Here is a 57,671-nt window from a genome sequence, read left to right as displayed (position 1 = left end):
GGTCCCATGGCAGGATGTCATGCAGATCTAGATGCTCGGCTGCGAAGGCGCGGGCTTCTTCCAGTTCCTTTTCACCGATCGGCCGCGCGCGCTGCGCAAGGTCGGCCAGGAAGGCGAGCGCTTCGTCGGCGTCCGCAGCCATCTTGGTTTCCAGCGAATGGGCGGCTGCATCGGCAAAGCCCAGGATCTGCGCGGCTTCGTGGCGCAGGGCCATGATGGCGTCGATCCGCTCGCTATTGTCATGGCTGGGATCGTCTGCCTGGTCCGACGCGCGGGTATTATGGGCACGATAGACCCGTTCGCGCAGGGCCCGGTCCTTTGCATGGAGCAGAATGGCGAGCACGCTGGGCTGACGCAGGGTGACGAGCCAACCCGGCAAGCCCTTTTCCTGCGCATAGGCGGCGAGGATCGCCTTGTCGCTGCCGGGCACACCCGCCAAGGCGGCTTCGTCCGTGATATGCTCGCTCCAGGCTTCGGTGGCGTCGAGGACGGCATTGCCGAAACGGGTGCTTAGGTCGCTGAGCGCCACGCCGATGTCGAGGAAACGCTGGCGCGCTGCGCCTTCCAACGCGACGCCGGCCAGGCGGAAACCGCGCATGGCCAGTTCGACCGCGCGTCTGCGAGCCGGGGGCAGATCCGCGAAGTCCGGGCGGGCGGCGACCCGCGCGACGGCATCATGATGGGCGCGGTTTTGGCCAGCTTCCATGAGGTAGGCGGTCATCAGCGCCTGAGCGGCGGCATGCGCCTCTCGCAGTTCCGGCGTGTCCGCGACCGAGGCCAGATGGCCGATCGGCGACCAGGTGCGCGACAGCAGGAAATCGGCGCGCTCCGCTGCCAGGATGACGCTGGCGAAATCATCGGCTTGAGACGCGGTAATTTCCGCAATCGCGGCGTGATGCTGCTCGATCGCCTCCTCTATCGCGGGCACCACATGAGCCGCCTGGATGGCGGCGAAGTCGGGAAGGTCGCGGTCGGCAAGCAGGGGATTGGCGGCGGTCATGGCTACTCTTGGTTAGGGATGCCCTGGGGGCGAGGAGTAGCCCTTAATTGGGCGATGACGGCCGTCTCTTCAAGCTCCCTTACTGCTGCTTTTGCGAGCCGTTGAGGGTGAGGACCGACAAGGCAAGCGCCGTCGCGCCGCTGCGGATCGCGCGGGCGGCAGCGGGTGCGAATAGTGGTGAGTGATTGGTCGGCGGCGACACCCCTTTGGCTTTATATTCTGCCAGCTTTTCAGGCGTGTCCCCGCCAATCATCAGATAGGCAGACGGGATGCCCTGGGCGGCCAGTTCGGAGAAATCCTCGCTTCCTGAAAAACCAGGAGCGCTGGCCGGAATGGCGACCACGCCCTGGCCAAACGCGCTTTTGAGGGCGGGCGTGAGCCGCGTAAGCAGGGCGGGATCATTATAGGTCGCCGCCGAACCGTTGATACGCGTGATCGTCGGGGCTGGCGCACCCGCCATCATCGAGACCGCCTGCGCCGTCTTTTCAACGCCGTTCATGAGCAGGCCGCGCACTTGTGGCGTGAAGGAGCGAAGGCTCAGCCGCAGGCGCGCCTCATCGGGAATGATGTTGCCCACGCTGCCCGCCTGGAACGCGCCAACCGTGATCACGCCGAAGGTCGCCGCCTCCTTCTGACGGCTGACGACGCTTTGCACATCGCTGACGAAATGCGCGCCCATGACGACGGGGTCGATCGACGAACTGGGAGCCGAACCGTGCGCGCCCTTGCCGTGGAAAACAATCTCCAGCGCGTCGGAAGCGGACAGGATAGTCCCTTCTTTCAGCACGAGGCTGCCCGTTGGCATGCCGCCGCCCACATGGGCCGCCAGGGCATAGTCGGGCTTGGGAAAACGGGTCAGCAGCCCGTCCTTCAGCATCGCGCTCGCGCCGCCCAGCACTTCCTCGGCCGGTTGCGCGATGAAGACGAGGGTGCCTTTCCATCGGTCCTTCATCGACAGCAGGACCTGCGCGGTGCCGACCCACCAGGCCATGTGCGTGTCGTGGCCGCAGCTATGGGCGACGAAGCTCTGCTTGCCGTCCAGCACCGCCTGCGCCTTGCTGGCGAAGGGCAGCCCGGTCTTCTCCTCCATCGGCAGCGCGTCCATGTCGGTGCGCACCAGCGTTACTGGTCCCGCCCCATTGCGGTAGATGGCGACGATGCCGGTGCCGCCGACCTTTTCCGTGACGTCGAAGCCCAGCGCGCGCATCTTGGTTGCGAGGATCTTCGCGGTGCGCTGTTCCTGGAAACCCAGCTCGGGATGCTGATGGAGATCGCGATAAAGCGCCTCCAGCCCGGCGATATTCTTGTCGAGAACGGCATTGATCGCCGCCTTGTCCTCGACAGGTGCGGACCGTGCGGCAGGCGCGAGCAGCGTGGAGGAAGACAGAAAGGCAAAGGCTGCCAGCAGGGGGTGACGTTTCAAGGGGCGCTCTCTTTCCAGGCGACTATTTAGCTGCATGCATAAGCGAAGGCGGAACGGCGCGCCCCTATCCTCTCCTCATGGATATAAGGGGAGGTTATAGCTTCACTCTTCGGGGCCGTAATCCGGTATCCAGACCACGCCATTGATGTGCGCGCCGCCGTCCACGAACAGCGTGTTTCCCGTCAGATAGCGCGCATCTTCGCTCGCCAGAAACAGGGCGACGCCGCCAATGTCTTTCTCCGGATCGCCCATGCGGCCCATGGGATTAACGGCGGCACTTGCCTTCGCGACTTCAGGCTGCATCGCCTGGAACTTGCGGTAACTGGCGGAAACGGCTGCGGGACAAATGATGTTGGCGCAGATGCCATAAGGCGCCCATTCGCGCGCCGCGCTGCGGGTGTAAGCGCGCAGGGCCTCCTTGCCGACATTATATTCGGCGCTGCCCATATGGGCGTTCACGCCATTCAGCGAGCCGATATTGATCACCCTGCCCCACCCGCGCTGACGCATATGGGGGAAGGCGGCCTCCATCGACCATTTCACCGCATAGAGATTGATGTTCAAACTGGCGGCGAACAATTCGTCGCTCTTGGTTTCGATACGGCTCATGCCCGCACCGCGGTAGGCGTTGTTGACCAGGATATCGATCGAGCCGAACTCCTCGACACAGGCCGCGACAACGCCGGTGATCATCGCGCGATCCGTTACGTCACAGCGCCGGAAAGCGGCGCGCGTGCCCATCTCCCGAAGAGCGCGCGCCACGGCTTCGCCCTTCTCCTCGTCGATATCCGCGACCAGAACGGCGGCGCCTTCCGCTGCGAACCGGCGGGCCATACCCTCGCCAATGCCGTCGCCTGCGCCGGTAATCATCGCCGCCCTGCCGGCCAGTCTGCCTTCTGTCATCTCACTCTCCTCACCGCTTTGCGCGCGGCATTAATTGCACACTCTATTGTATTATCATAATCACGATGGCACAGCCTCTGCAGCAAAAAAAGACGGGTAGGAGCGGATGATGAGAAAGACGGCTTTGGTCACGGGCGCCACGCGCGGCATCGGCAAGGTCATCGCATTGGCGCTCGGCCGTGCAGGCTTTTCAGTGATCGTGACTGGACGGACGATGGCCGCGAATACCGGCCGTCATGACGGCATGGGCGGCGTAGCGGTGCCCGGCAGCGTTGAAGAGACGGTTGCCGAGATAGAAGCCACCGACGGCACCGCTTACGGACTGCGGCTTGATCTTGGCGATCGTTCGTCGATCGATGCTGCGGTCAAGGCGGGGTTGGTGCGTTTCGGGCGGATAGACCTGCTCGTCAATAACGGGATCTACCAGGGCCCTTCCGTCATGCAGAAAATCCTCGACGTCGATCTGGCGGATGCCGAGCGGGCGACGATGGGAAATTTCGTCAATCAATTTCACCTCAGCCGTCTGGTGCTCAAAGCCATGATCCAGCAAGGCGGCGGCCGCATGATCTTCATGTCCACCCTGTCGTCCGTAGAGCCGACGAAGGGCAACAATGGTCTGTTCTACACTGCGCCGAAAGCAGCCTTCAACCGTATCCCGGACTATATCAATTTCGAACATAGCGCCGACGGCATCAGCGCCTTCCTGATCGAACCGGGCTTCACCATGACCGACACGCTACGCGCCGCATGGGGTGACGCTGCATCGGATGTCGGTCTTGGCACGCAAGCGCGCGAGCCGGAAGAAACCGCGCGAACCGTGGTTTGGCTGGCGACGCATGAGGACGCTCCTCGCTTCGCAGGGGCAAAACTCATCAATGCGCCTGATTTCTTTGGCGATAGCCGGATTGCGTTGCCGGAATGAAAGTAGCGGCCAAAGTGAAGCACTTACAATAAAGTCGCGGACAGTTTCTGTCGCCATCCGAACCAATTTCCATCAAAGACACTAATTTGCATTAAAGCTTAGGTTAGCAATTCGCCGCAAAGCGATGTGCTACCTGGAACTCTTCACTGTCCTTGCTGTTCAGACTGTAAAATTGGACGGGAAGGATTATATATGCAGCCGCCTTCAGAACAATCAGGCGATCTGCGCAATGAATTGCGCGACGACGCCCAAAAACTGACTTCATCCGCGACAGAACGTCTTCATAGCGAGGCCGAGCAGCGAAAAGGACCTGCCGTCGAGCAGGCCCGTTCGGTCGCGTCCGCGCTGGATCGTGCGGCGCAGGACCTTGGCGGCGGGAAAAGTCCCGCTTGGCTGAAATCCCTGTTCGAGCAGGGCGCGGCCCAAATTCAGCAGTTGGCTGACGCTGTCGAGCAAAAGGATAGCCGCGAGCTGGTGGAGGATATCCGCCAGATAGCGCGCAACAACCCCACCACTTTCCTGGCCACCTGCGCGGCGGCAGGATTTGCCGCAAGCCGCATCTTCCGCGCTGAACCTTCGAACATGCCTGCTACCGCTTCCACGCCTGTCAGCGGAGGGAATTTCCAACCTGCATCGAACCAATGGTCCCCCGCTACATCCGGTTTTGGTGGCGTGTCATGACTGACACGATGAACCGCACCTCTCCCGGCACGCCGATAGACGGCGACCGGCCGACAGCGGGAGACGAAAATATCGTTTCCCTGCTGCGCGACTTGACCAGCCAGGGCTCGCATCTGGCAGAACAGCAACTTGCCCTGATAAAGGCGGAAGTTCGCGAAACCGGCAATGATTTGAAGGCGGCCATCGGCGCGATGGCCGGAGCGGCCGTCGTCGGCATAGCTGGGCTGGGGGTGCTGTTGATGGCTTTGGCCTATTTGCTGGCGGACGCGATCAATCACCTGGGCCTGGCCACTCTGATCGTCGGTGTCGTCACCCTGATCATAGCCTATGTGATGTATAGAGGCGGTGCGGCGAAGATGCGCGCAGTCGATATCGCGCCCGAACGCACTCAACACAGCCTTGAAAGAACACCCGCTGCCCTTCGCGGCGACCTTCATCCGGAGCAGAGAAGATGACCGACACCACTGAAAGGGATCCCGACGCGATCGAGCGGGACATTCGCCGCACCCAGGAAGATATGAGCCGCACCATCGACAAGATTGGCGACCAGCTCACACCCAGGAAGATTTTCGATGCTTTGCTGGACAAGGCGGACGAGAATAATGTCGATGCCCGGATGCTGCTGGACGGCGCGCGGCGTAATCCTATCGCGCTCGGCCTGATTGCGGCGGGAACGATCTGGCTGATCAGCGACAAGGATTCCACCTTCCCTTCGCTCCCCAAAAGGGGAAGCGAGCAGCCCGACGAAGATATCGACCTGTATCACCGCGATTATGTGAACCATATGTCGGCGGTGGAAATGCGCGACGGGGAGGATGCAGCCGCCTATCAACGGCGCCGCGATCAGGCCCGCGCCAATTATCTGATGCTGGAACGGCGCGCGGACGAGGACGAACACAGTTTTCGTCAGCGGCTGGACGACCTGACCGAAGGTTTCAGGGCCAAGCGCCGCGCATGGGCGGAAAGCTCGAGCCAGGCAGGCAAGGCGACGGCGCGTGGCGCGACGCAGGCATTCGACAAGGCGCAAAATCTTTATGAGAGCAACCCGCTGGTCGGCGGCCTGATTGCGGCGGCCGTTGGCGCGGCCTTGGGATCGGCCCTGCCGATCAGTCGCCTGGAGCAGGAAAAGCTCGGCTCCCTCGGCGAAAAGGCGCGAACGATCGCCAATGAGCAGAAAGAGGAGCTGACTGAGACTTTGCGCGAGAAGAAGGATGATCTGATCGACCGCGCGGATGAAAAGATCCAGCAGGGTCAGCAGAGCCAGTCGGCCGGAGGCGACGCATCCCGTGCCGATCAGGGGTCGGGCAGTCCGCGTGATGTCGATTCACTGCAAATTTGAAACGACGGCTGGACTGATGGATAAGGGCGGCCCGGCACTCTAATGCCGGGCCGCCCTTTGCATCACTTGGCGAGCAGTTCCACCACTTCGATCAGATGGCCCTCGGGGTCGGTGACGAAGGCCACCTTGACGCCATGAGCTTCCTTGACTTCGATCGGCTCCACCACGGCTCCGCCGGCAGCTTTGGTACGTTCGACGAACGTGACGATGTCGTCGGTCTGGAAGCCGAGGATTACTTCTTCCTGTGCCGGGGCTGCGCGATCTAGGAACTTGAACAGAACGAAGGTCGCACCGCCCTCGCCGGTCGCGTTGAACAGAATTTCGTCGATCTTGCGGCTGCCGACGGTATCCTGAACCCGCGCCATCTCAACCAGCCCGGCCACATCCTTGTAGAAGGTGCCCATGGCTTCGAGATCCTGCACGACGAGCTTGGTGAAACCGAAATGTGACGTCATATTATCCTGCTCCTTACTGATGATAAAAAAGGGGCCAACGGAGTGTTCCGCTGGCCCCCTCTGATATTATCCGAACGACAAGTTCAAGATCAGAACCGGAAAGTTCCGGTCAGGCCGAATTCGCGCGGGTTGGTGACGTTCACCGTCTGGTAGCCCGAATTGTAGGTGAGACCCGGAACAGCCGTATTGAACTGCGTGGTACCCAGGCTGATGTTGGTGATCCGCTTCTGATTCAGCACATTCTTTGCGAAGGCGGTGAGTTCAAAGCGGTCGCCTTCGGTCCGGAACCCGGCGAAGAGATTCAGCAGCGTGCGCGAGCGATAGTCATAATCGACCCGGTCAGCATAGAAGCCGGGGCGATAGTTGAGCAGCGCCCTTACAAACGGGGTGACTTCGCCGACCGAGAAACGGATTTCCGTGTTCGCGGTCAGGTTGAAGTCCGGCGTCTGCGCCAGGCGGCCATTGGTCACGCAGTAGCTGACATTGCCCGGGCCGGTGACCGCCGGTGAGGGGGCGTTCTGGTTGGGCGAACCCGTACCCGCATAGTCGTTGCAAGGCACAAGGGCGTTGTCATAGCGCGCCCGGACATAGGATGCGCTGACGCCTAGATCCCAATTGTCCGTGATACGGCCATCGATCGACGCTTCCACGCCCTTGATCTTGGCATCGCCATTATAGTTGAAGTCGAACCCGCCCGTCGGGGGGTTGGCCGCAGCCGACTCATAATAGATGCCGGTGAAGCGGCTGAGGTAATTTTCCAGCGTCTGGTAGAAGGCCGAAACAGTGAAGTTCGCGCGGTTGTCGAACAACTTGCCCTTCAGGCCCACTTCGAAAGAGTCGGTCTTTTCAGGCTTGGTACGGATCAGGTCCCGGCTGACGCCCAGCGGAACAGCGACGCCCGTGCTGCCGGCGCGGTAGGAATGCCCATAGGCGAAATAGGCGTTGAGGCGCGGGTTGAACTCGTAGGAGACCGTGACGCCGCCGGTCAGCGGCTTGTTCGTGAACCGCTGCAGATCGGCAGGAACGCCTTCCTGCACGGGGAGCGTGAAGGGTGGAACGCCGAACGCTGCATTGCCCGGCGACGATACGAAGATGTCGGTCGTCTGGACATTCTTGATGATGGAGTAACGCAGGCCGCCTTCGATCGAGAAGCCGTTCGAACGATACCGCAGATTGCCGTTGAACGACCAGGTCTGAGTGTCCACGGGGGTGAATACATCCGTGTTGACCGGCAAATAGGCGCCAAACACAATCGGAACGGGAGCGAAGAACTGATCCGCGCGCTGATTGGTGACAACAGTGCCCGTCTGCTTGGTGTAGAATGCACCTACGCCCCAGCCAAAGCCTTCCTTGTTGTTGGAGGCAAGGCGGACTTCAGCCGAGTCCACCTTATAAGGCGACCGGACAGTCGAAGCGTACACATAATCGGGGATTGCGTTGCCCGCGTCCAGGTCACGCTCGGCCGTCAGCCGGCTGAACTGGTGAGCGCCCACGAAGGACAGCGTCGCCGGGCCAAGATCATAGTCGAAGGCCAGATTGACGATGTGGCTTTCATTCCGATTGCGGAAGCGGCCATCCGAAACGGCGGCATAGTCATCCGCCTCAAGCGCCGGGCCCGAACGGTTGAAGCCGTCCGCGACTGCGCCTGTGCCAACCACCTGCTGGTTCTGGAAATTGTCCGCAAACAGATACTGATAGGTCAGATAGGCAGTGAAATCGCTGCTCGGCTGCCAACCCAGCGTAACGCGCGCGCTTTCGGTACGGCTGCGCGAACGCTCGCCATTGGTGATGTTGCGGACGTTGTTCAGGCGGTTGCCATCGACCAGGCCCGCGACGCGGATCGCCAGCGTGTCGTTGAACGGCAGCGAAACGCCAGCCTGGATGTTGTAGCCATCACGCGTGGTAGCGGTCGCCTGCGCATAGCCTTCGATCTCGTCGAAGTTCGGGCGGCGCGTGGCGATCGTGATCGAACCGGCCGGAGCCGAGAGACCACGCAGCAGGCCCTGCGGGCCGCGCAGGACTTCGATCTGCTGGATGTCGTACAGCGCGGTATAGACGGTCTGCGCGTCGGTCGGAATTTCGTTGTAATAGACCTGAACGGCCGGGCTGGTGCCCTGGTCCGGATCGAAGGTCACGCCACGCAGCGTGGTGGTGTTGTTACGGCCGCTGGTGTTGCTCAGCTCCAGGCCCGGCGCGAGCTGCTGCACGTCCTTCGCGTCGAAGATGTTGAACTTCTGGAGCTGCTCTCCGGTCGCGACGTTGACGGTCATCGGCACGGACTGGAGCGAGCGGGCTTCGCGGGTCGCGGTGACGATGATTTCGTTCGATTCACCACCTTCAGTGCCGGCGCTGTCCTGCGCCCAAGCTGCTGCCGGTACAATCAGCGCTGCGCCACACAACAACGCAGCAATTCCATTCGCCTTTTTCATGACGTCCTTTCCATAAATAGGGGATGTGCATCCCACGAATGGGACGGCCGCTAGCCGCGCTGCTAAGGCGTCGCAATCCGGAGACTCGGCTGATCGAAAATTTTCGTACGAGTGCGTGCTTTATTGGCAACAGTTGAAAATGAGCGCTTGCCATCTATTTTGCGCACTCCTGACGATATGTTGGTCCTGCGCGTAGTGGAACTCCTGCAATGCTCTGAGCCCCTTGTTATTAGCACGTGCACGTGCGATTGAGCGCGGTTCTAGGAGAGGAGATTTATGACCGACAGCCGCAAGACGATTTTTCTGACCGGCGCGACCGGCAATATGGGCCGCGAGGCGATCAAGCGGATTGCCGCGAGGAGCGATACGCTACGCCTGCGTATATTGGTGCGGCCGGAGGAAAACGCGCATCCGGTAGTCAAGGATGTCCAGCGGCGGGAATTGGCGGATATCGTCTGGGGCGATCTGACCGATGCCGCGTCCATTCGCAAGGGCGTCAGCGGTGCGGATATCGTGCTGCATGTCGGCGCGCTCGTGTCTCCGCTGGCTGATCGCCTGCCCGCCGACGTCGTGACACGGGTGAATGTCGGCGGCGCGCAGAATATCGTGGATGCCATCCACGCGGTCGGCGATCCCAAGCAGACGCGGCTCATCTACATCGGCACCATCGCAGAGACCGGCAGCCGCAACGCGCCGGTGCAGTGGGGCCGAACGGGTGATCCGATCAAGATCAGCGCCTATGATCATTATGCCGTTACCAAGACCCAGGCGGAGGCGATCGTCGCGCAGAGCGGGATCACTCACTGGGCCTCTCTGCGACAGAGCGGCATGGCGCATTATGACATGTGGAAGATCTTCGATCCGATCATGTTCCACAATCCGCTGAACGGCGTATTCGAATGGTCCACCGCCAACGACAGCGGCCGCCTGATGGCCGCGGTGTGCAGTGACGATGTGCCGGACGCTTTCTGGCGGGGCTTCTACAATATCGGCGGCGGCGCTTCGTCGCGGGTGGTCAACCATGAGTTCATGGAAAAGACCATGCCCAACTATCGCAAAGTGCTAAAGCCGCACTGGTTCGCGACGCGCAACTTCCATGGTCAATGGTATGCGGATTCCGATCGGCTGGAAGCGCTGGTGCCCTTCCGCGAACAGTCGCTGGACGATTATTTCCGCGAAGCGCCAAAGCACATGCCGTGGATCGCGCGCGCTATTCCAAAGCTGTTGCCGGGCGTCATATCGAAGCAGATCGAAAAGCTCGCCAACGCGCCCGAAGGATCGCTGCACTGGTTCGCGACCAATGATGAAGCCAAGATTCGCGCCTATTTCGGATCGCGCGCCGCGTGGGAAGCTCTCCCGCGCAACTGGGACGATTTCCAATATACGCAGCCCGCACGCGAACCGAGCCTGCTTGATCATGGCTATGATGAGACGCGGGCGCCCGAGGATTGGCGGATCGAGGATCTGAAGGCTGCGGCGGAATATCGCGGGGGCAAGTGCCTGGCCGACGCTTTCGAAGGGCCGGATGTGCCGGTGGAGTGGCAGTCGGCGGCGGGTCATCGGTTCAGCATGACGCCGCGCTTGTATCTGAAGGGGGGGCATTGGTGCCCCACGACCATGCTCGACCCAGCAACCTATGATGCGGAAGCCGCGCGCAATCCATTTTTTGCGCAGGTATGGAGTGAGGCGGCGGGCTGAACCACCGCTCGAAAATCAGGGGAGAGGCCGGATGAAGACCAAGCTGCTTAATATGGCGGCCGCGTGGACGCTGGGTGTCACGGCGGCGGCGGCGCAATTGCCCCCGCCAGCGGAGATGCGGCAGGGGATCAGCCTCGGCACCGGAGTCGTTCCGAGCGCCAACGGACCGGAAATCTGGTTCGGAACGCCCGGCAACATGAGCGTGCGCAACACCAGTGAAGCAAGCCTGGTGCCCGTTCTGCCTGATCCTGCAAAAGCGACTGGTACCGCCATGGTCATTGCACCCGGCGGAGCCTTCGTGACGCTCGCCTGGGATCATGAGGGGATGAAGGTTGCGCGCCTGCTCGCAGATCATGGCATCGCTGCCTTCGTCCTTAAATACCGGCTTGAGCCTACGCCACGCGATTGGCCTTCCTTTGGCAAGGTTATGCAGAGCCGGATGACAGGCTGGATCGGCAAGCCTGGTGAGGGCCTGCGCATCGTCACGCCGCCCTATGCAGTGGCCGACGGCATCGCGGCGTTGAAGCTAGTAAGGTCGCGGGCGGCGCAATGGCATGTCGATCCGGCGAAGGTCGGCATGATCGGATTTTCCGCAGGCGCGCGCACCACGATCCGCGTCACGCTGGACGCGGCGCCCGCCGACCGCCCAGCCTTCTCCGTCATGCTCTATCCGCCTATGGAAAAGGTCGCGGTGCCCGCTGATGCGCCCCCGGCCTTCGTTGCGATGGCGACGGACGATCCCCTGTCAGGTCGCGCAGGCTATGGACTGATCGAAAGCTGGATCGCCGCCCGCCGCCCGATCGAGTTTCACGCCTATCAACGCAGCGGCCATGGCTTCGGCCTTGGCAAGAAGGACACGACGACGGAAGGCTGGACTGATGGGCTATTCCGCTGGATCGACCTCAACGGGTTCGGCCCGAAGGCCGCCCCGTCGCGTTGAATGGTCCCGGCCTAGCGCGCCGGGACCTTCAATTTCGTGGTCACGCGGGTGAGCGAATAGCGCTTTCCCTTCCACACGAAGTCACCCGGCAAATTGGCAGGCCGGGTGATCTCCGCGTTCAGCGTGCCGCCCGACAGACGATAGCGGACGCTGACCGGCCCCTGCGGTGTCGCGGCGGTCGCCGACAGGATCTTGAGCGATCCCAGCGCAGGCTCCACCTTCACCCGCGCATAGCCAGGCGCATCCGGCCCGATGCCCGCGACGATGCCCAGCAGGTCGGCAGTCGGATGGGCGCTCCACGCATGACTGTCGGAGCGGGTTGATTGCCCCTTGCCGCCCTGCCCCGCATCGTCGCGTTCCTCTGGCCAGGTCGTATAGTGGACCCCCAGCAAATCGCGCCATGTCTTCAGCAGGCCCAGATATTGGTCGGCCTTGCCAGCATGCACCAGTGCCTGGGCGAGATACCAGGCGAAATAATAGCTGACAGCTGTGACCCCTTCCGGCGCGTCGATGCCCTTCCCCGGCACGTTGATCCGGTCGATGATGGCACCTGCTTCGTCGCGGTCCGCCACATCGTAAAGGATCGCGAGGGCGTTCATATGCTGGCTGAAGCGATCACCATCGGGATTGTCGGCGTAGAGCCCACGCGAGGGAACCCAGCAATGCTTGCGAATGGCGGCTTTCAATGCCGCCGCCCGTTCGGCGTAGCGCTGCCCTACGCCCTTGTCACCAAAGGCGTCCTCGATCGCGGCACCCTGCTGCAGAGCGCCCAGCCAGCTGACGCTCATCAGACAGCTTTCATCAGCTTTGCCATAGGAAGGGAAGATGGAGCGATCGGTCGCAGCCTGCCCAACCCAATCGATGAAATTCCACTGAGGGTTCTTGCCGAGCAATCCGCTGGGCCGCTTATAGGTTTCGAACCAATCGAGTATCTGGCGCATCCGCCCGATATTACGAACGATCGGCGCGGGATCGGGCTGCCGCAGCCGCCAATCGTCCAACATTCCGACCCACAGCAGCGCAAACGGCGCGATCACATTCTTGCCCCGCGTCGGCCAGGCGCTTTCGATCAGCCCGCCATCGACATTGGACGCTGCATAGGCATCGATCGCCTGCTCGGCCAGCCGGGGATCGCCGGAAACGGCATAGGAAATCAGCATCTGCAGGCGCGTGTCGCCAGCATATTGCAACTGTTCCCAAAAGGCCGTGTCCATGTAGGTTTCATGGGCGTCGATCCGCGCGGTGCGCCAGCCTACGTTGAAAATCTGCGTGAGTTGCGGATCGTCGCTCTTGAACTGACCGACCTGTTTGAAGGGATAGCCGGTTTCAAAGGCGCGCAGCCCCTCCAGCACCAACGGCTGGTCCTTGGTTTCGACCGTGATTTCGGCATAGCGCCAGGTCCGCCACCACAGGGGTGCGAAACTGCGCTTCGCGCCGTCAGCTATGAAGCTATCCCATATGCCGATCGGCTTGCGATCCTCGATCAGGTCGCGGTCGCCTTTGCGGCCATCTGCATCGTAAAGCGCTTCGGCCCAAAGCAGCTTGATCGCCGCACCCTTGCCGCCCGAAACGTCGATTTGCGGATAGGCGGACAGCATCGCGTCGCGCTGCAGGAGCAAGGTGATCTTGCTGTTCGGCGCGATGGTAACTGGCCGCGCGGGAAAGGCTCTGGCGGCGGGCAAGTCGGTGCGCACGACCTTGCCAAAGGCGGCGGGCGCATAAAGCTGCTGCGGCAATCGATCGGGAACCAGCGTCCGCTTCGCCGCGTCTGGCGCAGCCACGGCATCCTGCCAGCCCTGCCCCTTTTCCTGCGGCCCGGCGGCGTCGAAATCCGCTTTGGCGGCATCGATCGTCTCAGGATTGCCCGCGACATAATACCAGCGTTTGACCTGCCGCCAGCCATTGCCGAAGCCCCGGCCCTGATCGCGCTTGACGCGCCAGCCAGGCTGATCGGTCGATGCCGCCGCCGCCTCGCCTTCGCCGATCAGGCGAAATCCGGTCGCGACGCTCTGCTGGAAAAGGGGTGCCGTGTTGGTGAACAGGGCAGCGCCCTGCGCGGCGGATATTTGCTCCGGCGTCGCGCTGGCGGGCAGTTTCAGCGGCTGCACCCCGTTCCATACAGTGGCCGCAATGACGTTTGCGCCGGCCTTCATATAGGGGGCAAGGTCGATGCTCTCTTCCCGCCAATGACTGATATCGCCGATCGACGGTCCTGCGGCGACGCGCTTACCGTTCACGAACAGGATGAAGCGGTTGTCGGCTGTTACGCGCACCGGATAGCTGCGCGGCTTCACAGACAAGGTGATAGTGCGGCGGAAATGCAGCACGATCGGGCGGACGGCAGGTCCAGCCTCCGCATGGCTGATCCAGCCCTGACTCGTGCCGGATTGAGCCATCGCAGCAGGCGCGGCGGCAATCATCAGCGATCCAGCCATCAGCGCACGCAGGGTCATTATTTCTTCTCCGGCGAAAGAGCGCGAGCCAGCGCGGCGTCCAGCGCCGCGGTGAATTGTTGCGAGACTGCAGCACGCGGCGCGATGAACTGAAATCCGTGGAAAGCGCCGGGAACGACCAGCAACTCGGTCGGCACGCCTGCATTGACCAGGCGGCGGGCAAATTCGATATCCTCCTCCGCGAAGAGATCGATGGAGCCCACTTCGATAAAGGTGGGCGGCAGCCCCTTAAGGTTGGCGACGCGTGCCGGAACCGACCCTGCTGGTTGACTGGCTGCACCGGGTTCACGCCCCAGCAGCGCCTGCCAGCCTTGGCGATTGGATTTTGCGGTCCAAATCAGTTGGCCGATATGAGGCGGAACCGGGCGGGACGAACCCGTGCGATCGTCGAGCATCGGATATACCAGCGCCTGATAGGCTACCGGCACCTCGCCCCGATCTCGCGCCGCGATCGTCAACATCGCGGCCAGACCGCCTCCGGCACTTTCGCCCAGCACAACTATGCGTGCCGGATCGACACCCAGCGACGCTGCATTGCCATGCAGCCATTTCAGCCCCGCATAAGCATCCTCCAGCGGACCGGGAAAGCGGGTGGCTGGCGCAAGGCGATATTGGACGGACACAACCACACAGTTCAGTCGCGCCGCCATGCTCTTGAGCGAAGACAGATTTTCCCGGGCGTCGCCGCCGATAAAGCCACCCCCATGGACGTAGTAGATCGCGCCGCGCGGCGATCCGGCTGCGGTCCCGGCATTGACCACATAGACCGGAACGGCGGGATGCCCGCGCGAACCCGGCGCCTGCCGTTCCTCGACGCCGGCGGGCAGCGCGCCCAGCTTAGGGGGGGTGAAGCTGTTCCCCTTGCGCTGCGCCTGCAATATGACGCGCGCCATGGGCCGCAACTCAGGATTGACCAAACTCAGATCGTCGGGAGCCGTCGTAGCAGGTGCTGCGGCCAGGAGGAGGACGGAGGCGAGCGCCGTCGCGGCGCGGCGGAGGATCATCGGCTGGCCTCCAATCGGACGGGCCCCGTCCATCCAGCTGGCACCGGCTTGAACTTCTTGTACGCCGGGTTCTTGGGATTGATCACCCCATTTTGCGGCACATTGGCGACTGCTACGCTGAGGTCGTTCTTCCCCGCGCGCAACAGGCCGGTCACATCGACACGGAACGGGGCGCTGAACATGGTGGGAAGGCTCAGGCCATTGATCGTTACGGTCGCGATGTCACGCACCTGCCCGAGATCGAGTACAAGCTTCGTGCCCTTCGTCAGCCAGCCCGCATCGACAGTGATCGATCGCCGATAAGTGCCAGTGCCTGCGAACTGCGTCAGTTCCGGAACCTGCAGCCAATCCTTCAGCGTCACGGAGCCGAAATCATGGGCATAGGGATTTCGCTCCGCATGGCCCTCCACGCGAAGCTGCCACCCATCGGCGGGCAGCGTTACGCTGCCGACGGGAACGGGTGACGGGATAGTGGCGGCCTGCGTTTTGGGGTCAAGCACCAGCAATGCGCTTTCACCAGCTGCGAGCATAAGCGGCACCGCTGTCTGCTGCTGGACGGCCTTGGCTGAAACAGGCGTCATACTGCCATCCATAGCATCCCAGCGCGTGATGCCGCCGACGCCTGGCAGCGTCATCGTGACCGCGCGCGCAGCTTCGCCCCTGTTGTGGACGAAGGTGACGGTGCGGCCATCGATCCGCCGCTGGACAAAGACCAGGCCGGTCGCATCGCCGCTGAAGTGCAGATTGGCAGGGATCGACGCTGTTCGCAGGCTGTCAGGGATTGCGGCTGCTGGAACGACTTTCGCCCCCGCCTTCATCGCGGCGGCCACGGCCTTTTTCACCCGGGCGTCGCGACTGCGGGCCTGCGCCAATCCTTCATCGCGCGTGGGGGCGTGATCGATGAAGAAGACCGGCAGCCCGGCCTTAGCGAAACCGGCGATGGCTTCGGCCGTATCGGCGCGGATGCCGTCTATCGGGGGCAGGACGAGCACCGGATAACGCTGACCGCCTTGGGCGATGAGTTGCCGACCCTCCACACGGGCATGGGCGATGGAGTCCGGATTGATCCGGTCATAATCATAGCCCGCGGCTAGAAACGCCTTCTCGGCCGCCAGCCTGCCTGCGCCCTGGTCTTCGATGCCTTCATAATAGCCGTAGCGGCCGTAGAAATAGGCGACAGGCACCACCGCCTGTCCTGCCTGCATCACAGACTGGAGCCGACCGATATAGGTGCCCAGCGGCTTCATGGCTGACCAGACCGGATTGGTCTCGTTCAGCATGCTGGAAAAGCCCGCTGCGAACGGGCTGGGTTGAAATGCGTGCCAGCCCGGCCAATCCTCGGCATGGAAGCGGTAATTATAGCCATGTAGGATCATCGAGTTGACGCCGCCCACGATCAGAGCATCGACCCGCCGCCGCATTTCGTCCGGCGTCACGTCGAACGGCCGATTTGCCCAGGCTAGGCTTTCCGCGGACACGATCGGCTTGCCATAAAGATGCGCTGCCGACCGGGCGAGGCGCGTGAATAACGGATCGCCCTCGCCGGGCAGGTCTTCGGTCTCGGGAATGTCAGCAAGGCCATAGCCGCGAATGACGTCGAACGGGCCGCCATGGGCCTGGAATTTGGCTTTCAGGCCATGGCTGTGATTCCATGCGACGAACGGCTGAATGAACCCCTCAATCATCATGTCCGACACGGTGCGGCGGTAGTCGGTACGCACCCGTTCGGCAAAATCGCCGCTCGATGAGTCGAAATAGGGCGGGGACCAATGCTCGTTCCACGCCTGCATCCAGCCCGGCTGCAAGACGAAGGGCAGATAGGGCGTCAGATCATATCCGCGCCTTTTCTTGAATTCCTTCAGCAATTCAGGACCCCATTGGATGTCCTGCATCAATTCCAGGCTGTCGACAAAGGTCGATCGCAGGCCCGGCGGGTTGTTACCAAGCGGATCACCGACCCGCGCCACATGTGCGGCGAAGGCTTTGGGATTCATGTGATCCAGGATCAGCTGCGGCCCCTGCCCCGCTGCGCCGAGGACGCCCACATCCGACGCATATTGGCGGAACAGGAATAACTGCCAATCGCCCGGCGGCGGCGTCCAATCCAATGTCCCATCATCCCGCAGCTTGTCGGTCAGGACGATGCTGCTCGACGGATCGAGCGTGCCGGGCGTGATGACGTCGCGCCACGGCGTCAGCGTCATGCCCATCGCCCCCGCCGCAGCCGGATTGAGCATGGGCGCTCCGCCCTTAACCGCCACCACGGCGACGGTGCGCGCCCGCGCATCAAGACGCTTGCCCCAGTCGGCGACTTTCGGGTCCTTGACGCGGGCGTCGAGAAAGTTGAGCGCGCCGAGCCGCCGCGTGCGCTTGGGGATGGTCAGCTTGATCGGGCCAACCTGCCCGCCCTTCACCTCCGAACGGGCCATGGTCAATTCGGTGAAAGCCAGTTCCGGCGGAATGGCAAATCCGCCGCCCGAGGGCCACGAAGAGCCAAGCGTATAATCGAGCGTCAGCCCCGCCGACTTCGCCGCCTCCCCCGCCGTGCGGACGTGGGCGAAGAAGGAGGGCTCGGCATATTGGTTCACCCGCTCCTTCTCGTCAGGGGTCAGCGTGATGAAATTCGGCGAAAATGACTGGATCTCCGCGCCAGCAAAGCCCGTGTCCGCCATGAGCTTGACCTCGCGGCGCAGCTCTTCATCCGTTACTGCGTCGCCCGGCCACCACCAGCGAAAGCGCGGACGGGCCTCTATCGGAGGGACGCGAAACCCCTCCTCCAGAGGCCCCGCCAGGGCTGGCGTATCGGCCAGGGCGAGCAAAGCCGTTGCCGCCAGCAGGCAGCACTTCATCATCCGCTTGGTCGTCATGGCTCAGGGCTTCCGGACGGCGCGGTTCAGCTTGGCGGTGCCGGTCAGGACCGGATCGGCCGCAGACGTGCCGACTTCGACCTTCACTTCCTCGGCAGGCAGCACCCAACGCTGCGCCTTGGCGTCGAAGTCAGCCAGCACGCGCATATCCGCCGTCACCGTAACCTCTGTGCTCTCGCCCGGCTTCAGGTCAGGCTTGGCCCAGCCGACAAGCCGCTTGGCCTTGCCGGGCCGCGTGACATAGACCTGAGGCACATCGGCACCCGCGCGCTGGCCGCTGTTGGTGACGGTGAAACGCACGGTCAGCGCCTTGCCGCCGGTCGTCTTCAGCCCGTCATAGCGGAACTGCGTGTAGCTGAGGCCATGGCCGAAGGGATAGAGCGGCTTCAAACCCTTTTTGTCGAACCAGCGATAGCCAACATCCGATCCTTCCGGATAGCGGATGTCGAACGGCTTCGTACCAGCCTGAATGCCGTAAACCGCACGCGTTTCCTTGTCCGCCGGAGGAGCGTCCGAACCAGGCAGCACCGGATTTGGCAAATGGTCGACCGATGCCGGGAAAGTGACCGGCAGATGGCCCGACGGATTGACCTTGCCAGTCAGGATGCGGGCGATGGCCGTCCCGCCACGCTGGCCGCCATACCAAGCCGACAGGATGGCGGGCACCTTGTCCCGCCAGGGCATCAGCACGGCATTGCCGGTTTCCAGAACCACCACGGTCTTGGCATTTGCGCCAGCGACCGCGTCGATCAGCGCATCCTGCCCTTCGCCCAGCGAGAGATCGGGCTGATCTACCGCTTCGGTGGCAAATTTTTCCGCGAAGACGATTACGACGTCCGCAGCCTTGGCAGCAGATGCGGCGGCCGCTGCATCCTTGCCGTCCAGATAGCTGATCTGCGCTCCAGGCAATTCGGCGCGCAAGGCGTCGAGCGGCGCGGTGCCGCCGTAGCCGCGCTTGGCGAACCCGGCAGCCGGACCGCTTTCCGCACCCTTGCCAACGCGTTTGAGGCCACCCACAGGGTTGACCTGGCTCGATCCGCCGCCGCCGGGCACGCCGACATCGGCATTGCCGCCAACGACCAATATCTTCTTCGCCGATGCGGCCAAGGGCAGGATGCCGCCCTCGTTGCGCAGCAGGACAATGCCCTGCTCGGCTGCGCGCTGCGCGACCTCGGCATTGGCGTCATAGTTGATCGGCTGGCCCGGCTTGAGCGGATTATCGGCCAGGCCATGCGCATAGATGGCATAGAGCACGCGCCCCGCAGCCTTATCGACGGCAGACTGCGGAACCTTGCCTTCCTGCAGCGCCTTGACGAGCAGATCGGAGAAATAGCGCTTGCCGTCGAGCTGCTCGCCCGACTGCTGGTCCAGCCCGGCCAGGATCGCCTCGGTCGAATGGACCGCGCCCCAGTCGGACATCACGAAGCCCTTGAAGCCCCAATCGCGACGCAGCACATCGTTCAGGAGAAACGCGTTCTCGCAAGCGTAGGTGCCGCCAACACGATTATAGGCGCACATTACCGAACCGGGATTGCCGCGTTCGATACCGATTTGAAAGGCGAGCAGGTCGCTTTCCCGCATAGGCGTCTCGTCCATTTCCACCGAGCCGACATTGCGGCCGGTTTCCTGATTGTTGAGGGCGAAATGCTTGATCGTGCCGATGATGTTGTTGGACTGGACGCCAGCAATCTGGCCGCCCACCAGCACGCCACCGAGCAGCGGGTCTTCGCCCAGATATTCGAAATTCCGGCCCGCGCGGGGATCGCGCACGAGATTGACGCCGCCCACTAGCATGACGTTGAAGCCCTTGGCTCGCGCCTCCGACCCAATCATCACCCCGCCTGAACGGGCGATTTCTGGGTCCCAGCTCGACGCCAGGGAGAGCCCCGAAGGCAGAGCGGTAGCGACATCGCCCTTGCGCATTTCCATGAGGTTCGAAACGCCCAGGCTCGCGTCGCTCTCGATCAACCGGGGCACGCCGAGGCGCTCGACGCCCTCGATGAAGCCAGCGCCGATCGTCACACCCTGGGGCCTTTTGGCGGGCGGCAGAATCGATGGCATGGGCCCATGGAGCAGAGTGAACTTCTCTTCCGGCGTCATTTTCGCGAGCGTTTCAGCAGCGCGACGTTCAGGTGTATCCGCCGATGTCTTCGCCTGTCCGGAAATGGGCGTCAGCATCGAGCCCATCGCAGCAAGGCACAGGAGCGACGTCGATTTTTTCATGATTAAAGCCCTCTCCGGCCATGGACATAGTTCAGATCTTGATAGTTTACCTTTCATAGACTCGCATCGGCATGGCGTCAATATTCGATCGGTTGCGTTCGATTTTTTTTCGAACCGGGATTGCTAATAAGGACCGCCTGAGTCAGAGATGTGATTATGACTGCCACGAAGATCGAAAAAGCATTTAAGCCCAAAAGAGGTCGACCGGACGCGAAACAGGTTGCCGCCATCGATGAGGCAATTCTCGCAACCGCCAGCCGCATGTTTTTAGAGTCGGGCTATGACACTGTAGCGATGGAGAATATCGCGACGGCGACGGGCGTTTCCAAAGGAACGCTTTACGCACGCTATCCATCGAAGGAGGCCTTGTTCACTAAGGTGATCCAGGATCGCGTCGATAAATGGTCGGCCGTGTCGTCGCAGGAAGATTATCTCCTCACGGACGATATCGGCGAGCGGCTGTACCATCACGCGCGCACCATCGCACGATCATTTCTGCAGGCCGACGTTCAGGCTTTCAAGCGCCTGACGCTCGCTTATCGGGACCGGTTCCCGGAACTGGCCAAGGCACTTTATGAAGCCGGCTATATCTACATCGTCCAGCTTATCAGTCGCGATATTCAGGAGGCGGCAAGGCGCGATGGGATACCGGTGCGCAATCCTGATGTCATTGCCCGCCTGTTCGTATCGACAATTTCGGGATGGGAAGTTCAGGAAAGCAGCTGCGGGCCGGTCGCCGAAGAGGATATATTGAAGGCCGCCCGCGACACAGTCGATCTTTTTATGGCCGCACGCGCAAGTTGGTGACTTGAATTTAGAACGATATCGTGCGATATAGATGGTCTCGAAAATGGAGGATCCTGATTCATGCGTCTTTTGATTCTTGCTACGGCAGCCCTCGCCATTGCGACGCCTGCTCTTGCGCAGACCGCCGCGTCGGCACCCGCAGCTGCTGCCGTCAAGGGCAAGCTGAACACCGCTGACACCGATCTGGGCACGCTGCTCGACAACCCTGCCGCCAAGGCGATCGTCGAAAAGCATATCCCCGGCATGACGACCAATGATCAGGTCGAAATGGCTCGCGGCATGACGCTGAAGGCGATTCAGCAATATGCCAGCGAAGAAGTCACGGACGCCCGCCTTGCTGCGATCGACGCAGATCTGGCGAAGCTGCCCTGATTTTACGACCCGGGTCGCACAGAGGAAGGGCGCTCAAGCGCCCTTTCTTTTTGCCCCAAACATTTGTGCATTTCAGGCGCACGCGCCTGCGCTTTGCCACTGCCCAATATCTTCGTGCATGCAGCCTCGTTTGAATGGCGCTCAGGATTTCGGCCCCACTCGCCCTCAGGCCGAACAGATACTCTGCCCCCTCCGAACCACGGCCAAGCGTAGCAGGCAAAGAAAAGGCCGGCATATAGCCGGCCTAGTAGGTGTAGGAGAGTGCCTGGAAGGCAGTCCCCAATTGAACGTCTATGTTCGATTGGTCAAGCGATAAGTGAGTAAACGCTAATGTCGCCTCATCATGTAGGGAACGGATCATCGTCGCCCGGCTGACGCGGCGTCACGAATCGGGCGGCGCGCGGCGCGATCCAACGTTCGATGCTCTCCACAATTTCATATATCACCGGGACGAAGATGAGTGACAAGGCGGTGGACGTGATCAAACCGCCGATCACCGCGAGCGCCATGGGCTGACGGAACTCAGCGCCCTCCCCTATCCCGAGCGCCGTAGGCAGCATGCCCGCCGCCATCGCAACAGTCGTCATCACGATCGGCCTTGCACGCTCACGGCACGCATTGCGCAGCGCATGCGTCATCGGCGTTCCTGCACGCTCTTCCTCGATCGCAAACTCGACGAGCAGGATCGAGTTCTTGGCGCACAGCCCGAGCAGCATCAGCAAGCCGATCATGGCGGGAAGGTCCAGCGTCTTGCCAAAGAGGACCAGCGCGGTGAATGCGCCAAGCAGCGACAGCGGAAGCGCGGCAAGAATCACCACTGGCTTGAAGAAGCCCTTGAACAACAGAACCAGGACGGAGAATGTTAGGCCGATACCTGCCACGATCGCGAGCAGAAAACCGCCAAACAGTTCAGCCATTGCCTCGGAGTCGCCTTCACGCGCTTGCTGCACGCCTTTGGGAAGATTGCGCATCACCGGCAGCGCTGCGACTTCTTCAAGCGCCTGTCCTAATGTCCTCCCGGCGATGAGGTCAGCTTCCACCGACACTCGGCGTTCGCGGTCATACCGCACGATCTTTCCGGGTCCGGCCTTGAACCGGATATCCGCGACAGCCGACAGCGGCGTCGTCTGGCCATCAAGCGTCGGGACCCGCAGGTTGGCGATCGTATCCAAATCCTGACGCGATCCTTCTGGCAGGCGCACGCGTATCGGCACGCGTTCGTCGCCATCGGAATATTTTGCGACGCTGGCGTCTATGTCACCGATGGTTGCGACGCGCAGGACCTGCGCCAGGGTGCGGCTATCCACGTTGAGGCGCGCGGCCTCCTCTGACCGGGGCGTCACGATCAACTCCGGACCGGCAGGCGGAGGCGCAGGGCGCGGATCCGAAATCGAGCGCACGCCGCGCATCTGGCGCAACAATTCGATCTGCGTGCGCTCCAGCGCCTGCCCATCCTCTCCCGCCAGCACGATGCTGACACCCGCACTGCCGAACGAACCCTGGTTCGACAGGCGAATATCGGGCACATCGCGCAGCTTGGGCCTTATGATCTGGCGGAACTGGTCCGTGGTGACGTCGCGATGCTCCTTCAGCACGACCGTCAAGGTCCCCGACCTCAGATCATCGCCGTCGCCAAAGCCTCCTGCGGTCGAGCCGACCTGCGCAAAGACGCGCTCGACGGCGGGTTCGGCCAGCAGCATCTTCGTGGCTGTGTTCACAGCACGGGCCATGTCCTCGCGCGTGGCGCCAGGAGGCCCCTGCACCGCCACATAGAGATAGCCGGGATTGCCGACCGGCTGGAAACCCACTGGCGTGAGGCTGGCGAGCAGCAGCGACAACAGGAAAATGCCTGCGCCGATCGCCATGGTCATCCACCGATGCGCCAGCGCCCAATCCAATATGCGGCCGTAGATCGGATTGACCGGCTGCTTTTCCCGATGCGTCCTATCCTTCAACGGCACCAGGAAATAGGCGGCCATCAGAGGCGTGAGCAAGCGCGCGACCACTAGGGAGAAAAGCACCGCGACTGCGACGGTCAGGCCGAACTCTCGGAAAAACTGCCCTGCCTGGCCCGGTATCAGCGAAACCGGCGCGAACACGGCGATGATCGTCGCAGTAGTGGCAATGACCGCGAGGCCGATGGCGTCGGCCCCGATCAGCGCGGCGCGATAGGGGCTTTCCCCTGCCTCGATGCGCTTTTCGATATTTTCGACTTCCACGATGGCGTCATCGACCAGGATGCCGATCACCAGCGTCAGCGCCAGCAGCGTGATGCTGTTGAGGCTGAAGCCCATGGCCGACATCATCACGAAAGTCGGGATGAGCGACAGCGGCATGGCTACGGCAGCGATGATCGTGGCCCGCCAGTTACGCAGGAAGAGATAGACCACGAGGACGGCGAGGAAGATGCCCTCGATTAGCACATGCTGGGTCGAAGAGAAGCTGCGGCGTGTGGAATCAACGGTGGAAACCAGCTTGGTGAAGATGACGCCCCGATGATCCGCCTGAAGCTGATCGATCGCCTTGACCACCCGATCTTCCACGCTGATGTCACTCGCATCGCGCGTCTTGCTGACCTGGATCGCGGTCACCGGCCTGCCGTCGAGACGCGCGAAGCTGCGCTGCTCGGCCGCGCCGTCGCCAATCTCGGCAATATCGGACAGGCGCACATAGCGGCCCTGGACAGGGATGGAGAGCGCCCGCAGCCGGTCTATCGTAATGGACGATCCCAGCACGCGGATCGTTTGTTCGACTGCGCCGACGTCCGCGCGGCCGCCCGGATCATCGCTATTGAAGGCCGCAAGCGCATTGTTGACCTGCGGCGCGGTCACGCCGAACGCCGCCATGCGCTGCGCATCCAACACCACATTGATCTCGCGCTCCGCGCCGCCAATCCGCCGGACCTGCGCCACCCCCGCCTGGGCTTGCAAGGCTCGGGTGACGACCTTGTCGATGAAGCGCGACAATTCGGTGTCGCCCATACCCGGCGCGCTGACCGCATAGGTCAGGATCGGCGCGTTATCGATGTCCAGCCTCTGCACCAGCGGCGGATCGATACCGGTAGGCAGTTCGACGCGCGCCCGCTCCACGGCAGTGCGGACGTCATCCGTAGCCTTCTGCATGTCGCTGTGGAGCTCGAATTCGACCGTCGTGGTTGATGAGCCGAGTACGGCGGTCGAGCTGATATGCTTGACCCCGGCCACGCCGCTAAGGGCGTTCTCTATGGGGCGGGTAATCTGATTTTCAACTTCGCTGGGCGCAGCGCCATTTTGCGTGACGGTAACGCTCACGACAGGGAAGTTGACATTGGGGAACTGCTTGATGGGCAGTCCGACATAGGCGACGATCCCCGCAATCGTCAGCAGGATGAACAGCGATACGACCGGAATCGGATTGCGGATGGCCCAGGCGGAAATGCGCATGGCTTAGGTTCTTCCGCCGGGCGCAGTCCGCACCCGGTCGCCTTCCAGCAGGAACGCGCCGCCGCCCAGGACCGCTCGGCCGCCCGGCTTCGCGCCGCTCAATATTTCGACCATGCCCGCTGCACGCCGTCCCGTGCGCACCGACACGCGATGAACGCGGTCGCCCTTGTCCAGCAGCAGCATGTACGCGCCGTCCGCATCATAATGCACCGCCTTTTCAGGGGCCGCCAGGACAGCCGTGCTTTCCTTGACGAAACTGGCTTGGGCAAAGCCACCCGGCCGCAGATCGGGACTGACGGGCAGGGCAATGCGGGCCCTCGACAGGCCGGTCTGGTTATCGACGCGCGCGCCCAGCAGGCGCACCCTGCCGTTGATCTTCGCGCCCGACGCTAGCGTGACGACAGCAGGGTCGCCGATGGCCAGAGTGCCCATCGCCGCTTCGGCTACTTCGGCATCCAGTTCTACAAGATCGTCGCGTGCGATGGTGAACAGCACCGTGCCCGATGCGGAGGGTTCGCCCGGCCGTGCGGAACGCTGAAGCACGCGTCCTGCGACAGGCGAACGCACGATCAGCCGCCGCTGCCGCGTCAGCAGATCGTCAAGCTGCGCCTTTGCCACGCCGACCGCCGCCTGCGCCGAACGGGCCGCTATCCGTCGCTGATCGATTGCCTCCTGCGAAAGCACGCCCTGATTGTCGAGCCCGGCCACGCGGCCTGCCTCCATCCGCGCCTTTTCATAAGCCACCTGCTGCTGGCTGAGCTGCGCGCGCGCCTGATCTATCTGGGAGCGCAGCAGCGTGTCGTCCAATACGGCAAGCACCTGCCCCGCGCCGACCCTGGCGTCTTCTTCCACCAGCACTCGAGCGATACGGTAGCCCGACAGTTCCGGCGCGACCGCCACTTCCTCCCGCGGGATCAGCCGGCCCGAAGCGCTAAGCCCGCCTTCCAGTGCGCGCTGCTCGATCCGAGCGACGGTCACGGTGGGGGGCGGCGGTTCCTTCGCGCCGTCCTCGCCGCGGCCGCATGCGGCAAGCAGCAGCGTGAAGGGTAGCGCCAGGGCAATGGGACGCAGCTTGATGGTCACGGCATTTCCTTGGACTGGATCGGCAGAATGATTGCGGGCTGGTCAGGGGCGGTCGCCGGATCATCAGGGCTCCAACCCCCGCCCAATGTCCGGCACGCGGCAACGATATTGTTGAGCGCCCGCGTCCGCGCCGTGGTGAGCGCCCGGCGCGCCGCACGCCAGGTCTGTTCGGACTGCAGCAGCGTTGTAAGGTCGGTCAGCCCGGCCTGATAGCCCTTGCGTCCCGTACTGAAGGCGAAGCGCGCCCGCTCTTCCGCCCGCGCCAGATCGGTGAGCCGCGTTCGGTCGGCGGCGACGAGAGCGAGCGCTATGTCGGCGTCGCGAAAGGCCGCCTGCACCGCTGCCTCATAACTGATGACCGCTTGCTCCCCCTGAGCCTGCGTCGCACGCAGTTGCGCCATCAGGCGCGTTCGATCCAGTATCGGCAGGCTTAGCCCCGCGCCCAGCGACCAGAGGCTCGACACGCCTCCCAGCGCGCCCGAGGTACGGCTGATGCTGCCGGTCCCCTGAAGGGTGAAGCGCGGAAAGAGCGCCAGCCGGTCAACCTGCACGGCGCTCGCCGCTGCCGCCAGCCGCGCTTCCGCCGCGAGCACATCCGGTCGGCGGGTCAGCAGCGTTGCGGGCAAGATCGGCGGGACCGGCGGCGGCGTATCGAGCCGCGCTTCGATGGGCAGGCTTTCGGTCCGCGCATCGGGCCGCCCCACCAGCACCAGCAGCGATCGCTTTGCATTGCGCAATGCGGTTTCAACGCGCGTCAGTTCTGCCTGCGCGGACGCGACATCGCCTTCCAGCCGCGCCGTCTCCCCCGCTGCGACCAGACCATGATCGCGGCCGAGTTCGGACGCCCGCGCCAAATCCCGCGCGATCCGCAGCACCTCCTGAGCATCGTCACGCTGCACCGCGAGCCCGCGTGCGTCGAACAAGGCGCTGGCGACATCGGCAGCCAGACTGAGACGCGCAGCATGATAGTCATAGGCGGCCGCCACATAGCTTGCCCGCGCGCCTTCCCCAATCGCGGCCAGCCGCCCGAACAGGTCGAGTTCCCAGCTCGGGCTGAAGCTCAGCGACTGACTATCGCTCCTTGCTGTCGAACCGAAGACATCGGTGCCCGACAGCTGACTGCCATCCTGCACCTTGGCCGAACCGCTCACCGCCCCTGTGGGCAGGCGTTGGGACAGCGACTGATCCCGGATGGCACGCGCCTCCCGCAGGCGGAAATAGGCGGACCGCGCATCCGTATTATAGGCCAACGCCTCGTCCACCAACGCGGAAAGCTGCGGGTCGGCGAAGCGGTCCCACCATCTGTCCAGCGGTTCCGACGCTGCCCCAGTGGCAGGAGCCGCCTCAAACCGTTCAGGCAGGGCAAGCTTCGGCCGCGCCAGTTCAATCGATGGGGCGCAGCCGCAAAGCGCGGCGCAAAGCAGAAGCAAAGAGGAGCGCAGGCCCAAAGGCGGCAAGCGACGAACTCCGATCATGACGGTTGACCTCTCCGATAGCGGAGTGAATAAAAGAAACAAGATTGTTTATTTTCGAACCATCGATTTTTTGCCAGGGACGCCGCCCATGACTGACAACCCGCCCGCTCGCCGCCCAGGTCGCCCCCGCCGCGAGGAAAGTGCGGAAATCGAGCATCGGCTGGTCGAAACCACCATGCGCATGCTGGTTGAACATGGGCCCAGCCTGACGATGAACACGATCATCACGGCTTCCGGCCTGTCGCGGAAGACGGTGTACGCCCATTATCCGAACAAGCCCGCCCTCTTCGCCGCGGTCGTGCGGCAAATGCTCGGCTACGCGCTTCAACCCTTGGCCGTGCCGCCACGCGCTCGCTGGCAGGAAAGCCTCCTTTCCTTCGTCGAACAATGCCTCGCTGAAGTGTGCGAGCCTTATGCGACAGCGATGCGGCGCCTGTTGATGCTGAACTCATCATTCTTTGAGGAAGCGCGGCCGCAGATCGAGCAAGTGGTGGTGCGGCGCTATCTCGATCCTCTTGCCGCCTATTTGCAGTCGCTGGTGGATCAAGGGATCTTGCCCGATCAGGATGTGGGATTTGCAGCGGAATCTCTGACCAGCCTGATCCTGTCGGAATCACATCGCCGCTTCTTTCAGGGCGAAGCAGATGACAGTGTCGATGCGGTGCAGCTCAACCGTCATGCGCGGCGGCTGACCGCCTTATTTTGCGGCGGCATCACAAGCCCTGCCGACCTCTAGAGCTTCGGTTTTTCCCGAGCATTATTCCGGTCTGCGGGCGCCATTCGCAAGATGCGTTACGGAACGTCCGGTTACAGAGTCATTTCGCACGCGATCGTTCAGAAAAATTGTTGCCTGCGTTGGTGACTCCGATATAGTGCACGCAAACGGCCCAAGATCACGAGAGCCGTTTTAACTGAAACATACCTCTTGGGGAGGATTATCGATGCGAATGAAGCGCGTTAAGCGCACGGCGCTCCTGTGCGCCAGTGTCTCTGCCTTTGCCGTACCGGGCGTGGCTTTCGCCCAGGCGGGTGCAGAAAATCCCAACGCCGACATCATCGTCACGGCCACCCGCCGCGAAGAACGGTTGCAGGACGTTCCGATGTCCGTGAACGTCGCTACGGGTGAACAGCTCGAAAAGTTCAAGATTTTCGACGTCAAGGACGTCTCCCAGCTTGCGCCGGGTCTTCAGCTGACCAACACGACCGGCCGCAACAATACGACCACCCTGCGCGGCATCACCTTCGATCCTGATCAGGGCACCGGGCCTGCAGTTCAGACCTATTATAATGAAATCCCTACGGATGCGCAGACGATCTTCACTGCGATCTACGACATCCAGCAGATCGAAGTTCTGCGCGGTCCCCAGGGTCTGTTGCGCGGCCTGTCGGCTCCCGCTGGCTCGATTACCATCGCCACGCGCAAGCCGAACTTCGACGGCCCTGAAGGCTATTTGCAGGCCACCGGCACCGACCGGCACGCCTACAACGTCCAGGGCGGCGCTTCCCTCGCCTTCAATGACACGCTCGCGATCCGCGTCGCCGGTGTGGTCGATGGCAACCGCGTGAACCAAGTGCGGAACGTCAATACCGACCAATATTCACGCAGCCGTACGGAGAGCGGACGCATCACTCTGGGCTGGAAGCCAAGCACCGACTTCACCGCTTACCTGACCTATCAGTATCTGCATGCGGACAACCGCGTGTTCCAGCAGGTGGTCGGAAGTGGAAATACGCCTCTTGGCCAGTACGAGACTCTTTTCGGCACCCCGATCGTCCTTCTTCCCGCAGCGTTCGGCGGCCGTCCTTTCACACCAGACACCACGGTCAGGTCAGGTCCGCCGCTCAGCGTCTCAGACCGGGGTTCCGTGCAGGAAGGCATCTTCCGCAACCAGAATGAAACTCATCTCGTCAACCTGCAGTTCGACTATGATCTTGGTCCGGCGACGCTGTCCTTTGTCGGTGCCCATCAATACAGCAAGTTGAAGATCTCCCGTGACCTGGATTCCGCGAATGCCATTCCGGGCTATATTCAGACGTCGAACGTGACCACACCGTACAAGGTCGATACGGCCGAACTGCGACTGAGTTCGAACAATGATGAAGGGCTTGGCTGGGGTGTGAGCGCATTCCATTCGAAGCAGACGGGTACGACGTTCGTGGACCAGGATAGCAGCCTGTTCCTTTATAATGTCGCGCCTACTGCGCAGGTTAATCCACCCTGCGCACTGGCGGGCTGTTCGCCCCCGAACAGCATCGCACCCTTCACCTTCCCCAATCAATTGCCGCTCCGAGCGTTGGTGACGGTGCCAGTGAACTCTCAGGTCTGGTCGTTTGCTGGGAATCTCCGCTACAAGACTGGCCCGCTGACTGTTCAGGGCGGCCTTCGCTATTCGATCCTGAAGAAGGTGCAAACAACACAGCAGCAACTCGTGGGCTTCTTCAATACGCCTGACGTTGAAATCATCCCCGCAGCGCTTCAGCGCACCAAGAACACGCCGATCACCGGCGGTGCGACGATCAATTATGAAGTGACGCCTGACCTGAATGTCTATGCGGCCTATGGACATTCATTCCGCCAAGGCAGTTCGAAGGTTGCCGGGCCGGCCGTTGTGAGCGCCGACCTCATCCAGACGCAGCCGGAAAAGACCGACTCGGTTGAAGCTGGTCTGAAGGGGTCGCTGTTCGATCGCAAGCTGAACTATTCCGTCGCAGCTTACTATCAGAAGCTCGATGGTTTCCTCAGCCGCTTCAACAGCATCTACTGGGAATCGCCAAGCAACCCGGGCCAGCCCAATGGCACTTTTGACTTCAATTATAATGGCGATGCCACGATCAAGGGTATCGAAGCTTCTATCAATGCACGGCCCACGCCCAATTGGGATCTGAACGTCAGCGCAGCCTACACAAAGGCTCGCTGGGACAATGCCAGCCTGCCGTGCAACGACTACGCGGGTACTGGAACTCCGAACACCACTGGTCCACAAAATGTCACCGGACCTGGCAATGTCAGCTATTGCACGAGCAGCGACAAGCTGGCCAACACGCCTGATTTCAGCTTGAATGCCAACACGGAAGTCCGCTTCCCGATGGATACTGTCACGCCTTTCGTCAGCGCGCTGCTAACCTACACGCCGAGCTATTACTGGTGGCAGTCGCAGTATCGCTTCAAGCATCGTGAGCTGGTCAACCTGTTCGTCGGAGTCCGTTCGAACGACGACAAATGGGAACTCAGCGCCTTCGCGAAGAATGTGCTCAATCAAAAGCGCATCACGAATATCTCGCTGGGCGAAGTGCAGACCAACGCTGTCGTGGCTGGCTCCTTCCAGTCGGGTTACAGCACGGTCAACGTGACGAACCCGCGCGAAATTGGCGCGACCTTGACCTTCAACTGGTAACAGCTTTCCGACTGACCCCTCTGGGGAGAAAGCCGGAACTGCTAAAACGGAACCCTGTCCTCGCGTCCGCGAGGGCAGGGTTCTGCTTTTACGCCGACATTCACCATCCTCCAGCTCCGCCCTTGCGCAGACCGTTGCGGATCAGCATGGAAGGCCACGGCCGCGCCAGTGAGGCCGCATCTTCAACGAAGCTAGGAAAGCCAGATTGACCCAGCCACCCGCCTTCCCTGCCAAGCGTGCAGGCCGCCCGCGACGGCTAACGACCAGTCAGCTGGTCGAGGCGGCGATTGCCCTTGGCTTGGAGGATTTAACCATGTCTGCGCTGGCGGAGCGACTGGGCGTGCGTGTCGCAGTTCTCTATAATTATGTGAAGGGCCGCGAGGAACTGATCAGTCTCGCCGCGCGCCACGCGATCAGCACGCAGCCATTCCCCGAGGATGTTGGCCAGGACTGGCGCGACTATGCCCTCGCCTATGCCCGCGCCGCCTATGACCTCTTCCACAGCGACGCTCAATTATTGCCCTTGGTGATGAACGGAAAGCTCAGCCCCGCCATCAAGATCGACAGCGTCGAAAGCTGGCTGGAAACCATGACGAAACACGGCTTTGCGGCCGGAGAAGCGCTTAGCATCCTGAAGGCGGTCGATACGCTGGTCATGGGATCGGCGGTGCTTGCGTCCCATGCGCGATCCTATGCCGCGGATTATTCCGTGAGCGTGCGTGACACGGTGAACAGCCGCCCGCCTGCCGAACTGCCGCTGTTGGTCGCCAACCTGGACAGCTTCGCGGCAATTGTTGACCCAGAAAATTGGGAGCGATCGCTTCAGATGTTGGTCGACGGCATCGACGCCCAGAAACGCGTCGGCGGCAGCCCTCGCAGCTAGCAGCGCGCGACGCTCACAAGCTGCAAGCGATTACGCCTCCATTTCCGGCTCCCGCACGATGGCGGCGCTTCCCTGACGGTAGGCCGTGGGAGAGTCGCCGGTCCATGTCCGGAACGCCTGGCGGAAGGCATCGGAGTCGCAATAATCCAACCGGACGGCGATCTCCTCGATCGACATATCGCTCCTACGCAGCAGATGCAGGGCCAGCTCACGGCGGCAGCTTTCGCGTACCTGCCGATAGCTTGTGCCCTCCCGCGCAAGTTGGCGGCGCAGCGTGGCTTCGCTCCCGCCCAGGCTGCTGACGATCTCGCCAAAAGCGGGCAAACGGCCAGCATTTCGCAGCGCCGCCATCGCGATGCTCCGGACTCGCATTTCGGCAGGCTGCCGATCCGCTTCCCGAACGCCGGACACGAACAGCAGATTGTTCACCGGCCGCCGATCAAGCTCATCGCCGGTCCGGACGACCGGATAGTCGAGTAAGGCAGCGCTGAAATCAAAGCCGCTCCATCCTTCGTTCAGCCGCACCGGAAAGGGCAATTCGGGCAGGTCGAGGGCGCCAAAAACATCAGCCGAGTGGCTCAGACAAGCGTGGCGAACAGGAATGCGCAGATCGATCAGCCAACCCAGCAGGCCATGTATCTCCATCATTCCAAACAGGTCAATCAGACAGCGCGCAGGCGTCGATCCGCCCGACCGGATCGCTTGGAGCTGCAACTGTGCGCCGTCGCCATGCGTGCGCAGCGTCATCTTGCCGCACCGCCAGTCTATCGCCTCGAAACACTCGCAACAGCGCATGATCGCTTCGCGCAAGGTTCGCGCCCCGGTCAGGCTGTATAGAACCACCCGCCAGTCGCAGGGGCGCAAGGTCTGATGCCCCGCCAGCAACGCATCCCTCCCCGCCAGCTCATTGGTGGCCCTGCTGGTAATGCGTGCGAGATCCGTGACGGGCAGGTTGGACAGTGACAGCCCCTCATCTTCCGTTCGCCCTACATGGCGGAACAATGGGGCGGTGGATCCGAAGACATCGGCATAGATCGCCAGAACACGTTCGGCGACGCTTTCGGCCAGATGCCATTCACTGTGTCTGGGCTCTGTGGAGCGCACCATCTCTTCCCCTAATTTTCGATCACTTTAGCGGATATGGAGGCGGAGATAAATCTCACAATTATCCGACTTTCCAAAAGCCGCTGCCCGAAAAAGCCGCGCCCCTTGATTGAAATTGGGGTGGCCGACGATCAGGAGAAGCGCCATCTGGAAGAATAAAGTTAAGCGAGAGGATATATGAAGGTGAGAGAGGACGCCGAGGGCTGTTCCATAGTCCACACCGGCGCGGCCGTGCCCTGGTCAGGCGTGCGAAAATGAAGTTGCGCGCCCTTTCCTCACTCACGCTAGCAGGCGCTTGCCTGACGCTGGGCCTGAGCATCGCGTTCAACGGAGCGCGGGCTGACGAAGCGCACAGCAGTACCCCGGCCAGCCAGCTTCGGCGATTGACCGAAAGCCAGTATCGCAGCGTCATCGCGGACATTTTCGGACCAGACATCAAGGTTGTCGGCCGGTTCGAACCCGATCTGCGCATCGATGGGCTGCAAGCGGTCGGCACCAGCGCCGTCTCCGTCACGGCAGCCGGTCTGGAACAATATGAAGGGTTGGCACGGAATATTGCGGCTCAGGTGACGGATGAACAGCATCGCGCCAAGCTGGTCGGATGCGAACCGTCCGCCGCCGACAAGGATGGCGCTGCCTGCGCCCGCCGCTTCATCGAACATGTGGGGCCGCAGCTCTTTAGGCGGCCAATGGCTGCAGCGGAAGTCACCGCGCTGACAAATGAGACGGTTTCCGCCGCCAGCACGCTCGGCAGCTTCCACGCCGGTCTGGCCGCGACGCTGTCGGGTATGCTGACCAGCCCCGAATTCCTGTTTCGCGTCGATCGGCCTGCCGCCTCCAAGCGGAGCATCGATGCCTGGTCGAAGGCCAGTCGCCTCTCTTTCCTCCTCTGGAACACGACCCCCGATCAGGCGCTGCTAAACGATGCGGCGAGCGGCGCGCTGGATACGCAGGCTGGCCTCGCGAAAGCGGTGGATCGCATGATCGGCTCGCCCCGCTTCGAGCAGGGTGTTCGCGCCTTCTTCACCGACTATCTTCGCTTGGACGGAATGGATGAATTGGCGAAGGACTCGCTGATTTACCCCGCCTTCTCACCGACGGTAGCGACCGCGCTGCGCGAACAGACGCTCCGCACGATCAATTGGCTCTTGGTCGAGCGGAAGGGCGATTATCGGGATCTCTTCACCACGCGCGCCATCGCTATGAATAAGTCGCTCGGACCGATCTACGATATACCGGTGTCAACGGCTAACTGGTACATCCATGAATTTCCGCAGGGGGACCCCCGGGGCGGGCTTCTCACCCATGCCAGCCTGTTATCGCAGCATTCGCATCCGGGCCGCACATCGCCGACACTGCGGGGCGTGGCGCTGCGAGAGATATTCCTGTGCGAGAAAATCCCTGCCCCGCCCGCCAATGTAAACTTCGCGGTGGTGCAGAATGTCGATAACCCGACGCTAAAGACCACCCGCGCCCGGCTTCAGGCACATCTTGACGATGAGGAATGCGCGAGTTGCCACCGTAAAACCGATCCGCTTGGTCTTGGCCTGGAGCAGTTCGACGGCGCGGGCCAGTTCCGCAAGGTGGAGCATGATGAGCCGATCGACGTCACCGGCAATTTCGAAAAACAAGCGTTTGATGGCGCGGCGGCGCTCGGCGGCTTGTTCCGCAACAACCCGCGCGTCAGCACATGCCTGGTTCAGTCTGCCTGGCGCTATGCCCTTGGACGCAATCCGACTGAGGCCGACGGTGCCGATATCGCGCGGCTGAACCAGGATTTCACGACGGCGGGCTATCGTTTCACTGCTCTGATGCGCACAATCGCGCTTGATCCGGCGCTCTTTGCCATGCCGCGCCTCGTGCCTGATCGCCGCGCGGGGATTGTCCGCAGAACCAAGGAGGCTGGTTGATGGTTGATGGAACGACTAGGCGCGGATTTCTGCTGCGGGGCGTGTTGGGCGGCGGGGCGGTCACCTTGGGCTTGCCGCTGCTCGATGCTTTCCTGAATGATAGTGGGACGGCCTTCGCCGCGACCATGGGCGGAGGCAGGCTTCCGGTGCGGTTCGGCACCTGGTTCTGGGGATGCGGCATGATCCCGGATCGCTGGCAGCCCAAGACCGTCGGCGCGGATTATGACCTGCCGCCGCAATTGGCGCCGATCGCCAAGGTGAAGCAGCATATCAGCGTGCTGACGGGCTTCGATGTGCTGCTGGATGGAAAGGGCAATCTGCCCCACCTGTCGGGCAACACTGCCGTGCGGACCGGTGCGCCGACCGACGATTGGCTCGGCATCCGCGCACCTACTTTGGATGTCCTGATCGCCGACGCCATCGGCAACGGTTCCTTCTTCCGCTCACTCGAACTGTCCGCAGACGGCGATGCGCGGACCAGCTATTCCTTCCGTGATGGGCGCAGCATGAACTCCGCGACCCCCAACGCTGTCGAATTCTACCGCAAGATTTTCGGACAGGATTTCAACGATCCCAACAAGGCGGATTTCACGCCCGACCCCCGCATCATGGTACGCCGCAGCGTATTGTCAGGCGTGACGGAGCAGCGCCAGGCGCTGCAAAAGCGTCTCGGTGCTTCCGACAAGGCCCGGCTCGATCAATATTTCACCTCGGTCCGCGAGATGGAAGGAAAGCTGGCGCTGCAATTGCAGAAGCCACCGCCGGCCGAAGCTTGCGTCGTGCCGCAAGAAGCGCCCGCCGTGTCGGGCGACATTACCGATGTCGATCGGCGGAAGAATAATCATCGCTTGATGGCGGAAATGTTGGCGATGGCGCTCGCCTGCAACCAGACGCGCGTATTCAACATGACGTTTTCCACCGCCGCCTCCGACTTGCGGCAAGCAGGTCAGACCACCGGCTATCATCAAAGCACGCATGAGGAACTGATCGACCGCTCCATCGGCTATCAGCCAACGGTCGATTTCTTCGCCATCCGCAACATGGAAGCCTGGGCGGACTTCGTTTCCGCACTGGCCGCCGTCAAGGAAGGCGATGGCACCCTGCTCGACAATATGCTGGTCTTCGCGCATTCGGACGTATCCTATGCGAAAAACCATGACGTCCTGGGCATCCCTGTCATGCTTGCGGGCAAGGCCGGAGGAAAGGTGAAATCCGGCTTGCATATCCAAGGCGGTGGAGAGACGATCAGCCGCGTCGGCCTGACCCTTCAGCAAGTGATGGGAATGCCTGTGGATTCCTGGGGGCTAGACGCCATGAACACCAAACGGCCGGTGAGCGAAATACTCGCCTGACGATGACAGCAACAATGAGGCAAAAGATGAAGCGATCCTATTCCGCAGCTTTCCTGGCGTTTGGCATGCTGGCCAGCTACGCCGCCTATGCTGCGGCGCCTGCAGTCACCAACGCGATCAAGGCCCGCCAGGCGAGCTACAAGGAGATCGGCGGAGCATTCAAAAGCATCAATGACGAGTTGAAGTCGGGCGCGCCCGACATGAACAGCGTCAAGCCGCTGGCGCGCGACATCGCCGCACGCGCCGCACTGCTGCCCAAATATTTCCCCAAGGGCAGCGGCCCGGAGGCCGGCCTTAAGACCCGCGCCAAGCCTGAAATCTGGAAGGACAATGCCGCCTTCGTGAAGCTTCAGGGCGACATGATCACCGCCGCCCGGGCGCTGGATGCGGCTGCCGCGAGCGGTAATGCCGCCGGCCTCAGCGCAGCGCGCAACACGCTGGGCGGCACCTGCAAAAGCTGTCACGACCGTTTCCGCGCGGAGCTTTGATGGCCGAGGCGGACATGAGCGGCGCGCCTGCGCGCCTGCGCATCTGGGACCTGCCAACCCGTCTGTTCCACTGGACATTGGTGCCCCTGTTGGGGCTCGCCTGGTGGACGGCGGAAGAACGGATGCTTGATTGGCATCGGCTCGCAGGATACAGCATCTTCACGCTGTTGCTCTTCCGCCTCATCTGGGGCGTTGCGGGCAGCAGCACCGCCCGCTTTTCCCATTTCGTGGGCGGGCCCGTAACGCTGTTCCGCTACGTGCGCGGTCATATGTTCAACCGGGGGGCGGCTCCGGCGCCTGGCCATAATCCGGTTGGCGGCTGGAGCGTTTTGGCGATGATTGCGCTGCTGGCGACGCAAGTCGGCCTCGGCTTCTTCTCGGTCGATATCGACGGCATGGAATCCGGCCCCTTCGCCTATCTGGTGGATTTTGACACCGGACGGGTCGCGGCGGAATGGCACGCGTTCGTCTTCAACATCATCCTGACGCTGACGGCGCTGCATGTCGTGGCGATCCTCTTTTACCTGATCCATCGCCGCGATAACCTTATCGGCCCGATGATCAGCGGATCGCGGCGATGGACTGGCGAACAGCCGGTTTTGCGTTTCGCGCCTGCGTGGATGGCGCTAGTGATCTTCCTGCTGGTCGCAGGCGGCACATGGTTGCTGATAGCGCAATTCGGCCGGGCCTGATCACACAGTAAAGAATTATCGGAGAAGTGTAATGAACAGCAGACTGAAGGACCGCCGCATCATCGTTTTCGGCAGCGCCACCGGCATTGGCGCGGCGACAGTCAAGCGCCTGGCCGAAGAAGGCGCGCGGGTCTGCGCCGCCGACATCAATCTGGCCGGTGCAGAAGCGGCTGCACAGGCGGCAGGCAACGGAGCCTTTGCCGTGCATGTCGATATTTCGGACGAGAAGTCGGTCAATGACGCCGTTCAGGCGGCCGTAGAGCAGCTTGGCGGTCTGGACGGCGCGCATATCAACGCTGCCGATCTGCGCGTGATCATGGAGGATTCCGACGCTCTCGCTCTGGACCTCGCCGTGTTCGACCGCACGGTCGCGGTCAACCTGCGCGGGCACCTGCTGTGCACGCGCGCCGTTCTGCCGCATCTGCTGAAGAACAAGGAATCGGCGATCGTTTATACCAGTTCCGGAGCCGCCCATGGCGCTGAGCCTACCCGCCCCTCCTATGCGATGACAAAGGCGGGGGTGAACGCCCTGATGCGTCACGTTGCGTCGCGCTGGGGCAAGGAAGGGCTGACGGCCAACGTTCTTGCACCGGGCTTTACCGTTACCGGGGAAATGAAGAAGCAGATGGAAGCCAACGGCCCTGAAGCGGAAAAATGGGCGAACTACTATATGGCAAAGACGCCCCACACCCGGCTGGGCGAGTCCGAAGATCATGCCGCAGTGGTGGCGCTGCTGCTTTCCGATGACGGCCGCTGGATCAGCGGCTCGATCATTGACGTGAACGGCGGTTCGCTGATGCGCGCCTGATCATAGGCTGGTCGCTCTTTGAGGACCAGCTTGTTCAAAGGCCTCCTCCCCTCAACCGGGAAGGAGGCCTTTTCTGTTTGTCCGTTACAGCGAGTTGAACTCGGATCTGACGTTTGAAGCGTCCTGATCGCGTCAGGCCTGCAGATGCTTGGCCAGATGCTTGTTCATCTCGAACATGCTGGCCTTCTTGCCGCCGAAGATTTTCTCCAGCTTGTCGTCGGCCAGTATCTCACGCTTATCCTTGGGATTTTGAAGGTCATTGGCCTTGATATAGGCCCAGATCTTCTTGACCACTTCGCTGCGCGGGATCTTCTTGTCGCCGATGATGTCGGCCAGCTCGGGAGAGGGCGTCACAGGCGCGGTGATACCCCCGCGCGCGCCGCCAGTGGGCTTTCCCGTCTTCTTCACCTTGGCGACCGCCGCTTTGGTTTCCTGCTCGCCACGCTGTTCACGAGTCCGCGCCATGAAAGTCTCCCTTGCTAAACGCTTGGCAGTTGATGATCAGGCTAAGTCGTGAGGAGCGAAAAAGTTGCCTGAAAGCGTGCAATCATTGGCGCTCAGGGCACTTTCCCAACCGTATCTGCGACATAGGCTTCGCGCTCGCCCATCGGTTTGGGATGGCCGACCGTCGTATCCTCAGCCGTCTGATGTTCGATCTCGCTGTTCAGCTCGGCTCCCAGGATCAGGATATAAGCGGACAGATAAAGCCACATCAGCGTCACGACCACGGCGCTAAGCGCACCATAGGTCGCGCCATAATTACCGAAGTTCGATGCATAAATGCCAAAGCCCAGGCTGACCGCCAGCCACCCGATCGTCGCCACCACCGATCCGGGCGTCAGCCAACGCCACTGCGCATGATGCCGGTCGGGCGCATAGCGGTAGATCATGCTCAGTATCATGCTCGCGGCAAGCGCAGCGAACAGCCAGAACCCGACGCGGATCGCCACTATAATGATGTCAGGTGCACCGGGCAGCAGCTGTTCCAGAAATGCCAGCGCCGCGATCGCGAAAATGGCGACCACGCCTGCAATCAACAAGCCGATCGTTATCAGACAGGCGAGCCCCGTCAGCTTGATGAAGCTGCGGCTCTCTTCCTCATCATAGGCGATGTTCACCGCCGTCACGATCGCGCTCGCCCCGTTCATCGCACCATAGATGGACAAAGCGAGCGAGGCGACCAGGCCGAAGCCCTTCTTGCCCGCACCGCTATTGGTCACTGACAATAGTTGCTCGCCGATCAGACGCGCGGCTTCTTCTGGCAGCAGCCTGAACAACGATCGGAGATGGTCGGCAATGGTCGAAGGATCGGCAAACAGGCCATAGCACAGCACCAGCGCCGCCAAGGTCGGAACGAAGGCCAGAAAGCCGTAAAAGGCCACACCGGCTGAAATCAGCCCGACATTGTCGGTGCTGCTTTCATTCCAGGTGCGGAGCAGGATGTCGCGCCAAGCCTTGCGCGGCATCTCCCGCGGGCTTTGCGCCGTCCTGCCCCGGCCGCTTTCCTGTGCTGGCATGTTCACTCCCTTCTCTGTCGGGGAGCAAACATTTGAGAGGCCGGACTGATCCCGCGCCGCAGCTGTCTTTGCGACTATCGCCCGTCCAGCGTCCGCACAGGCACATGCAACCGGTCCAGCAACGGCAGGCTGCGCACGACATTGCCGCTGAGTTCGCTCGCCGGCCGGTGGCAGAGTTGAAGCGCCGCTTCCGCCATTGCATCCACCGGCTCGATATGGTCGCGCTCGTCCCATCCACCGACCGCCAGCGCGCCTTCGCTGGCAACCGCGCCGACGGGCGCGAGGGAATTCACCGCGATATTCTCTTGCGACAGCTCCACTGCCCAGCCAGCGGTCAGGCGGTCGAGCGCCGCCTTGGTCGTACCATACAGCGTCGCATGGCCATCCCGATTGAAGCGGATATAGCGATCATCCTCATCGTAAGGCGCCGGTGGCGGCAGGTCCGCCGTGGCGCTGGAAATATTGAGGATCCATCCCTCTCCCTGCGCACGGAGATGCGGCAGCGCCTGCCGGGACAGTTCCTGCGGCGCATGCAGGTTCATCTGAAAGGCAAGGTGGAAATGCTTTGGCTGTGCCTCCCAGATCGCTACGAAGCGCGACCAGGCGGCATTGTTGACAAGGATGTCGAGCCTGCCGAAATGCTCCACCGCAGCAGGCACGATCCGCGCCCGATCAATGGGATCAGCCAGATTGGCCTGGATCGGCAGGCACTCGCCGCCAGCGGCCCTGATTTGCGCTGCCGTTTCGGCGAGCGAGCCGGTCAGCTCGCCCCTGCCCGGCTCCAGGGTGCGCGCGACGATCGCGACCTTTGCTCCCTCGGCGGCGAAGCGGCGGGCGATGGCAGCGCCAATGCCACGGCTCGCCCCGGTGATGATGGCCACGCGGCCGTCCAACAGCTTCATCCTCCTCCCCTCCCGTTCTTCAATCCAGCAGCAGGTGCATCCTCCCGGTGGCGATCGGCTTGTCGCGATCCCCCTGCCAGCATATTGCATCCGCATTCACGACCCTGCGACCCACACGCACGAGCCGCGCCTGCGCATAGCTGTCGATCATCAGCCCGCCCCGCAGGAAGTCGAAGGACATGTTGATCGGCTTGGGCCAGGGCTCCCGGCGCTCTTGTGCGACAGCCTCCAGGCAGGCCAGCTCCAACAGACTGGCGATGACGCCGCCATAGAGAAAGCCGGTGCGGCCTTCGAGCGAAGGCGTGGCCGGCATCATCAGCGTCACAGCGCCATCGTCCGTAGCCACGCTCCGGATGCCGAGCATCTGCGCATAGGGCGTGCGCGCGATCATAGCTCTTCCGTGAAGAAAAAGCTGGCGGTGGCGGCAGCGATCGGGCTGGCCGGATCGCCATCGTGGACATCGCAGCGGGTGAAGGCGACCTTGCGCGTGATATGGTGGCAGCGCGCCCGGGCATGGATGGTGTGGCCCGCCCGGGCGAGCCGCAGATAATCGATATGCAGGTCCAGCGTCGCCATGCCTCGCCACTGCCGCGTCCGCGCGATGATCGCCGCGCCCGCTGCGGCATCGACCAGCGAGATGATGGGACCGGACGATACCAGTCCCGCCTCTGCGTCCATCAGGAAGCCGGGCGCGAACGGACAGGCAAGCTCAGCCCAATCGGGCCCATTGTCGATCGTATAGATGCCCAGCAGCGCATGATGCCCGCGCGGCGGCAGGTTCTTGAGCCGCTCGAAGGCATCATCCTCCTGGTCCACTCAGGCTGTCCCGCGCGGCTCGCGCGGCAGTCCGAGCCCGCGCTCCGCGATCAGGTTGCGTTGAATCTGGTTGGTGCCGCCGTAGATGGTGTCGGAACGCGAGAAGAGGAACAGATTGGGCAAGCTATCCCATTCATAGTCCGCATGGTCGCTGATTTCGCCACTCTGCCCCAGCACGTCCATCGCCAATTCGCCCAGATTGCGTCGCCAGCTCGCCCATTGGATCTTATAGGTAAGCGCCGCTCCGTCGATCTTCGAATGATCGGTCTGCGAGAGCATCCGCAGCGCGCCATAACGCATTAGATGCAACCCGACCTCCGCCTTGGCGAGCCGCTGACGGATCAGCGGATCGTTGGCCGCGCCATTGGCCTTGGCCGCGGCGATGATCTCGTCCAGTTCATTGCGGAAGCCCATCTGCTGGCCCAGCGTCGATACGCCGCGTTCGAATGCCAGCAAGCCCATGGCAATGCGCCAGCCATCCCCCGCCGCCCCGATCAGGCTGTCCGCCGGGCAGCGCGCATCGGTAAAGAATGTTTCGTTGAACTCCGCATCGCCATTGATCTGGCGGATGCCCCTGATCTCGATACCCGGCTGATTGATGGGCATCATGAGGAAGGTCAAACCCTTGGGCCCCTGCGACCCTTCCTCGCTACGGGTGACAACGAAAATCCAGTCGGAAATATGGGCTAGGCTGGTCCAAATCTTCTGCCCATTGACCACCCATTCATCACCCTCCAGCCGCGCCTTGGTGCGGACGCTGGCGAGATCGGATCCGGCATTGGGTTCGGAAAAGCCCTGGCAGAAAATCGTCTTACCCGCCGCGATGCCGGGCAGGAAACGCTGCTTCTGCTCCTGCGTGCCGAAGGTCAAAATGGTCGGCCCGGCAAGCTCGATACCGATATGATTGACCCGCCCCGGCACTCCCGCGCGGGCATATTCCTCAGCGAATATCACCTGCTGAGCCAAGGTGGCGTCGCGGCCGCCCCATTCCTTCGGCCAACCGATGCAGGACCAGCGATGGGCGGCAAGCTGCTGCTCCCACTCCTTGCGCCGCTCGGGGCTTCCCGTCAGTTTGGTAACGCCCTTGATGTCGCGGAATTCGCCCGCCATCTGGCCATTCAGCCAATCGGCGCATTCCTGGCGAAACAGTTCCTCTTCCAGGGAAAATCCAAGTTTCATGCTGCTTCTCCCAGGATCATCGTGGCGATTTTTTCGCGGTGCCAGCTGCCGCTGCCCAGCATCGTCTGAAGCGAGCGGGCGCGCTTGAAGAAGAGATGCGCGTCATGCTCCCACGTAAAGCCGATGCCGCCATGCAGCTGGATCATGTCCCCAGCGCAACGGAAGAAGGTATCGGTAGCGAAGGACTTTGCAGCGTGGACAGCCATAGAGGCCTCCTCCGAGCCTTCATCGACCGCACAGGCGGCCCAATAGACGGCAGAGCGCGCCTGCTCGATCTCCACCATCATATCTGCGAGCCGATGCTTATAGGCTTGGAAGGAGCCAATAGGGCGGCCAAACTGGATGCGCTCCTTCGAATAGGCGACGGTGCGGTCCAGGCATGCCTGCGCACCGCCCAATGCCTCCGCCGCCACCGCGATGAAGGCTGCGCGATGAGCAGCGGCCAGCGCGGCAGCCGCGTCGGGAAGCCGCTCGCCCGGCGCATCGCCCAGCTGCACATGGGCAAAGGGACGCGTTTGATCCATGCTCGTTTGGGTATCGATGCTGACGCCCGGCGCATCGGCGCGGACGATCCAGACCTGTTGCGTATCGGTGACGACGAAGACGTCAGCGCCGACCCCATGGGTGACGAAGCGCGATCCGCCAGTCAGCCTATCCGCCTGCGATTGCATGGCGGCGTCAGGGAAATAGCCGCTTATCACATCGCCGGAGATGATTTGCGGCAGCCACTCGGCCCGTTGAGCATCGGTTCCGCCTGCCGCGATCGCCTGTCCCGCCTGCACCAAACTGCCCAGCATCGGAAAAGCGGCGACTTGAGCCCCCGCAGCTTCCGCGATGATCGCCAGCTCCACCATTCCCAGGCCCGCACCCCCCGCACTTTCCGGAAGGCCGATGCCGGACAGGCCCAGTTCCTGACAAAAGTCGCTCCACAACACACGGTCGATGCCGTCGTCGGCCATCGCCTTGCGCGTGCGTTCACTTGTGGCGTTTTCAACGAAGAAGGCCCGCGCCGTCTCCGCAATCATCTGTTGTTCGTCGGTAAATGCGAATTCCATTTTGGCCGCCTTCAAATATCCCGTCAGGGCGCCTGTTCCAGCCTATAGCGGAACAAGGCCGATGGGCACCGCGGATCCGGCGCATCCCTCCCTGCTCATGCGACGCGACTTCATCCACGCGCCATCCTGCTTTTGTGCTATATCAGGGAAAAATAGATTTCAAGCATCGATTTGCGGAATTTATGATTTAATAAATTCCGAATTTAGCCGTAGCCACTTACGCTAGTCCGGTGGCAGCTTCTGTGATCCGAACGACCCTGTTGGTGAATTTCACCGTTTTGACCGCCAGTGACGTTTCGACATGATTGACGCCGGGCATGGACAGTATTTGCCCCGAGGCCAATCTGTGCAGATCATCGAGATCGTCATAGAGGCAGGTGGCCATGATGTTGAACGGCCCCAGCGTAATCATCACCGCCTTCACCAGCGGGATATGCGCAATGTCGCGGGCGATCTGGCGGACATGCGCGACGTCAGCCTGCACCGCGATGAAAGCAAGATTGGTCGCCTTTTCCAGTTTCAGCCCGGTTAGCGCAGTGAAGGCGATCAGCCTTTCCTGCTGCAGCCGCTTGATCCGGCCCCTGACCGTCCCTTCGTTGACGCCAAGCTCGCTTGCGATCTTACGGTTCGACACGCGCGCATCCTGCGCCAAAATGTCGATCAGCTGATGATCCAGCTCATCCAGATCCGGCTTTCTCATGCAAGCCTCCTGCTCTCTACCGGCGCTGTGTCCAGACCATAGCGGACTATGTCTAAGCCGATAGCTGGCGTCATCGATTTTATACCCGCCACTTTGGACAATTTGTCGGTGATCAGCGATGGCAGCTCGTCAATATCTCTCAAGGTCAGAACCACGCTGACTTCATAGCTGCCCGTGACCAGGTGCGCAGCGAAGACTTCAGAAAAAACGGCCAGATCCTCCGCCACGTCCAAGGCCGGGCGCCCGCTGACCTGGATCGCAACGTGAATGACGACATTATATCCGTGCACGGCGAAGTCGGACACGGCGACGACGCGCAGCATCCCCGCATCTTCCATCCGCCGGATGCGGGTGGACACGGTGGAAGCAATCAGGTTCAGGGATTCGGCGATCTGCTGATTGGTAGCCCGCCCATTTTGCCGCAACTGTTCGACGATCTTGCGATCCGTCTCGTCGAACATGAAAGTCTCACTCATACACGTCACTCAACCCTTTTCTGCCGCTGGTCTTGCCAGCAAAGGGGCGGCAGGTCGAATCGAAAGCGCGTCGTGCAACGCAGCCCGATCGCGCTCCACCCGTCCGGCCGCGGCCCAGCCGAGCAAGGCCGAAAGGAAGCCGAACGGAATAATCAGCGTCAACGCCAGGCGAAGCGCCGCGGCGTCATGGCCCATCATCTCGCTCAATGCGCCGGTGGCCCAAGGTCCGACGAAAAAGCCGAGCAACGTCGTCACCGCCAGGAACAGCGCCGTCGATGCTGCCCGGATACGCGGCGGCAACATATATTGCAGCGTCGCCATGAAGCCGACGGACCACCCGCCGCCCAGCAGGCCAGCAGGTATCGCCGCCAGCCTCGCCGTCCCGAAACTACCGGCCCAACTCGCCATCAGGATCGCACAAGTGGCGGCGCCCAACGCCAGGGCTGACAGGCGACAGGGCCAGATCATGCTGCGCCGCGCGAGCCGGTCGGACAAAGCCCCGAACAGCAGCATTCCCACCAGGCCGGACAATCCAAAGTTCATGGCGAAGGCCGATTTCACCGCCACCGGGTCCATGCCATAGGCGCGTGTGAACAGCTCCGGACCCCAATAGCCGAAGGCAACACCGGACAGAACGCCAAAGCCAAAGGCGAACATCATGAACAGATAAGCTGGGCTCCGCACCAGGCATCGCGCCAATTGACCAAGCGGCAGCGCCTCCACCGTCCCTTCGCCGCTCCCGCTCCGTCGCGGCTCACGGATGAGCAGCAGCGCGGCAAAGCCCAGAAGCAGCCCGATGGCGCCCATGCTGTAGAAAGCCATGCGCCAATCATGCTGCGCCGCGATTGCTGGACCGCCCGCTTGCCCTGCGATCTGCCCCACATAGGCGGCCAGCCCCAATATCGCGAAGGCGAGACCGCGCCGCTCAGGCCGGAAATAATCGGAGAGCAACGAATAGGCGGGGGCGACGAACGCCGCCTCCCCCACTCCCACGGCAACGCGCGCGAGCGTCAGGCTGATCGGGCCGCTCGCCATCCCTGTCGCAATCGTCGCGCCGCTCCATAGGACACAACCCGCCGCGATGACCTGCACGCGCGACGTTCGATCCGCCAGCCGCGCAAAGGGCACGCCGAGTATGACATAGAGCAGCACGAAGGCAGGCCCCATCAACATGCCGACCATGGCGTCGCCGATCGCGAACTGCGCCTTGATCGGACCGATCAGGCCAGTGATCAGATAACGGTCGGCATAGTTGACGATATAGATCGCCAGCAGCGTGGCAAGCACCACCCATGGATTGGAAGTAGGACGTGTATCAGTCACGCAGCAGCGAGCCGCCATTGACGTGCCATAGCTGCCCATTGACCCATTCGCCGTCATCGGAAGCCAGGAATGCGACCGCCCCCGCAATATCGTCGGGTTGACCCAGCCGCTTGTGCGGCAGGCTGTTCAACATGGATGTCACATAGTCCTGTGTCAGATGTTGTGCGACCGCTTCGGTCAGAACGACACCGGGGCAGATTCCGTTGGCGCGGATACCCTGCTTGCCGAATTTCCGCGCGACATGGCGCACCAGCGCATGCAGCGCATTTTTCGTCATCGGATAGGCGACCTGCAGCGGATTGCCGGAAATCGCCGCACCGGACGACGTATAGATCAGCGTGCCGCCGCCCCGCTCGATCAGCACCGGAAGCGCCGCCTGCGTGGCAAGGAAATGGCTTTTCGCATTGATGGCGAAGGAGCGGTCGAGCACCTCCTCGCTGCAATTCAGCACATCGATATCACCCTCTGTGCCGCCAGCCAGATTGCTATGGTAGAAATCGAGCCGCCCGAATTCGGCCAGCGCGGCATTGACGATCGCGGCCTGCGAGACGGCCTTGGTGCCGTCGAGGCGCACGCCGATCGCTCGCCCGCCTTCCTCCCGTATGGCGCGCGCGGTATCCATCGCCCAGTCCCCGGCAATATCGCCGATCACGACGCCAGCGCCTTCAGCGGCCAGCCGTCGCGCCGTCGCCGCCCCAATGCCGCGTCCGCCGCCCGCAACGATCCCGGCCTTGCCTGCCAGTCCACGCATCCTCATCTCCTGAAATATCCGGTTTAAAGCGCCGGGCGCCTGTTCTTCCACGGTGCGGCGGCTTCCAGCTGCCCGGCGAGCCGGAACAACAATGCCTCATCGCCATATCGACCCATGAACATCACGCCGATGGGCAGGCCATTATTCGCTGTAGCCAGTGGCACCGACATGGCAGGCTGCCCGGTCATGTTCGCGATCTGCGTGAAGGGCGAGAAGCTGGCTGCACGTTGACCCCAAGCGGCAAAATCCACATCAGGCGACAGGTTGATCTTGCCCAGTTCCAGCGGCGGCGCTGCCAGGGTCGGCGACAATATGACGTCATAATTCGCCATGAACTGTGCCATGCTGATCGCTGCCGCCTGAAGCGTATTGTTGGCGCGCGCAAAGTCCATACCCGTCGCCTTCTGCCCATAGGCAGTAAAGCCAAGGGTGATCGGCTCCAGCACTTCGGGGCCGATTGCAATGCCCGTCGCCTTGGCGCGGTCCAGCATGTCTGCCGCTACGGACGAGCCGATCAGCACGAAACTGGCCGCACCCATCGCCGCAATGTCCAGCTTAGGCGCGGCTTCCTCGACATGATGGCCCAGGCGCTCGCACAGCCGCGCGGCTTTCCGCGCCGCTTCGACACATTCGGGATCGACCGGCGATCCCGATGGCGCATCCAGCATCAGCGCGATGCGCAGCCGTCCGGGTGCCTTGCCAATTTGCGATAGAAAGTTCTCCGCAGGCGTCGGGGCGGCATAGCGGCTACCCGGCTCAGGCCCCTGCGTCGCATCCAGAATAGCCGCAGAATCCCGTACGCTGCGGGTCACCGCGTGGTGCACCGACAGCCCACCCCAGCCTTCCGTGCGTGGCGGCCCCATCGGCACCCGGCCCCGGCTGGGTTTCAGCCCAAACAGGCCGCAGCAAGACGCCGGAATGCGGATCGATCCGCCCCCATCGGTCGCATGGGCCGCAGGCAACACGCCCGCCGCCACTGCGGCCGCAGCTCCGCCCGACGACCCACCCGTGATATGCTTGGGATTCCACGGATTGCGCGTGTCGCCGTTCAGCTTGTTCTCGGTCGTGCCGGTGAGCCCCAGTTCGGGCACTGTCGTCTTGCCGAAGATGACAAAGCCAGCCTTCTCGATCCGGCGGACCAGCTCCGACGTGATCTGGGGCCGATATCCTTTGTAGAAGCGGCTGCCATTTTCCGTCGGCAGACCCGCAACATAGGTGTTGAGATCCTTCAGCAGCCACGGCACGCCGCTAAACGGCCCCTGTGGAAGCCCTTTAGCAATCGCCGCGCGGCCATAATCATAATGCTTCTGCGCCATGAAGTTGAAGCGCGGATTGAGCGCTTCCGCCCGACCAATCGCCGCGTCGAGCAATTCGCTTGGCGACACCTCACGCTTGGCGACCAATTCCGCGAGGCCCATCGCGTCATGCGTGTCGAGCAGGCTGGAGCGTCGCGCCGCAGCTTTGCCCGCGCCCGTCACCCCCAACAGCGCCGCCGCGCCGACAGCCGCCATGCCTTCCCGACGTGTCATGTTCATTTATATCCACTCCTGCGCAGGCCTTGAGCGCCATGGCCAAATAAGGCTCTCTCCCGCCCCCGTCCGCGCTGAGCTTGTCGAAGGGCCTGTATCCTCTTCAGACCAGAAAAGGGGCTTCGACAGGCTCAGCCCGAGCGGGTGTCGGATGCGATTGACTGATCGTGACCCGTTCTATGCCTCTGCCGTCACGCCCTGATCCGCATAGTAGCGCGCATAATATTTGCGGAACTGCGGGATGGGGCCGTCACCATCGCAGATGATCGGATTGGGCTCGAACTTCTGCCGGTCCCATACGACCTTGTCCTGATCGAACTGCTTGCAAATGTCGCGGATGATGGCGCGTGCAACGCCCGCACGCTCGCCTTCGGCCTGCGCCTTTGGCTGGGTAAAGCAGAAGCGGACATGGACATGGTCCAGCTCAACGGGAGCGAGACAGGCGACCAACAGCGTTTCCGAAATGCCGGTAAAGCGCGTCCAGCTCTGACCCGGTCCCATCGTGTCATAGCTGATGCAGCCATCGACTTCGCCCCAGGGCGTGCCCATCTTCGCCTTCACATCGGCGCCGCGGCCCCATTCGTCCCAACGTAGCTCGCCCAAGGGAACATTCGCGGTGCCGTGGATGAAGCGGAAATGCGCAACGTCCACGCCATTTTCCGCCATGTTCTGAAGCGACCCCCAAACATTCCATTCATGGACCTCATAATCGGTCCAATCGGGATCACTCGCCTCGGGCAGAACCGCAACCTCGAACAGCGGCTCGACATCCTCCGGATGATACCAGGCCCAGATCCACCGATTGGTTTCGGTGATGTGCCAATTGCGGGTGCATTTGCGTTTTACCTGCGGCGGAATGACGCGGGCGTAGGGAATATCCTTCACCGCCGCCTCGTCACCATCATAGCGCCATGCGTGGAAAGGACATTCCAGCAGATTGCCATGCACCTTGCCGCCATGGCCCATATGCGCGCCCAGATGCTTGCAATAGGCGTCGAGCATGCGGACCTTGCCGTCCTCCCCGCGCCAGATCGCCAGATCCTTCGAGAAGTAACGCAGCGGCTTCACCTCCCCAACGGCGAGTTCGGAGGACAGCAGCAGCGGATACCACCCAAAGGGGATGCCGATGTCGAGATTGCGCTCCTTCACGGAGGCGCGATCCGTCACCTCGGCAAGCCGCCAGTCGAGCAGTTCCTGCCCTTTCAGCTTTTCGAGGATCTGCCAGACGGCGACGGGGGGCGTGCGCGCATCGTTGGCGGCGCTGCTTTGGGCGTTGGACATGAAAAGCTCCGTCAGATTAGTTGAGGCCGAAGACCTTGACCGCGTTCTCACGCAAGAATTTCGGCCAGACTTCGTCCTTGAAAGGCACATTCTGCATATCGCTGAAGATACGCTCCAGGCTGAGACCCATGGGGAAATAGCCTGCATAGATGATCTTATCGGCACCACGCGTATTGGCGTAGTCGATGATCGCCTTGGGATAATGTTTGGGCGCAAAGGCGCTGGTCGAATAATAAAGATTGGGCCATTTCAGCATCAGCTTTACCGCCAGCGCTTCCCACGGCTCCGCGCCATGCCGCATGACGACCTTCAGCTCTGGGAAGAACCAGCAGACTTCATCCAGATGCTCGACCTTCTGCGTCTCCATTGGGATACGCGGCCCCGGAATCCCGGCGTTAAGCAGCACCGGAAGCCCCAGCTCCGCCGCACAAGTGTAGAGCGGGAACATATATTTGTGATTGATCGCAACCTGCGGCAGCGTGCCCGCCGGAAAGACACTGATCGCGGACAGGCCGACTTCGGCATGGATGCGCTTGATCCGCCGCACTTCCTCCATGCCCTTGTTAGGATCGCAGGGCAGGTCGAAGAAGAAGCGGTCGCCGTACATCTCTTTGGCCCGATAGGACGTCGCATTGTCGTTCCAGCCGACCAGGGCCTTGTCGATGCCATATTGGTCCATCTGCTCGACGGTCCAGGACACATAATCGTCGGTCTTGCCGGTCTGCGGAATGTCCTTGAACATATATTGCGCCGGCATGGCAAACTGCTGAAGCGTCTGCTGGTCCTTGATCAGCGGACGGAAGGGATCGAACCAGGCGGAACGGTCCTCGGCTTCCGGAATGCCCAGCATGCAGTCGATGATCTTTATGTCCTTGGGCATGCCCATGACGAAACTCTCCTGTTTCAGTTGTTCGCGGCCAGTTGCGGCCACAGCGCGCGCAGCGCGATCTTGTCGATTTTCTCAGATTGGTTGCGCGGCAGCGGCTCGCTCGAAAAGGCGACCCTAACCGGCGCTTTGTAAGGCGCCAGCCGCTCCCCCACCCAATTGATGATGCTGCGTTCGTCCAGTCCCTTGGCCTGCACCACGGCGACCAGCGCCTCGCCCAGTCGGTCGTCGGCAACGCCGAACGTGGCGCATTCGGTGATCTGCGGCATTTCGCTCAGCACCCGCTCGACCTCGGCGCAATAGATATTCTCGCCGCCGGAGATGACCATGTCTTTCGCCCGATCGACGATGAAGATATAGCCATCCTCATCCTGATAACCGATGTCGCCCGTGCGCAGCCAACCGTCTGCCGTGAAGGTCTTGGCCGTATCCTCCGGCCGGTTCCAGTATCCGCTCATGATCATGGCGCTGCGCACGATGATCTCGCCGGTCTGATTGGGGCCGCAGACGGTCCCGTCCTCCCGCTCGATCCGCAGATCGACCAGCGGCAAAACCCGCCCCGCCGAAGTCCGCGCCGCCAAAAAGTCTGCCCCCACCGCCTGCGCGATCGCGCCCGATGTTTCGGTCATACCATAGCCGGTCCCGAGCATCGAATGCGGACACAGCTTCCGCACCTCCTCCAACAGATTGAGCGGCAGCGCCTGACCGCCCGAACCGATGTTGCGGATCGAGCTTAGGTCGGCGTCCTCCAGCCGGGCACGATTGACCATGTCCCACAACATGGTGGGAACGGTAGAAAACTGCGTCACCTTCTCGCGCTCGATGACGTGCACCGCCTCTTCCGCATCCCAACGCCGCATGATCACAATCTTGCCGCCCGACAGCAGCGGCGCGAGGAAGCCAGAGCCCAACCCTGAAATATGAAATAGCGGATAGACGAGCAAAATGGCCTGGGGCGGCACCTGCGCTGCCAGCGTCTCCACCGGCATGCCATATTCACGCGCCATATTGTGCAGCACCATGGAGCCAGTGAGTTGCGTGCCCAAAAGCCCGGTGATCAGGCTCCGGTGAGATAACACCGCGCCCTTGACCCTTCCGGTCGTGCCTGAGGTGAAGAGAATGGCGCAAGGATCGCCCGGCTTGGCGATCAGGCCGTCGCCAGCCGCATCGCCACGATCCTCCAGCGGCTGCGTCACGTCCAGCAATCGGCCGTCATAGCCGCCGTCGCGCAGCAGAACCGCGCGGTCCGCGTCGGCCAGCACCAGGGCGGGGGTAACCTCCTCCACCATCGCCGCCAGTTCAGCCGCAGAACCCCGGCTGTTGAGCAAAACCGCAACCCCGCCAAGCTTCATCACCGCCAGAAAGGCGACCATCCATTCCGCCCGGTTGCGCATGCAGATGGCGACGCGGTCGCCCCGACCGATCTCCAAATGCGCGGCCAGCCTGTCCCGCCATGCGAAGACTTCGGTATAGCTCAGCCGACGCTCGCCTTCTGGGCCGTCGCGATCGACGATGCAGGTCTGCTCACCGAAACGGCGTGCGCTTTCGATCAGTTGGTTGAGGTCGGAAGGCGCGTTCACGAAGAAACGCAGCCCTTCTTGCTCGCCGATTTCGAAGGGCGTGCCCGGCGCGGTGACCGCCGCGAAAATAGGATCGATCTTGCTCATGCTATCCTTGGGACCACTGCGCCGCCGCGGGTTGTTCGACGGGAGATTCACGGTCGGGGCCATGGCCCCTGTTCGATCCCGACATCCTGCTTCCTCGACTCATGCTTGTTCTTGCACCCCAGTGTATTTCACCAATCGCGTAATTCAACTATAATTTTTTTCCGCACACTCGGAGCTTATACCGTAGAGCCGTGGGACAACCCTGATGCTCAGGAAAACCCGCTATAATTACTGTATAATCTGTCGCGTTGTCCAGCTTCGTTAAACTGATGCTTTCTGAACCGGAACCGTGTCAACGAGGCGGAGGAACAGCGATATTCGGAATATATGAGTTTACAAATTCCGAATTTTGGATGATCTTGAGTCGCAACGCACCGCCTCCCGAGGCATGGGGCGATTCAGCATTGGCGAGGACTCGACGTCGAATGAGCGAGGATTTTGAAGGGCGCGTCGCCATTATAACGGGCGGCAGCGACGGCATCGGCCTAGCCACCGCCGCCCTGTTGGCTAAGCGCGGCGCGCAAGTGGTCATCTGCGGACGGCGGCAAGCGCTGCTCGATAACGCACGCGAACGGATCATGGCGCAAGGCGGCCGGGTAAATGCGGTCCAGCTCGACGTCTCCGATAGCGCAGCGCTGGACGCCATGATCGCAGGAACGGCGGAGGAATTCGGCCGTCTCGACATGCTCGTGAACAATGCGATGTCCACCCATTATGCGCCGATAGCCAAGCTGACCCTCGACCATTGGCGCAAGGATTTCGCCGTGAATTGCGACGCAGCGTTCGTCAGCACCAAGGCGGCGATGAAGGTCATGGCGGCAGCGGGAAAAGGATCGATCGTCAATATCGCCTCCACCTGCGGCATCCGCGCGACCGTGAACATGGCAAGTTATTCCGCGTCCAAGGCGGCGCTGGTGCATTTCACCGCCGCCGCTGCGATGGAGGGCGCACCGCTCGGCATCCGGGTCAACGCAATCATCCCCGGCCAGGTCCAAACCGTACCGACGGAACAGTTCTCCGCATTGTCGGCAGACACTGCGGAGCGGACGACAGCCGCCATCCCCATGCAGCGCGGCGGACAGCCTGAAGAACTGGCGCAGGCGATCGTCTTCATGCTGTCCGATGCGGCAAGTTACATAACCGGCACGGCTCTGCCGGTAGATGGAGGGAAAGCGGCCCAACTATACATGCCGTCCTGACACTCAATTCTCATCGTACCGACAACTTACAATCGACGCGCCGTCACATCTTCGGCGCGCAGGGATCAACACGTTCATAAGATCAAGGGAGAGAAGATCATGGCAAAAACATATGGATATGCGGCACTGCATCTCATCCTGGGGGTCAGCAGCCTCGCTATTGCAAGTCAGGCAATGGCGCAGGAAGTCTCGACGACTGCCGAACCCGGCCTCGACGAAATCGTCGTTACCGCGCAGAAGCGGGCGCAGAATCTTCAGGACGTTCCGATTGCTATCAGCGCCATCAGCGCTGAAAAGATCGAGCAGCTAGGCGTCAAGGATAGCCGCGACCTCAGTGGCCTCGCTCCCAATGTCGTGATCACCCAGGGCACCACCAGCAACAGCGCTGCTGTCTTCTCGATGCGCGGCATTTCCAACGGCGGCAGTGAAAGCTTCGGCGTCGATGCCGCGAACGGTCTTTATGTCGATGGCATCTATATCGCCCGCGGCGGCGCCATGGGCCTTAACGTCATGGATATTGAGCGCGTCGAGGTCTTGCGCGGTCCGCAGGGCACGCTGTTCGGCCGCAATACCACGGGCGGCGCGGTGCATTTCATTTCGCGTGCGCCTTCTTCGACCTTCCGTTTGAAGGCCGAGGCCGGCTATGGCAATTTCAACGCCTGGAATGGCAAGATCTCCGTCGATCCGGGTGAGATTGCAGGCATTTCGACCAGCTTCTCCTACAGCCATAGCGAGCGCGACGGGGTGATCGACAATATCCTGCAGCCTCGCGATTCTCGCGACCCGGGTGCGCGCAAGTCGGACGCGCTGCGCGCCGCGGCTCGCATTGACCTGGGCGGCACCGGCAGCATCCAATATATTTTCGACTGGACCCGGATCAAAGGCACGCCGCTGCCCTTCATCCTGACCAACGTCGCGGATGGCACTCCCCGCCCGCCGATCACCATCAACGGTCAGCAGGTTGTCGTGACCCAGCAGGCGCCGGTCGCCCAATATCTGGCGGGCGCAACCTTCGCCAATCCCGAATGTGCCGCGTTGGCCGTGCCGTCGCGCACCTATCGCCACGAAGTGTGCAACAACATCTTGAGCCGCGCCGTCGATAAGACCTGGGGCCATAATCTTCAGGTGCAGAACGACTTCGGCGGCTTCAAGGTGAAGTCCACCACCGGCTACCGTTTCTGGAACAGCGACAATGTGACGGATCTGGACGGGATCGGCGCCTTTTCCGGCCCGGCCTTCACCAATGCCACGCTGTTCAACGGCATGCCCGCCTCGCTGCTGCAATTCATTCCGACGATCCCGGCGGCCGCACGGCCCTTCATCGCCGCTTCCCCGGTTCCCACAGTTACGCAGGATCTGTTCGACGTCGCCAACAGCCGCCGTCACAAGCAGTTTAGTGAGGAAGTCGAAATCTCCGGCGACACCAGCACGCTCGATTGGGTCGTGGGCGGCTTTTATTTCTGGGAGAAGGGGTCTGAGAATGGCTTCCAGAATAGCGGCTTCATCCTCGACACCAACAGCATCTTCCTCGCCAATTTCGGACCGCTCGGCCCGGCTTTCGCCGCCGCCAACCCGGCCCGCTATCGGATGGTGCAAACGCGCGCGCGCCTCAAATACACGACCTCGGCCGAAAGCACTGCGCTTTATGGTCAGGCGACCTTCTACCCCGGCGGTCGGGACAGCGGCATCCGCTTGACCGCAGGCGGCCGCTACACTTGGGACGAAAAGATGATGCTGCGTACCCAGAATGGCGCAGCGCCGCCGCTCGCACCGGAAACCGGTCGCGCGAAGTTCAGCAAGTTCACCTGGAACCTGATGGCGGGCTATGACGTCGCGGACGGCATCAACCTCTATGCACGCGCGGCCACCGGCTATCGCTCGGGCGGCTTCAATTCGCAGGACCCGGCGATCACCGGCACCAATCAACTCGGCAGCTTCAAGCCGGAAAAGGTGACGTCCTACGAAATCGGGCTGAAGAGCGAGCTGTTCAACCGCCGCCTGCGCTTCAACGTCGCAGCCTATCATAATATCTATGATAATCTCGCTGTGCTCGGCCCTGTCACCAATGCGCCGGTCGGCACCTTCGCCACCCGGATCATCAATGCAGGCAAGGTCGTCTATAACGGTTTTGAAGTCGAAACCCAGGCCGTCCTGACCGACAACTTCTCACTCGACGGCAGCCTTGGCTATATCGACATCAATTATAGAGAGTTCCTGGCGGGCCAATCGCCCACGCCCGGTGCACCGCCCGTCAACATCGCGCCAATCGTGACGCCTGGCTTCACCTCGCCGCTGACAGCCAATGTGGCGCTCAATGCACAATTCCCTCTGAACTGGGGCAACGCCACGCTGCGGGGCCGCATCGGATATACGCATGAGGATGGCAAATATAATTTCAGCAGCTCGGTGGGCTCGCCCTTCAATGAACAGATCAAGGGCGATGATATCGACCTGATCGACGCTCAGATCGGCATTGACGGCATCCCGCTCGGCACCGGCGAAGGCGAAGTGCGCCTGTGGGTAAAGAACCTCACCAACGCCAAGGATTTCGTCCGCAGCATCGACTATGGCCAACTCGGCTTTGCCGGCGGCTATTATGCTGAGCCACGCACCTATGGCATCACCGTCGGCGCAAAATTCTGAAGCGTGGTGCGTTAAATCAGAACCACCTCCGTTCGTCCTGAGTAGCCATTGAGCTTGTCGAAATGGCATATCGAAGGGTCATGCACCGCGCTTGATGCTTCGATAGGGTCTTCGACCTTGCTTAGTCCCTACTCAGGATGAACGGTCATCTTCGAACGCCAACTTTGAAAGCTTTCAGGGCGGCAACGCCCCCTCTCCCCGTGCCCCGCCTCTGGTCCAGAGGCGGGGTCTTTTTTCTACCCGCAGCAACCATTCATTTCACTTCGCATTCAGCCAGCTGCCGGTAGAATTTAGCGATGTGAATTGTTGTTGGAGCGCTGCGACATTGTTCAAAACCCTCGGAACTGCCTCTCTCCTCACACTCTTCTGGTCCGCCGGGTACGTTACCGCAGCGCAAGCGGAGACCTATTATATCAGCTCCACCAAGGGCGATGACAGCTTCACCGGCACATCGCCTGCGCAGCCATGGCGGTCCCTGTCGCGCATCTCATCCTTCCCGCTCCAGCCTGGCGACAATGTGGTGCTGACGGCAGGGTCCGTCTGGCGCGAACCGCTCACCATCACGCGTTCGGGTAGTGAGAAGGCGCCGATCATGGTCGCTTCGGCCGGGGATGGCCCCCGAGCGCGCATCGATGCGGGAGGCATTTCCCCGCATGGCGTCGGCGTGATCAATGCGGAATATGTCTCGATCAGCGGGCTGGAGGTGACGAACAACGCCCCCTCCCCCGCGCAACGCACCGGCGTCCTTGTGTCGACGGAGGACCGTGGCGTGACGCGCGGCATTCGCATCACTGACATGTATATCCACGACGTGCGCGGCACCAACGAACGCAAGGATAATGGCGGCATCGTCTTCCGCGCAGCAGGGCAACGGGTGCCCACACGCTTTCACGACCTTACGATCGAGCGCAACATCATCTGGCGCGTCGATCGATCCGGCATCGCGGGGATCAGCGATCAGGTGACATCGCTCAACTGGTTCCCCAGCGAAAAGGTCGTCATCCGCGACAATTATGTGGAGGATGTCGGCGGCGACGGCATCGTACCCCGGGGCACGAATGGGGCGCTCATCGAGCATAATATCGTGCGTTATGCGGGTAGCCGCGCGCCTGGCTATAATGCGGGCATCTGGCAATGGAGCACCGACAACAGCCTGATCCAGCTCAACGAAGCCGCCTATACCCGTACCCGCTATGACGGCCAGGGGTTCGATTCAGACTTCAATTCCCGGCGCACGACCTTCCTTTACAATTACAGCCACGACAATGCCGGGGGCTTCCTGCTCATCTGCTCGCCCAAACAGGATGAAAAGGGCAATATTGGCAACCACGGAACGACGGCTCGCTTCAATGTCAGCCGCAATGACGGGACGCGCATCTTCCAGATTGCGGGCAATGTGTCCGATGCGCTGGTTGAAAAAAATGTCATCCATGTCGGCAAGGCGATGGATGTGCAGATGGTGGTAGCAACCCAATGGGACGGGTGGGCGCGCAAGGTCCGGTTCAAGGACAATGTCTTCAAGGTTGCTGGCAAGGCGCGCTATGGCAGCGAGATCGGTCGCAGCGGCCCCGATTATCTGATCAAGGCCGGCTTTGATCCCGCAGAATCCATCCGCTTCA

Annotated in this window: 47 protein-coding genes (2 of these 47 only partly in view); 19 read left to right on the top strand and 28 right to left on the bottom strand. The window is 61.9% G+C overall.

Features of this window, described 5'->3' with window-relative positions; translation table 11 throughout:
• The 3 genes from EP837_RS18070 to EP837_RS18060 all read right to left on the bottom strand — a co-directional run.
• Positions 1–1,000 carry the 5' portion of a M3 family metallopeptidase gene (locus EP837_RS18070; RefSeq protein ID WP_066531506.1) on the bottom strand. 1,037 nt of this gene lie to the left of the window's left edge, so 1,000 of the gene's 2,037 nt are visible here — the first part of the coding sequence; it begins with the start codon at positions 998–1,000; its stop codon lies off the left edge, out of view.
• Between the two features lie 79 nt (positions 1,001–1,079).
• Entirely contained in the window at positions 1,080–2,423 is a 1,344-nt protein-coding gene (locus EP837_RS18065) for an amidohydrolase (RefSeq protein WP_197486381.1), read from the bottom strand.
• 102 nt (positions 2,424–2,525) lie between these two features.
• Positions 2,526–3,326, bottom strand: a complete 801-nt coding sequence (locus EP837_RS18060) for an SDR family NAD(P)-dependent oxidoreductase (RefSeq protein WP_066531502.1) — start codon at positions 3,324–3,326, stop codon at positions 2,526–2,528.
• Positions 3,327–3,435: 109 nt separating this feature from the next.
• On the opposite strand from EP837_RS18060, the gene EP837_RS18055 reads away from it, so the two are divergent.
• From EP837_RS18055 to EP837_RS18040, 4 genes are all read left to right on the top strand, one after another.
• On the top strand, positions 3,436–4,248 hold the full coding sequence (locus EP837_RS18055) for an SDR family NAD(P)-dependent oxidoreductase (RefSeq protein WP_197486380.1): 813 nt from the start codon (positions 3,436–3,438) through the stop codon (positions 4,246–4,248).
• A 192-nt stretch (positions 4,249–4,440) separates the two neighbouring features.
• Positions 4,441–4,929 carry a hypothetical protein gene (locus EP837_RS18050; protein WP_066531497.1) on the top strand — a complete coding sequence of 163 codons (489 nt, stop codon included), beginning with the start codon at positions 4,441–4,443 and terminating at the stop codon, positions 4,927–4,929.
• On the top strand, positions 4,926–5,384 hold the full coding sequence (locus EP837_RS18045; protein ID WP_197486379.1) for a phage holin family protein: 459 nt from the start codon (positions 4,926–4,928) through the stop codon (positions 5,382–5,384). The genes EP837_RS18050 and EP837_RS18045 overlap by 4 nt, the downstream gene beginning before the upstream one ends.
• Entirely contained in the window at positions 5,381–6,268 is an 888-nt protein-coding gene (locus EP837_RS18040) for a DUF3618 domain-containing protein (protein ID WP_066531495.1), read from the top strand. The genes EP837_RS18045 and EP837_RS18040 overlap by 4 nt, the downstream gene beginning before the upstream one ends.
• A gap of 62 nt (positions 6,269–6,330) precedes the next feature.
• Here EP837_RS18040 and EP837_RS18035 read toward each other — a convergent pair whose 3' ends face one another.
• The gene (locus EP837_RS18035; RefSeq protein WP_066531494.1) at positions 6,331–6,723 is read right to left on the bottom strand and encodes a VOC family protein; all 393 of its coding nucleotides are present in this window, start codon (positions 6,721–6,723) and stop codon (positions 6,331–6,333) included.
• An 89-nt stretch (positions 6,724–6,812) separates the two neighbouring features.
• Positions 6,813–9,152, bottom strand: a complete 2,340-nt coding sequence (locus EP837_RS18030; protein WP_066531493.1) for a TonB-dependent receptor — start codon at positions 9,150–9,152, stop codon at positions 6,813–6,815.
• A 276-nt stretch (positions 9,153–9,428) separates the two neighbouring features.
• Between EP837_RS18030 and EP837_RS18025 the strand changes: the two genes are divergently transcribed.
• The gene (locus EP837_RS18025) at positions 9,429–10,850 is read left to right on the top strand and encodes an NAD-dependent epimerase/dehydratase family protein (RefSeq protein ID WP_066531490.1); all 1,422 of its coding nucleotides are present in this window, start codon (positions 9,429–9,431) and stop codon (positions 10,848–10,850) included.
• A gap of 31 nt (positions 10,851–10,881) precedes the next feature.
• Complete coding sequence (locus EP837_RS18020; RefSeq protein WP_066531488.1) at positions 10,882–11,790, top strand: alpha/beta hydrolase; 909 nt, start codon at positions 10,882–10,884, stop codon at positions 11,788–11,790.
• 11 nt (positions 11,791–11,801) lie between these two features.
• Here the strand turns inward: EP837_RS18020 and EP837_RS18015 are convergent, their stop codons facing one another.
• From EP837_RS18015 to EP837_RS18000, 4 genes are read right to left on the bottom strand one after another with little or no spacing between them, the layout of a single operon-like run.
• A complete protein-coding gene (locus tag EP837_RS18015) occupies positions 11,802–14,243 on the bottom strand; it encodes an alpha-L-rhamnosidase-related protein (protein WP_066531485.1) in 2,442 nt (813 codons plus the stop codon).
• Positions 14,243–15,247 carry an alpha/beta hydrolase gene (locus EP837_RS18010; RefSeq protein ID WP_066531846.1) on the bottom strand — a complete coding sequence of 335 codons (1,005 nt, stop codon included), beginning with the start codon at positions 15,245–15,247 and terminating at the stop codon, positions 14,243–14,245. The genes EP837_RS18015 and EP837_RS18010 overlap by 1 nt, the downstream gene beginning before the upstream one ends.
• The gene (locus EP837_RS18005; RefSeq protein WP_082919788.1) at positions 15,244–18,114 is read right to left on the bottom strand and encodes a glycosyl hydrolase; all 2,871 of its coding nucleotides are present in this window, start codon (positions 18,112–18,114) and stop codon (positions 15,244–15,246) included. The genes EP837_RS18010 and EP837_RS18005 overlap by 4 nt, the downstream gene beginning before the upstream one ends.
• 3 nt (positions 18,115–18,117) lie before the next feature.
• Positions 18,118–20,337: a glycoside hydrolase family 3 C-terminal domain-containing protein gene (locus tag EP837_RS18000; RefSeq protein WP_066531483.1), complete on the bottom strand. Its 2,220-nt coding sequence runs from the start codon at positions 20,335–20,337 to the stop codon at positions 18,118–18,120.
• A 156-nt stretch (positions 20,338–20,493) separates the two neighbouring features.
• Between EP837_RS18000 and EP837_RS17995 the strand changes: the two genes are divergently transcribed.
• On the top strand, positions 20,494–21,144 hold the full coding sequence (locus EP837_RS17995) for a TetR/AcrR family transcriptional regulator (RefSeq protein WP_066531481.1): 651 nt from the start codon (positions 20,494–20,496) through the stop codon (positions 21,142–21,144).
• 60 nt (positions 21,145–21,204) lie between these two features.
• Positions 21,205–21,516 (top strand): hypothetical protein, encoded by a 312-nt coding sequence (locus EP837_RS17990; RefSeq protein WP_066531477.1) that lies wholly within the window; start codon positions 21,205–21,207, stop codon positions 21,514–21,516.
• A 341-nt stretch (positions 21,517–21,857) separates the two neighbouring features.
• Here the strand turns inward: EP837_RS17990 and EP837_RS17985 are convergent, their stop codons facing one another.
• From EP837_RS17985 to EP837_RS17975, 3 genes are read right to left on the bottom strand one after another with little or no spacing between them, the layout of a single operon-like run.
• Entirely contained in the window at positions 21,858–24,938 is a 3,081-nt protein-coding gene (locus EP837_RS17985; protein WP_066531475.1) for an efflux RND transporter permease subunit, read from the bottom strand.
• Between the two features lie 3 nt (positions 24,939–24,941).
• On the bottom strand, positions 24,942–26,021 hold the full coding sequence (locus tag EP837_RS17980; protein ID WP_156518701.1) for an efflux RND transporter periplasmic adaptor subunit: 1,080 nt from the start codon (positions 26,019–26,021) through the stop codon (positions 24,942–24,944).
• A complete protein-coding gene (locus tag EP837_RS17975; protein ID WP_066531474.1) occupies positions 26,018–27,496 on the bottom strand; it encodes an efflux transporter outer membrane subunit in 1,479 nt (492 codons plus the stop codon). Before EP837_RS17975 ends, EP837_RS17980 begins: the two co-directional genes overlap by 4 nt.
• An 88-nt stretch (positions 27,497–27,584) precedes the next feature.
• Here EP837_RS17975 and EP837_RS17970 point away from each other — a divergent pair, with 88 nt between their 5' ends.
• The 3 genes from EP837_RS17970 (at position 27,585) to EP837_RS17960 (ending at position 31,774) form a co-directional block, all read left to right on the top strand.
• Positions 27,585–28,232: a TetR/AcrR family transcriptional regulator gene (locus EP837_RS17970; RefSeq protein WP_197486378.1), complete on the top strand. Its 648-nt coding sequence runs from the start codon at positions 27,585–27,587 to the stop codon at positions 28,230–28,232.
• 211 nt (positions 28,233–28,443) lie between these two features.
• A complete protein-coding gene (locus EP837_RS17965) occupies positions 28,444–30,891 on the top strand; it encodes a TonB-dependent receptor (RefSeq protein WP_066531472.1) in 2,448 nt (815 codons plus the stop codon).
• 205 nt (positions 30,892–31,096) lie between these two features.
• A complete protein-coding gene (locus EP837_RS17960; protein WP_066531471.1) occupies positions 31,097–31,774 on the top strand; it encodes a TetR/AcrR family transcriptional regulator C-terminal domain-containing protein in 678 nt (225 codons plus the stop codon).
• 30 nt (positions 31,775–31,804) lie between these two features.
• Here the strand turns inward: EP837_RS17960 and EP837_RS17955 are convergent, their stop codons facing one another.
• Entirely contained in the window at positions 31,805–32,881 is a 1,077-nt protein-coding gene (locus EP837_RS17955) for a helix-turn-helix domain-containing protein (RefSeq protein ID WP_066531470.1), read from the bottom strand.
• Between the two features lie 251 nt (positions 32,882–33,132).
• On the opposite strand from EP837_RS17955, the gene EP837_RS17950 reads away from it, so the two are divergent.
• From EP837_RS17950 to EP837_RS17930, 5 genes are read left to right on the top strand one after another with little or no spacing between them, the layout of a single operon-like run.
• Complete coding sequence (locus tag EP837_RS17950) at positions 33,133–34,788, top strand: DUF1592 domain-containing protein (RefSeq protein WP_066531468.1); 1,656 nt, start codon at positions 33,133–33,135, stop codon at positions 34,786–34,788.
• Positions 34,788–36,140 (top strand): DUF1552 domain-containing protein, encoded by a 1,353-nt coding sequence (locus tag EP837_RS17945; protein ID WP_066531466.1) that lies wholly within the window; start codon positions 34,788–34,790, stop codon positions 36,138–36,140. Before EP837_RS17950 ends, EP837_RS17945 begins: the two co-directional genes overlap by 1 nt.
• 26 nt (positions 36,141–36,166) lie before the next feature.
• Positions 36,167–36,628 (top strand): c-type cytochrome, encoded by a 462-nt coding sequence (locus tag EP837_RS17940; protein ID WP_197486377.1) that lies wholly within the window; start codon positions 36,167–36,169, stop codon positions 36,626–36,628.
• Positions 36,628–37,320 (top strand): cytochrome b/b6 domain-containing protein, encoded by a 693-nt coding sequence (locus tag EP837_RS17935; RefSeq protein ID WP_066531461.1) that lies wholly within the window; start codon positions 36,628–36,630, stop codon positions 37,318–37,320. Before EP837_RS17940 ends, EP837_RS17935 begins: the two co-directional genes overlap by 1 nt.
• Before the next feature lie 31 nt (positions 37,321–37,351).
• Positions 37,352–38,128 (top strand): SDR family NAD(P)-dependent oxidoreductase, encoded by a 777-nt coding sequence (locus EP837_RS17930; RefSeq protein ID WP_066531459.1) that lies wholly within the window; start codon positions 37,352–37,354, stop codon positions 38,126–38,128.
• A gap of 132 nt (positions 38,129–38,260) precedes the next feature.
• Here EP837_RS17930 and EP837_RS17925 read toward each other — a convergent pair whose 3' ends face one another.
• The 15 genes from EP837_RS17925 to EP837_RS17855 form a co-directional block, all read right to left on the bottom strand.
• On the bottom strand, positions 38,261–38,593 hold the full coding sequence (locus tag EP837_RS17925; RefSeq protein WP_082919786.1) for an SWIB/MDM2 domain-containing protein: 333 nt from the start codon (positions 38,591–38,593) through the stop codon (positions 38,261–38,263).
• 92 nt (positions 38,594–38,685) lie between these two features.
• The gene (locus EP837_RS17920) at positions 38,686–39,645 is read right to left on the bottom strand and encodes a YihY/virulence factor BrkB family protein (RefSeq protein WP_066531457.1); all 960 of its coding nucleotides are present in this window, start codon (positions 39,643–39,645) and stop codon (positions 38,686–38,688) included.
• A 74-nt stretch (positions 39,646–39,719) separates the two neighbouring features.
• Positions 39,720–40,547, bottom strand: coding sequence for an SDR family NAD(P)-dependent oxidoreductase (locus EP837_RS17915; protein ID WP_066531456.1), 828 nt, complete (start codon positions 40,545–40,547; stop codon positions 39,720–39,722).
• A gap of 19 nt (positions 40,548–40,566) precedes the next feature.
• Entirely contained in the window at positions 40,567–40,938 is a 372-nt protein-coding gene (locus EP837_RS17910; protein ID WP_066531455.1) for a PaaI family thioesterase, read from the bottom strand.
• Positions 40,935–41,363, bottom strand: a complete 429-nt coding sequence (locus EP837_RS17905; protein WP_066531454.1) for a PaaI family thioesterase — start codon at positions 41,361–41,363, stop codon at positions 40,935–40,937. The genes EP837_RS17910 and EP837_RS17905 overlap by 4 nt, the downstream gene beginning before the upstream one ends.
• A complete protein-coding gene (locus tag EP837_RS17900) occupies positions 41,364–42,542 on the bottom strand; it encodes an acyl-CoA dehydrogenase family protein (protein WP_066531450.1) in 1,179 nt (392 codons plus the stop codon).
• Complete coding sequence (locus EP837_RS17895; RefSeq protein WP_066531449.1) at positions 42,539–43,597, bottom strand: acyl-CoA dehydrogenase family protein; 1,059 nt, start codon at positions 43,595–43,597, stop codon at positions 42,539–42,541. Before EP837_RS17895 ends, EP837_RS17900 begins: the two co-directional genes overlap by 4 nt.
• A gap of 217 nt (positions 43,598–43,814) precedes the next feature.
• Positions 43,815–44,297 carry an Lrp/AsnC family transcriptional regulator gene (locus tag EP837_RS17890; RefSeq protein WP_066531447.1) on the bottom strand — a complete coding sequence of 161 codons (483 nt, stop codon included), beginning with the start codon at positions 44,295–44,297 and terminating at the stop codon, positions 43,815–43,817.
• On the bottom strand, positions 44,294–44,773 hold the full coding sequence (locus tag EP837_RS17885; RefSeq protein WP_066531445.1) for an Lrp/AsnC family transcriptional regulator: 480 nt from the start codon (positions 44,771–44,773) through the stop codon (positions 44,294–44,296). The genes EP837_RS17890 and EP837_RS17885 overlap by 4 nt, the downstream gene beginning before the upstream one ends.
• A gap of 9 nt (positions 44,774–44,782) precedes the next feature.
• Positions 44,783–46,096: an MFS transporter gene (locus EP837_RS17880; RefSeq protein ID WP_197486376.1), complete on the bottom strand. Its 1,314-nt coding sequence runs from the start codon at positions 46,094–46,096 to the stop codon at positions 44,783–44,785.
• Positions 46,089–46,847 (bottom strand): SDR family NAD(P)-dependent oxidoreductase, encoded by a 759-nt coding sequence (locus tag EP837_RS17875; protein WP_066531437.1) that lies wholly within the window; start codon positions 46,845–46,847, stop codon positions 46,089–46,091. Before EP837_RS17875 ends, EP837_RS17880 begins: the two co-directional genes overlap by 8 nt.
• Positions 46,848–46,870: 23 nt before the next feature.
• Positions 46,871–48,382, bottom strand: coding sequence for an amidase (locus EP837_RS17870; RefSeq protein ID WP_082919784.1), 1,512 nt, complete (start codon positions 48,380–48,382; stop codon positions 46,871–46,873).
• A gap of 171 nt (positions 48,383–48,553) precedes the next feature.
• Positions 48,554–49,657: a Rieske 2Fe-2S domain-containing protein gene (locus tag EP837_RS17865; RefSeq protein WP_066531433.1), complete on the bottom strand. Its 1,104-nt coding sequence runs from the start codon at positions 49,655–49,657 to the stop codon at positions 48,554–48,556.
• Positions 49,658–49,673: 16 nt separating this feature from the next.
• Positions 49,674–50,543 carry an amidohydrolase family protein gene (locus tag EP837_RS17860; protein WP_066531838.1) on the bottom strand — a complete coding sequence of 290 codons (870 nt, stop codon included), beginning with the start codon at positions 50,541–50,543 and terminating at the stop codon, positions 49,674–49,676.
• A 17-nt stretch (positions 50,544–50,560) separates the two neighbouring features.
• Positions 50,561–52,210, bottom strand: a complete 1,650-nt coding sequence (locus EP837_RS17855; protein ID WP_066531835.1) for a class I adenylate-forming enzyme family protein — start codon at positions 52,208–52,210, stop codon at positions 50,561–50,563.
• Between the two features lie 425 nt (positions 52,211–52,635).
• Here EP837_RS17855 and EP837_RS17850 point away from each other — a divergent pair, with 425 nt between their 5' ends.
• The 3 genes from EP837_RS17850 to EP837_RS17840 form a co-directional block, all read left to right on the top strand.
• Entirely contained in the window at positions 52,636–53,409 is a 774-nt protein-coding gene (locus EP837_RS17850) for an SDR family NAD(P)-dependent oxidoreductase (protein WP_066531431.1), read from the top strand.
• Positions 53,410–53,508: 99 nt separating this feature from the next.
• Positions 53,509–56,052, top strand: a complete 2,544-nt coding sequence (locus EP837_RS17845) for a TonB-dependent receptor (RefSeq protein WP_066531429.1) — start codon at positions 53,509–53,511, stop codon at positions 56,050–56,052.
• A gap of 325 nt (positions 56,053–56,377) precedes the next feature.
• Positions 56,378–57,671 carry the 5' portion of a right-handed parallel beta-helix repeat-containing protein gene (locus EP837_RS17840; RefSeq protein ID WP_066531428.1) on the top strand. 248 nt of this gene lie beyond the right edge of the window, so only the first 1,294 of its 1,542 coding nucleotides appear in the window; its start codon is at positions 56,378–56,380; the stop codon falls past the right edge of the window.

Origin of the sequence: Sphingobium sp. EP60837 (assembly GCF_001658005.1) — a bacterium.
GTDB classification, from domain to species: Bacteria; Pseudomonadota; Alphaproteobacteria; order Sphingomonadales; family Sphingomonadaceae; genus Sphingobium; species Sphingobium tyrosinilyticum.
This window is presented reverse-complemented; position numbering and strand designations above follow the sequence as displayed.

What these genes read in the sequence shown, in the direction of transcription:
- EP837_RS18060 (WP_066531502.1), bottom strand. Translation starts at nt 3,326, where the DNA reads ATGACAGAAGGCAGACTGGCCGGCAGGGCGGCGATGATTACCGGCGCA.
- EP837_RS18055 (WP_197486380.1), top strand. Translation starts at nt 3,436, where the DNA reads ATGAGAAAGACGGCTTTGGTCACGGGCGCCACGCGCGGCATCGGCAAG.
- EP837_RS18050 (WP_066531497.1), top strand. Translation starts at nt 4,441, where the DNA reads ATGCAGCCGCCTTCAGAACAATCAGGCGATCTGCGCAATGAATTGCGC.
- EP837_RS18045 (WP_197486379.1), top strand. Translation starts at nt 4,926, where the DNA reads ATGACTGACACGATGAACCGCACCTCTCCCGGCACGCCGATAGACGGC.
- EP837_RS18040 (WP_066531495.1), top strand. Translation starts at nt 5,381, where the DNA reads ATGACCGACACCACTGAAAGGGATCCCGACGCGATCGAGCGGGACATT.
- EP837_RS18035 (WP_066531494.1), bottom strand. Translation starts at nt 6,723, where the DNA reads ATGACGTCACATTTCGGTTTCACCAAGCTCGTCGTGCAGGATCTCGAA.
- EP837_RS18030 (WP_066531493.1), bottom strand. Translation starts at nt 9,152, where the DNA reads ATGAAAAAGGCGAATGGAATTGCTGCGTTGTTGTGTGGCGCAGCGCTG.
- EP837_RS18025 (WP_066531490.1), top strand. Translation starts at nt 9,429, where the DNA reads ATGACCGACAGCCGCAAGACGATTTTTCTGACCGGCGCGACCGGCAAT.
- EP837_RS18020 (WP_066531488.1), top strand. Translation starts at nt 10,882, where the DNA reads ATGAAGACCAAGCTGCTTAATATGGCGGCCGCGTGGACGCTGGGTGTC.
- EP837_RS18015 (WP_066531485.1), bottom strand. Translation starts at nt 14,243, where the DNA reads ATGACCCTGCGTGCGCTGATGGCTGGATCGCTGATGATTGCCGCCGCG.
- EP837_RS18010 (WP_066531846.1), bottom strand. Translation starts at nt 15,247, where the DNA reads ATGATCCTCCGCCGCGCCGCGACGGCGCTCGCCTCCGTCCTCCTCCTG.
- EP837_RS18005 (WP_082919788.1), bottom strand. Translation starts at nt 18,114, where the DNA reads ATGACGACCAAGCGGATGATGAAGTGCTGCCTGCTGGCGGCAACGGCT.
- EP837_RS18000 (WP_066531483.1), bottom strand. Translation starts at nt 20,337, where the DNA reads ATGAAAAAATCGACGTCGCTCCTGTGCCTTGCTGCGATGGGCTCGATG.
- EP837_RS17995 (WP_066531481.1), top strand. Translation starts at nt 20,494, where the DNA reads ATGACTGCCACGAAGATCGAAAAAGCATTTAAGCCCAAAAGAGGTCGA.
- EP837_RS17990 (WP_066531477.1), top strand. Translation starts at nt 21,205, where the DNA reads ATGCGTCTTTTGATTCTTGCTACGGCAGCCCTCGCCATTGCGACGCCT.
- EP837_RS17985 (WP_066531475.1), bottom strand. Translation starts at nt 24,938, where the DNA reads ATGCGCATTTCCGCCTGGGCCATCCGCAATCCGATTCCGGTCGTATCG.
- EP837_RS17975 (WP_066531474.1), bottom strand. Translation starts at nt 27,496, where the DNA reads ATGATCGGAGTTCGTCGCTTGCCGCCTTTGGGCCTGCGCTCCTCTTTG.
- EP837_RS17970 (WP_197486378.1), top strand. Translation starts at nt 27,585, where the DNA reads ATGACTGACAACCCGCCCGCTCGCCGCCCAGGTCGCCCCCGCCGCGAG.
- EP837_RS17965 (WP_066531472.1), top strand. Translation starts at nt 28,444, where the DNA reads ATGAAGCGCGTTAAGCGCACGGCGCTCCTGTGCGCCAGTGTCTCTGCC.
- EP837_RS17955 (WP_066531470.1), bottom strand. Translation starts at nt 32,881, where the DNA reads ATGGTGCGCTCCACAGAGCCCAGACACAGTGAATGGCATCTGGCCGAA.
- EP837_RS17950 (WP_066531468.1), top strand. Translation starts at nt 33,133, where the DNA reads ATGAAGTTGCGCGCCCTTTCCTCACTCACGCTAGCAGGCGCTTGCCTG.
- EP837_RS17945 (WP_066531466.1), top strand. Translation starts at nt 34,788, where the DNA reads ATGGTTGATGGAACGACTAGGCGCGGATTTCTGCTGCGGGGCGTGTTG.
- EP837_RS17940 (WP_197486377.1), top strand. Translation starts at nt 36,167, where the DNA reads ATGAAGCGATCCTATTCCGCAGCTTTCCTGGCGTTTGGCATGCTGGCC.
- EP837_RS17935 (WP_066531461.1), top strand. Translation starts at nt 36,628, where the DNA reads ATGGCCGAGGCGGACATGAGCGGCGCGCCTGCGCGCCTGCGCATCTGG.
- EP837_RS17930 (WP_066531459.1), top strand. Translation starts at nt 37,352, where the DNA reads ATGAACAGCAGACTGAAGGACCGCCGCATCATCGTTTTCGGCAGCGCC.
- EP837_RS17925 (WP_082919786.1), bottom strand. Translation starts at nt 38,593, where the DNA reads ATGGCGCGGACTCGTGAACAGCGTGGCGAGCAGGAAACCAAAGCGGCG.
- EP837_RS17920 (WP_066531457.1), bottom strand. Translation starts at nt 39,645, where the DNA reads ATGCCAGCACAGGAAAGCGGCCGGGGCAGGACGGCGCAAAGCCCGCGG.
- EP837_RS17915 (WP_066531456.1), bottom strand. Translation starts at nt 40,547, where the DNA reads ATGAAGCTGTTGGACGGCCGCGTGGCCATCATCACCGGGGCGAGCCGT.
- EP837_RS17910 (WP_066531455.1), bottom strand. Translation starts at nt 40,938, where the DNA reads ATGATCGCGCGCACGCCCTATGCGCAGATGCTCGGCATCCGGAGCGTG.
- EP837_RS17900 (WP_066531450.1), bottom strand. Translation starts at nt 42,542, where the DNA reads ATGAAACTTGGATTTTCCCTGGAAGAGGAACTGTTTCGCCAGGAATGC.
- EP837_RS17895 (WP_066531449.1), bottom strand. Translation starts at nt 43,597, where the DNA reads ATGGAATTCGCATTTACCGACGAACAACAGATGATTGCGGAGACGGCG.
- EP837_RS17890 (WP_066531447.1), bottom strand. Translation starts at nt 44,297, where the DNA reads ATGAGAAAGCCGGATCTGGATGAGCTGGATCATCAGCTGATCGACATT.
- EP837_RS17885 (WP_066531445.1), bottom strand. Translation starts at nt 44,773, where the DNA reads ATGAGTGAGACTTTCATGTTCGACGAGACGGATCGCAAGATCGTCGAA.
- EP837_RS17875 (WP_066531437.1), bottom strand. Translation starts at nt 46,847, where the DNA reads ATGCGTGGACTGGCAGGCAAGGCCGGGATCGTTGCGGGCGGCGGACGC.
- EP837_RS17870 (WP_082919784.1), bottom strand. Translation starts at nt 48,382, where the DNA reads ATGAACATGACACGTCGGGAAGGCATGGCGGCTGTCGGCGCGGCGGCG.
- EP837_RS17865 (WP_066531433.1), bottom strand. Translation starts at nt 49,657, where the DNA reads ATGTCCAACGCCCAAAGCAGCGCCGCCAACGATGCGCGCACGCCCCCC.
- EP837_RS17860 (WP_066531838.1), bottom strand. Translation starts at nt 50,543, where the DNA reads ATGGGCATGCCCAAGGACATAAAGATCATCGACTGCATGCTGGGCATT.
- EP837_RS17855 (WP_066531835.1), bottom strand. Translation starts at nt 52,210, where the DNA reads ATGAGCAAGATCGATCCTATTTTCGCGGCGGTCACCGCGCCGGGCACG.
- EP837_RS17850 (WP_066531431.1), top strand. Translation starts at nt 52,636, where the DNA reads ATGAGCGAGGATTTTGAAGGGCGCGTCGCCATTATAACGGGCGGCAGC.
- EP837_RS17845 (WP_066531429.1), top strand. Translation starts at nt 53,509, where the DNA reads ATGGCAAAAACATATGGATATGCGGCACTGCATCTCATCCTGGGGGTC.